The organism is uncultured Parvibaculum sp., assembly GCF_963975745.1.
GTDB lineage: Bacteria > Pseudomonadota > Alphaproteobacteria > Parvibaculales > Parvibaculaceae > Parvibaculum.
On the sequence record NZ_CAXBIB010000020.1, the window covers coordinates 1 to 55,692 of the forward strand.

At 63.7% G+C, this 55,692-nt stretch carries 53 protein-coding genes and 1 tRNA gene; 31 read left to right on the forward strand and 23 right to left on the reverse strand.

The genetic code is table 11. The features are described 5' to 3' along the window. Positions 1-57: 57 nt before the first annotated feature. Together AAC071_RS14330 and typA are read right to left on the reverse strand one after the other, a co-directional pair. Positions 58-1,065, reverse strand: a complete 1,008-nt coding sequence (locus AAC071_RS14330) for an amidohydrolase family protein (RefSeq protein WP_339833726.1) — start codon at positions 1,063-1,065, stop codon at positions 58-60. A gap of 220 nt (positions 1,066-1,285) precedes the next feature. Then, a complete protein-coding gene (gene typA / locus AAC071_RS14335) occupies positions 1,286-3,142 on the reverse strand; it encodes a translational GTPase TypA (protein WP_339833729.1) in 1,857 nt (618 codons plus the stop codon). A gap of 333 nt (positions 3,143-3,475) precedes the next feature. Here typA and AAC071_RS14340 point away from each other — a divergent pair, with 333 nt between their 5' ends. Further along, complete coding sequence (locus tag AAC071_RS14340; protein ID WP_339833732.1) at positions 3,476-4,732, forward strand: MFS transporter; 1,257 nt, start codon at positions 3,476-3,478, stop codon at positions 4,730-4,732. 10 nt (positions 4,733-4,742) lie between these two features. Here AAC071_RS14340 and AAC071_RS14345 read toward each other — a convergent pair whose 3' ends face one another. Beyond that, a complete protein-coding gene (locus AAC071_RS14345; RefSeq protein WP_339833734.1) occupies positions 4,743-4,907 on the reverse strand; it encodes a hypothetical protein in 165 nt (54 codons plus the stop codon). A gap of 100 nt (positions 4,908-5,007) precedes the next feature. On the opposite strand from AAC071_RS14345, the gene AAC071_RS14350 reads away from it, so the two are divergent. Together AAC071_RS14350 and AAC071_RS14355 are read left to right on the forward strand one after the other, a co-directional pair. After that, positions 5,008-5,556, forward strand: a complete 549-nt coding sequence (locus AAC071_RS14350; RefSeq protein WP_339833737.1) for a pyridoxamine 5'-phosphate oxidase family protein — start codon at positions 5,008-5,010, stop codon at positions 5,554-5,556. 141 nt (positions 5,557-5,697) lie between these two features. Next, positions 5,698-6,390: a DUF4336 domain-containing protein gene (locus tag AAC071_RS14355; RefSeq protein WP_339833740.1), complete on the forward strand. Its 693-nt coding sequence runs from the start codon at positions 5,698-5,700 to the stop codon at positions 6,388-6,390. Positions 6,391-6,645: 255 nt separating this feature from the next. On the opposite strand, the gene AAC071_RS14360 is transcribed toward AAC071_RS14355, so the two are convergent. Together AAC071_RS14360 and AAC071_RS14365 are read right to left on the reverse strand one after the other, a co-directional pair. Continuing rightward, positions 6,646-7,845: a glycosyltransferase family 1 protein gene (locus AAC071_RS14360; RefSeq protein ID WP_339833742.1), complete on the reverse strand. Its 1,200-nt coding sequence runs from the start codon at positions 7,843-7,845 to the stop codon at positions 6,646-6,648. A 5-nt stretch (positions 7,846-7,850) separates the two neighbouring features. Further along, complete coding sequence (locus tag AAC071_RS14365; protein WP_339833745.1) at positions 7,851-8,816, reverse strand: UDP-2,3-diacylglucosamine diphosphatase; 966 nt, start codon at positions 8,814-8,816, stop codon at positions 7,851-7,853. A gap of 198 nt (positions 8,817-9,014) precedes the next feature. On the opposite strand from AAC071_RS14365, the gene AAC071_RS14370 reads away from it, so the two are divergent. Further along, entirely contained in the window at positions 9,015-9,971 is a 957-nt protein-coding gene (locus AAC071_RS14370; protein ID WP_339833747.1) for a diacylglycerol kinase family protein, read from the forward strand. Here AAC071_RS14370 and AAC071_RS14375 read toward each other — a convergent pair. The 3 genes from AAC071_RS14375 to AAC071_RS14385 form a co-directional block, all read right to left on the reverse strand. Continuing rightward, entirely contained in the window at positions 9,890-11,479 is a 1,590-nt protein-coding gene (locus tag AAC071_RS14375) for an FMN-binding glutamate synthase family protein (RefSeq protein ID WP_339833749.1), read from the reverse strand. The two genes, AAC071_RS14370 and AAC071_RS14375, sit on opposite strands and share 82 nt — an antisense overlap. A 36-nt stretch (positions 11,480-11,515) precedes the next feature. Beyond that, on the reverse strand, positions 11,516-12,436 hold the full coding sequence (locus AAC071_RS14380) for a transglycosylase SLT domain-containing protein (protein WP_339833752.1): 921 nt from the start codon (positions 12,434-12,436) through the stop codon (positions 11,516-11,518). 408 nt (positions 12,437-12,844) lie between these two features. Then, positions 12,845-13,795 carry an N-formylglutamate amidohydrolase gene (locus tag AAC071_RS14385; RefSeq protein WP_339833754.1) on the reverse strand — a complete coding sequence of 317 codons (951 nt, stop codon included), beginning with the start codon at positions 13,793-13,795 and terminating at the stop codon, positions 12,845-12,847. 269 nt (positions 13,796-14,064) lie between these two features. Between AAC071_RS14385 and AAC071_RS14390 the strand changes: the two genes are divergently transcribed. From AAC071_RS14390 to AAC071_RS14430, 9 genes are all read left to right on the forward strand, one after another. Next, positions 14,065-14,427 (forward strand): response regulator, encoded by a 363-nt coding sequence (locus AAC071_RS14390; RefSeq protein WP_339833756.1) that lies wholly within the window; start codon positions 14,065-14,067, stop codon positions 14,425-14,427. 133 nt (positions 14,428-14,560) lie between these two features. Beyond that, positions 14,561-14,635: transfer RNA gene (locus AAC071_RS14395), tRNA-Val, on the forward strand. 385 nt (positions 14,636-15,020) lie between these two features. Continuing rightward, positions 15,021-15,419 carry a hypothetical protein gene (locus AAC071_RS14400; protein ID WP_339833758.1) on the forward strand — a complete coding sequence of 133 codons (399 nt, stop codon included), beginning with the start codon at positions 15,021-15,023 and terminating at the stop codon, positions 15,417-15,419. Positions 15,420-15,856: 437 nt separating this feature from the next. Then, a complete protein-coding gene (locus tag AAC071_RS14405; RefSeq protein ID WP_339833760.1) occupies positions 15,857-16,018 on the forward strand; it encodes a hypothetical protein in 162 nt (53 codons plus the stop codon). Between the two features lie 240 nt (positions 16,019-16,258). Then, positions 16,259-16,864 (forward strand): hypothetical protein, encoded by a 606-nt coding sequence (locus tag AAC071_RS14410; RefSeq protein WP_339833763.1) that lies wholly within the window; start codon positions 16,259-16,261, stop codon positions 16,862-16,864. 202 nt (positions 16,865-17,066) lie between these two features. Beyond that, positions 17,067-18,128, forward strand: a complete 1,062-nt coding sequence (locus AAC071_RS14415) for an AAA family ATPase (RefSeq protein ID WP_339833765.1) — start codon at positions 17,067-17,069, stop codon at positions 18,126-18,128. A 216-nt stretch (positions 18,129-18,344) separates the two neighbouring features. Next, positions 18,345-19,457 carry a plasmid recombination protein gene (locus tag AAC071_RS14420; protein WP_339833768.1) on the forward strand — a complete coding sequence of 371 codons (1,113 nt, stop codon included), beginning with the start codon at positions 18,345-18,347 and terminating at the stop codon, positions 19,455-19,457. A gap of 358 nt (positions 19,458-19,815) precedes the next feature. Next, positions 19,816-20,937: an efflux RND transporter periplasmic adaptor subunit gene (locus tag AAC071_RS14425; RefSeq protein ID WP_339833771.1), complete on the forward strand. Its 1,122-nt coding sequence runs from the start codon at positions 19,816-19,818 to the stop codon at positions 20,935-20,937. Positions 20,938-20,949: 12 nt separating this feature from the next. Next, positions 20,950-24,024, forward strand: a complete 3,075-nt coding sequence (locus tag AAC071_RS14430) for an efflux RND transporter permease subunit (RefSeq protein ID WP_339833774.1) — start codon at positions 20,950-20,952, stop codon at positions 24,022-24,024. Between the two features lie 66 nt (positions 24,025-24,090). Here the strand turns inward: AAC071_RS14430 and AAC071_RS14435 are convergent, their stop codons facing one another. From AAC071_RS14435 to AAC071_RS14455, 5 genes are all read right to left on the reverse strand, one after another. After that, complete coding sequence (locus AAC071_RS14435; RefSeq protein ID WP_339833777.1) at positions 24,091-24,930, reverse strand: outer membrane lipoprotein-sorting protein; 840 nt, start codon at positions 24,928-24,930, stop codon at positions 24,091-24,093. Positions 24,931-25,025: 95 nt separating this feature from the next. Beyond that, on the reverse strand, positions 25,026-26,078 hold the full coding sequence (locus AAC071_RS14440) for a radical SAM/SPASM domain-containing protein (RefSeq protein WP_339833780.1): 1,053 nt from the start codon (positions 26,076-26,078) through the stop codon (positions 25,026-25,028). A gap of 82 nt (positions 26,079-26,160) precedes the next feature. Next, positions 26,161-27,006, reverse strand: coding sequence for a TauD/TfdA family dioxygenase (locus AAC071_RS14445; RefSeq protein WP_339833782.1), 846 nt, complete (start codon positions 27,004-27,006; stop codon positions 26,161-26,163). A 19-nt stretch (positions 27,007-27,025) separates the two neighbouring features. Continuing rightward, positions 27,026-27,634 (reverse strand): glutathione S-transferase family protein, encoded by a 609-nt coding sequence (locus AAC071_RS14450; RefSeq protein WP_339833784.1) that lies wholly within the window; start codon positions 27,632-27,634, stop codon positions 27,026-27,028. A 158-nt stretch (positions 27,635-27,792) separates the two neighbouring features. Then, complete coding sequence (locus AAC071_RS14455) at positions 27,793-30,129, reverse strand: efflux RND transporter permease subunit (protein ID WP_339833788.1); 2,337 nt, start codon at positions 30,127-30,129, stop codon at positions 27,793-27,795. A 154-nt stretch (positions 30,130-30,283) separates the two neighbouring features. On the opposite strand from AAC071_RS14455, the gene AAC071_RS14460 reads away from it, so the two are divergent. Continuing rightward, positions 30,284-31,666: a DUF1329 domain-containing protein gene (locus tag AAC071_RS14460; protein WP_339833791.1), complete on the forward strand. Its 1,383-nt coding sequence runs from the start codon at positions 30,284-30,286 to the stop codon at positions 31,664-31,666. Between the two features lie 5 nt (positions 31,667-31,671). On the opposite strand, the gene AAC071_RS14465 is transcribed toward AAC071_RS14460, so the two are convergent. The 3 genes from AAC071_RS14465 to AAC071_RS14475 are packed head-to-tail and all read right to left on the reverse strand — an operon-like array spanning position 31,672 to position 33,945. Continuing rightward, positions 31,672-32,358: a VOC family protein gene (locus tag AAC071_RS14465; RefSeq protein ID WP_339833793.1), complete on the reverse strand. Its 687-nt coding sequence runs from the start codon at positions 32,356-32,358 to the stop codon at positions 31,672-31,674. Between the two features lie 14 nt (positions 32,359-32,372). Continuing rightward, on the reverse strand, positions 32,373-33,515 hold the full coding sequence (locus AAC071_RS14470) for a thiolase (protein ID WP_339833796.1): 1,143 nt from the start codon (positions 33,513-33,515) through the stop codon (positions 32,373-32,375). Between the two features lie 13 nt (positions 33,516-33,528). Beyond that, positions 33,529-33,945 carry an OB-fold domain-containing protein gene (locus AAC071_RS14475; RefSeq protein WP_339833798.1) on the reverse strand — a complete coding sequence of 139 codons (417 nt, stop codon included), beginning with the start codon at positions 33,943-33,945 and terminating at the stop codon, positions 33,529-33,531. A 134-nt stretch (positions 33,946-34,079) separates the two neighbouring features. Here AAC071_RS14475 and AAC071_RS14480 point away from each other — a divergent pair, with 134 nt between their 5' ends. Continuing rightward, positions 34,080-34,394, forward strand: a complete 315-nt coding sequence (locus AAC071_RS14480) for a hypothetical protein (RefSeq protein WP_339833800.1) — start codon at positions 34,080-34,082, stop codon at positions 34,392-34,394. Between the two features lie 12 nt (positions 34,395-34,406). Here AAC071_RS14480 and AAC071_RS14485 read toward each other — a convergent pair whose 3' ends face one another. Next, a complete protein-coding gene (locus tag AAC071_RS14485) occupies positions 34,407-35,078 on the reverse strand; it encodes a nitroreductase (RefSeq protein WP_339833802.1) in 672 nt (223 codons plus the stop codon). 126 nt (positions 35,079-35,204) lie between these two features. On the opposite strand from AAC071_RS14485, the gene AAC071_RS14490 reads away from it, so the two are divergent. Together AAC071_RS14490 and AAC071_RS14495 are read left to right on the forward strand one after the other, a co-directional pair. Continuing rightward, entirely contained in the window at positions 35,205-36,287 is a 1,083-nt protein-coding gene (locus AAC071_RS14490; protein WP_339833805.1) for a glutathione S-transferase family protein, read from the forward strand. 31 nt (positions 36,288-36,318) lie between these two features. After that, on the forward strand, positions 36,319-38,106 hold the full coding sequence (locus tag AAC071_RS14495) for an arylsulfatase (protein ID WP_339833807.1): 1,788 nt from the start codon (positions 36,319-36,321) through the stop codon (positions 38,104-38,106). A gap of 7 nt (positions 38,107-38,113) precedes the next feature. Here the strand turns inward: AAC071_RS14495 and AAC071_RS14500 are convergent, their stop codons facing one another. Further along, entirely contained in the window at positions 38,114-39,349 is a 1,236-nt protein-coding gene (locus tag AAC071_RS14500; RefSeq protein ID WP_339833809.1) for an acyl-CoA dehydrogenase family protein, read from the reverse strand. A 179-nt stretch (positions 39,350-39,528) separates the two neighbouring features. On the opposite strand from AAC071_RS14500, the gene AAC071_RS14505 reads away from it, so the two are divergent. After that, positions 39,529-40,833, forward strand: a complete 1,305-nt coding sequence (locus tag AAC071_RS14505; RefSeq protein ID WP_339833812.1) for an MFS transporter — start codon at positions 39,529-39,531, stop codon at positions 40,831-40,833. A gap of 10 nt (positions 40,834-40,843) precedes the next feature. On the opposite strand, the gene AAC071_RS14510 is transcribed toward AAC071_RS14505, so the two are convergent. Further along, positions 40,844-41,071 (reverse strand): hypothetical protein, encoded by a 228-nt coding sequence (locus tag AAC071_RS14510; RefSeq protein ID WP_339833814.1) that lies wholly within the window; start codon positions 41,069-41,071, stop codon positions 40,844-40,846. A gap of 41 nt (positions 41,072-41,112) precedes the next feature. Continuing rightward, positions 41,113-42,141 (reverse strand): alpha/beta hydrolase, encoded by a 1,029-nt coding sequence (locus AAC071_RS14515; protein WP_339833817.1) that lies wholly within the window; start codon positions 42,139-42,141, stop codon positions 41,113-41,115. Between the two features lie 254 nt (positions 42,142-42,395). Between AAC071_RS14515 and ykgO the strand changes: the two genes are divergently transcribed. From ykgO to AAC071_RS14540, 5 genes are all read left to right on the forward strand, one after another. Beyond that, positions 42,396-42,521: a type B 50S ribosomal protein L36 gene (gene ykgO, locus AAC071_RS14520; RefSeq protein ID WP_012110943.1), complete on the forward strand. Its 126-nt coding sequence runs from the start codon at positions 42,396-42,398 to the stop codon at positions 42,519-42,521. Between the two features lie 79 nt (positions 42,522-42,600). Continuing rightward, a complete protein-coding gene (locus AAC071_RS14525; protein ID WP_339833820.1) occupies positions 42,601-43,218 on the forward strand; it encodes an HAD family phosphatase in 618 nt (205 codons plus the stop codon). A gap of 76 nt (positions 43,219-43,294) precedes the next feature. Beyond that, on the forward strand, positions 43,295-44,350 hold the full coding sequence (locus tag AAC071_RS14530) for a saccharopine dehydrogenase NADP-binding domain-containing protein (RefSeq protein WP_339833822.1): 1,056 nt from the start codon (positions 43,295-43,297) through the stop codon (positions 44,348-44,350). Positions 44,351-44,360: 10 nt separating this feature from the next. Further along, entirely contained in the window at positions 44,361-44,972 is a 612-nt protein-coding gene (locus tag AAC071_RS14535; RefSeq protein ID WP_339833824.1) for a tetratricopeptide repeat protein, read from the forward strand. Between the two features lie 2 nt (positions 44,973-44,974). Then, positions 44,975-45,991 carry an alpha/beta hydrolase gene (locus tag AAC071_RS14540; RefSeq protein WP_339833827.1) on the forward strand — a complete coding sequence of 339 codons (1,017 nt, stop codon included), beginning with the start codon at positions 44,975-44,977 and terminating at the stop codon, positions 45,989-45,991. Positions 45,992-45,995: 4 nt separating this feature from the next. Here the strand turns inward: AAC071_RS14540 and pyk are convergent, their stop codons facing one another. Next, positions 45,996-47,426 carry a pyruvate kinase gene (gene pyk, locus AAC071_RS14545; RefSeq protein ID WP_339833829.1) on the reverse strand — a complete coding sequence of 477 codons (1,431 nt, stop codon included), beginning with the start codon at positions 47,424-47,426 and terminating at the stop codon, positions 45,996-45,998. Further along, positions 47,423-48,775, reverse strand: coding sequence for a DUF4147 domain-containing protein (locus tag AAC071_RS14550; RefSeq protein WP_339833832.1), 1,353 nt, complete (start codon positions 48,773-48,775; stop codon positions 47,423-47,425). Before AAC071_RS14550 ends, pyk begins: the two co-directional genes overlap by 4 nt. Before the next feature lie 24 nt (positions 48,776-48,799). Here AAC071_RS14550 and AAC071_RS14555 point away from each other — a divergent pair, with 24 nt between their 5' ends. The 7 genes from AAC071_RS14555 (at position 48,800) to AAC071_RS14585 (ending at position 54,536) form a co-directional block, all read left to right on the forward strand. Beyond that, complete coding sequence (locus AAC071_RS14555; protein ID WP_339833834.1) at positions 48,800-49,645, forward strand: N-formylglutamate amidohydrolase; 846 nt, start codon at positions 48,800-48,802, stop codon at positions 49,643-49,645. Positions 49,646-49,665: 20 nt separating this feature from the next. Next, a complete protein-coding gene (locus AAC071_RS14560) occupies positions 49,666-49,968 on the forward strand; it encodes a DUF1244 domain-containing protein (RefSeq protein WP_339833836.1) in 303 nt (100 codons plus the stop codon). Positions 49,969-50,082: 114 nt separating this feature from the next. After that, a complete protein-coding gene (locus tag AAC071_RS14565; RefSeq protein ID WP_339833838.1) occupies positions 50,083-50,346 on the forward strand; it encodes a DUF2312 domain-containing protein in 264 nt (87 codons plus the stop codon). A 152-nt stretch (positions 50,347-50,498) separates the two neighbouring features. Continuing rightward, positions 50,499-52,271 carry an alpha/beta fold hydrolase gene (locus AAC071_RS14570; protein WP_339833840.1) on the forward strand — a complete coding sequence of 591 codons (1,773 nt, stop codon included), beginning with the start codon at positions 50,499-50,501 and terminating at the stop codon, positions 52,269-52,271. Between the two features lie 124 nt (positions 52,272-52,395). Further along, complete coding sequence (locus AAC071_RS14575; protein ID WP_339833843.1) at positions 52,396-52,839, forward strand: hypothetical protein; 444 nt, start codon at positions 52,396-52,398, stop codon at positions 52,837-52,839. Positions 52,840-53,013: 174 nt separating this feature from the next. Next, positions 53,014-53,649, forward strand: a complete 636-nt coding sequence (locus tag AAC071_RS14580) for a GNAT family N-acetyltransferase (protein WP_339833844.1) — start codon at positions 53,014-53,016, stop codon at positions 53,647-53,649. Between the two features lie 5 nt (positions 53,650-53,654). Next, entirely contained in the window at positions 53,655-54,536 is an 882-nt protein-coding gene (locus AAC071_RS14585) for an ion transporter (protein WP_339833846.1), read from the forward strand. On the opposite strand, the gene AAC071_RS14590 is transcribed toward AAC071_RS14585, so the two are convergent. Next, on the reverse strand, positions 54,533-54,928 hold the full coding sequence (locus tag AAC071_RS14590; RefSeq protein ID WP_339833848.1) for a DUF6640 family protein: 396 nt from the start codon (positions 54,926-54,928) through the stop codon (positions 54,533-54,535). The genes AAC071_RS14585 and AAC071_RS14590 overlap by 4 nt on opposite strands. Positions 54,929-55,006: 78 nt before the next feature. Between AAC071_RS14590 and AAC071_RS14595 the strand changes: the two genes are divergently transcribed. Next, the gene (locus AAC071_RS14595; RefSeq protein ID WP_339833851.1) at positions 55,007-55,612 is read left to right on the forward strand and encodes a TetR/AcrR family transcriptional regulator; all 606 of its coding nucleotides are present in this window, start codon (positions 55,007-55,009) and stop codon (positions 55,610-55,612) included. The last annotated feature ends 80 nt before the right edge of the window (positions 55,613-55,692 follow it).

The window sequence follows — 55,692 nt, forward strand, 5'->3', positions numbered from 1 at the left end:
CACTACAATCCAAATGCCACTCTCTTTTGCAGAGGAATCCCCAAGGGGAGGGTGGATTTAATCGGGAATCCTGTAAACCCGTTTGGCCGTGTCGTGAAACAGCGACGCCTTTTCCGCCACCGTGAATCCGCCGGCGATCTTCTTGAAGGCGTTCCACAGCACGCCATAGGAACAGGAAAGCTTGTCGACCGGGAAATTGCTTTCGAACATGCAGCGCGCCGGCCCGAAGACGTCGATCGCATGCAGATACCAGTCGCGCGTCGCGGCCACCAGTTCGTCCGAGGTCGGCGGCTTGGCCCGCTTGTGCCAGCCGAAGCCGTTGACCGCCATGTTGATGCCGCCGATCTTGGCGACGACATTGGGGCAGGCGGCAAGCTCGGCCACATCCTTTTTCCATTGCGCGAAGATCTCGGCGCGCTTGCCTTCGTAAGGGCCGATGCCGATCGGTCCGCCGAAATGATCGAAGATGATCGTCGTTTCGGGGAAAGCGCGGGCCAGTGCCGTCAGTTCGGGGATCTGGTGGTGATAGTGCCAGGCGTCGAAACTGAGGCCGTATGTCGCCAGCCGCGCAAAGCCCGCGCGGAAGCTTTCGAGCCCGAGCAGCCCTTGGGGCGGCAGCGTGTGCGAGGCGCGCACATCCGGGCTCGGATCGAAGGCGGAGGCATGGCGGATGCCGCGAAAGCGTTCCGGCGCGCGGGCCAGATGCGCCTCCAGCACCGCGTCGACCGCCGCGCCCAGCCGCAGATCGGCAAAGCCGACAATGCCGGCGCAGGCCCGCATTTCGCCGAATTGCCCGCTGGCCGATTTGGCGGCGATGCCGTTGACATATTCGGTCTCGCCGACCGGTTTCAGGTTTTCAGGCCCTGCGGCGCGATACATCGCCTTGCATTCGACGAAGACGGTGGCGCGGATATTGTGGCCCTGGCCGGTATCGGCCAGCAATTCGTCGAGCTCGTAGCGCGAGCCCGGATGGTCCCAGAGATGATGATGCGGGTCGATGATCGGCAGCCCGGGCTCGAGCGCCGCTTCCACAACCTGCGCCAGCCATTCCGCATTGCCCGCCATCATCGCCTCCCGGTGTTTCTTCGGGGAAGAGTGGCATTGAGGGCCACGAGAGGCAATCGGCTGTCTTGTGTGGGTATGAATTCGGACTTTAATCCAAATCCGTCATGACCCGGCTTGTCCGGGTCATCCACGTCTTTCTTACGAAGAATGCGTCAAGACGTGGATGGCCCGCATAAAGCGGGCCATGACGTACTTGATTTGATTCAGCGGGATGTTCGCCTCACCCCGCCCGGGCGAACTTCTTGCGTTCGTTGGGATCGAGATAGCGCTTGCGCAGGCGGATCGATTTCGGCGTCACTTCCACCAGCTCGTCCTGCTCGATATAGGCGATCGCCTGTTCGAGCGTCAGCGGCCGCGGCGGCGTCAGGCGCACGGCCTCGTCCTTCGAGGTGGTGCGGATGTTGGTCAGCTGCTTGGCCTTCAGCGGATTGACGATCAGGTCGTCGGGGCGCGCATTCTCGCCGATGATCATGCCCTCATAGACCTTGACGCCCGGCTGGACGAAAAGCGTGCCGCGCTCCTCGATATACCAGAGCGCGTAGGGCACCGCGTCGCCGGCGCCGTTCGAGATCAGCACGCCGTTGCGCCGGCCCTCGATTTCGCCGCGATAGGGCTCGTAGGCATGGAACATGCGGTTCATCACGCCGGTGCCGCGCGTGTCGGTCAGGAACTCGCCGTGATAGCCGATCAGGCCCCGCGACGGGCAATGGAAGATGATGCGGGTCTTGCCGGCGCCGGTCGGGCGCATGTCGATCATCTCGCCCTTGCGGTTCGAGATCTTCTCGATGACGACGCCGGTATATTCGTCGTCGACATCGACGGTGGCTTCCTCGATCGGCTCCAGGCGGTTGCCCTTCTCGTCCTCGCGATAGAGCACGCGCGGCCGCGAGATCGAAAGCTCGAAGCCCTCGCGGCGCATGTTCTCGATCAGCACGCCGAGCTGCAATTCGCCGCGGCCCGCCACTTCGAAGGCGTCGCGGCTCTCGCTGTCCGTCACCTTGATCGCGACGTTGGATTCCGCTTCCTTCATCAGCCGCTCGCGGATCACGCGCGACTGCACCTTGTTGCCTTCGCGGCCGGCCAGCGGGCTGTCGTTGATCGACACCGTGATCGACAGCGTCGGCGGATCGATCGGCAGCGCGTCGATCGCTTCGGTCACGGTCGGATCGCAGATCGTGTCGGCAACGGTGCCTTCCTCGAGGCCCGCAATCGCGACGATGTCGCCGGCCTTCGCCTCGTCGACAGGAATGCGCTGGATGCCGCGGAACGCCATCACGCGGGTGATGCGGCCCTTTTCCACCGTCGCCGCCTCGCCATCCTTGGGCTTGCGCAATACCTGCACCGGCAGGTTCGGCTTGACGATGCCCTTTTCGATGCGGCCGGTCAGGATGCGGCCGAGATAGGGGTCGCTTTCGATGGTCGTCACCAGCATCGCGAAAGGTTCCTGCTGCGAACCGTCGGTCAGCGCTTCGGGCGCGTGGAAATGCGTCAGGATCTTGGCAAAGAGCGGCGCCATGCCGTGGTCCTTGGCGTCAGGGGCGCTCAGGTCTTCCGTCGCCCAGCCTTCCTTGGCCGAGGCGAAGATGGTTGGGAAGTCGAGCTGCTCGTCGGTGGCGCCGAGGGCGGCGAAAAGATCGAAGGCTTCGATATGCACTTCGTCGGCGCGCGCGTCGGGGCGGTCGACCTTGTTGATCAGCACGATGGGGCGCAGGCCCAGCGCCAGCGCCTTCGATGTCACGAACTTGGTCTGCGGCAGCGGGCCCTCGGCCGCGTCGACCAGCAGCACCACGCCGTCCACCATCGAGAGGATGCGTTCCACCTCGCCGCCGAAATCGGCATGGCCCGGCGTGTCGATGATGTTGATGCGGGTATGGGTGCCGTCCTGCTCCCAGTCGACGCTGGTGCATTTGGCCAGAATGGTGATGCCGCGCTCGCGTTCGAGATCGTTCGAATCCATCACCCGCTCGGCAACCTGCTGGTTGTCGCGGAAGGTGCCGGACTGGCGAAGCAACTGATCGACCAGCGTCGTCTTCCCATGGTCGACATGGGCGATGATCGCGATATTCCGAATAGACATGATACCAGCCGGGCTAGGCGTTTTCGGGAAAGCGGGCTTCCGGCTTTCCGTCCGAAACGCGACAAAACAAAGAAACGGGGCGTTTTCGCGGTTCAGGCGACAACGCTTTCGCGGCCCGGCCGCGCGGCAAAGCTTGGCGCGGGGGCGGCCGAAATGTGCCGCCTTATATAACGGGGAGGGGGGTCGCCACAAGGTTTGCTTCGCAAGTGCGGAAAAGGGCAGATTGCCTTGCGTTTTTGGTAGTTTGACAGCGCCCGGCCCGGCCATGCTAGCACTTGGCACCGTCAACGCGCCCGGGGGTACCGTCCCGGCCTTCAGGGAGAGCCCCGCCGCATGTCCGCCCCGCGCGCCTCCCGCCTCTATGTTCTGGCCCTGGTCGCCATTCTCTGCCTCGTCTACACGGTCAGCCAGTTCCTGCGCTCGTCGACAGGCGTCATCGCGCCCAATCTGACGGCGGATCTCGGGCTGCAGCCTGAAGAGCTTGGCATCCTGTCGGGCGCCTTCTTTCTTTCCTTCGCGCTGATGCAGATCCCGGTCGGCATCCTGCTCGACCGCTATGGCGCGCGCCTGACCATGATCGGCTCGATCGGTGTCGCCGTGCTCGGCTGCCTGGTCTTCGCCATGGCCGAGGGCCGCACCGGGCTGACCGTCGCGCGTATCCTGATGGGCATCGGCTGTTCGGTGATGCTGATGGGCCCGTTGATGATCTATCGCCGCTGGTTCCCGGCCGATCGCTTCGCGGCGCTGACCGGCCTGCAGATTTCCATCGGCACGCTCGGCGCGCTGATGGCGACCGCGCCGCTCGCCTTCGCCGCCGAAGCGATCGGCTGGCGCGCCAGCTTCGTTCTCGCCGCCATCGTCACCGGCGTCCTCGCGGTCGCCATGGGTTTCATCGTGCGCGACGCACCGGCCGGCCATCCGGCATCCGACGCCCCGCGCGAAACGCTGGGCCAGAGTCTCCGGGGTCTCGGCGAGGTCGTCCGCCATCCGGCGGTGCCGCCGCTCTTCGTGATGATCTCGACCGGTTATGCGGTCTTCGCCGCCGTGCAGACGCTCTGGGCCTCGCCCTATCTCGCCGATGTGCACGGCCTCGACCTCACCGGCCGCGGCAACGTCCTGCTGCTGCTGACGGCGGGTCAGATCGTCGGCCTCCTCGTCTGGGGCTATGCCGAGCGCGTCTTCGGCAGCATCAAGAAGCCGATCATGGCCGGCGCCGCATTGTCGGCCGCCATTCTCGTCCTTCTCGCCGCGCTCGATGCGCCGCCGCTCTGGCTGGTCACGGCGCTCTTCGTGATCTTCGGGCTCAATGCCGGCTACACGCCGCTGCTGCTCGCGCATGGACGGCTGATCTTCCCGGACCGTCTCGCCGGGCGCGGTATCACCATCCTCAATTTCGGCAACATGGCCGGCGTCTTCGTGCTGAGTGCCTTGTCGGGCGTGCTGATCGGCCAGTTGCTGCGCATGGACTTCGGCTTCGACGTCACCTACCGCGCCGCCTTCGGCTTTCTCGCCCTCGTGCTTGTCGCGGCGGCGGCCTATTATTCGACGATCCCCGACACCAGTTCCCGCGCGCTGATCGACGGCGATTGAGGGCTGGGGTTCATTTCCCGGTTGTCGGCAGGCGTACGGCGATGGCGCGTGTCTCCAGCGTATCGAGAACTTCATCGATGTCGCGGACCCGTCCGGCGCGGAACTCAGCGATGCTTCGCCTCAACGCCGTGTACAGCGGGTCTTCTGTGAGCGGGTTATCGTCTGCCCTTGCCACGGCGGGATCTCCTCTCGAAAATTAAGCGTCCATGCTATCGATTGGATCGATGTATGAAAAGGAAACCCCCATCATTGGGAGGCGATTGAGAGGACGCGACATGGCCAAACAATTCCCGAGCCTCACGCCGGAGCTCAAGAGTTTCATCGGGCGCCAGCACATCTTCTTCACCGCCAGCGCCACGGGTGACAGCCGCATCAACCTCTCGCCCAAGGGGCTCGACGGCTTCCGCGTCGTGGGCGACAACGAGGTCTGCTATCTCGACCACACCGGCAGCGGCAACGAAGCGGCGGCGCATCTGAAGGCCGATGGCCGCATGACAATCATGTTCTGCGCCTTCGAAGGCTCGCCGATGATCCTGCGTCTCTACGGTCGCGGCCGCGTCGCGCGCAAGGGCACGGGCGGCTATGCGCGCTATCTCGAAAGTTTCTTCGACGGCAACGAGCCCCCGGGCGCGCGGCAGATCGTGGTGCTCGATGTCGAACTGGTGCAGACAAGCTGCGGCTTCGGCGTGCCGCTCCACGACTACAGGGAAGAGCGTCCCTCGCTGACGCGCTGGGCCGAAGCGCGGGGCGAGGACGGCATCGCCGAATACTGGCAGGAAAAGAACCGCGTCAGCATCGACGGGCTGCCGACCGGGGTGGAGTAGAGCGCAGCGGCCGCAACCCTGGAGATGGTTCCTATATGGGGATCGAGCGTTGCGCTGACAATTGGGGATATCTTTTCACGGCAGGGGGAAGCGTCTCTCGATACATTCCCCTTCTGTGGCGGCGACATGACGGGGGCGGAAATGCTGGAACAATTCGGTGACCGAATCTGGATTGCGGATGGCGCCGACACCGTCGAGGTGTTCGGGTTCCGCTATCCCACGCGCATGGCCGTCATCAGGCTGGCCGATGGCGGCCTCTTCATCTGGTCGCCGATCCCGCTTGTCGATGCGCTTCGCACGGCAGTCGATGCGCTCGGTCCGGTTCGTCACATCGTTGCGCCGAATTCGCTGCATCATTTGTCGGTCGCCGACTGGCAGCGCGCCTGGCCGGAAGCGAAGGTCTATGCCCCGCCGGGACTGCGGGAGAAGCGCAAGGACATTGCTTTCGACGACGATCTTGGAAATGAGCCGGACCCCGCCTGGGCGGGCGAAATCGATCAGGTCCTGATGGCCGGCAACGTCATCACGACCGAGATCGTGTTTTTTCACATCGCAAGCGGCACCGTGCTCTTCACCGATCTCATCCAGCATTTTCACGCCGGCTGGTTCTCCGGCTGGCGCGCGGTCGTGGCGAAACTCGACCTCATGGTGGCGCCCGAGCCCGCTGTGCCGCGGAAGTTCCGTCTGGCGTTCACCGACCGCCGGGCCGCGCGCCATGCGCTGGACCAGATTCTGGCATGGCCGGCCAGGAAGGTGCTGATGGCGCATGGAACGCCCGTGACCGAGGACGGCGCGGCATTCATTGGCCGGGCATTTCGTTGGCTCGCCAGCTAGGTCCGGCATCTGGTGCCGGTGCCGCCGGCGTCCCGTCCGCCCCCTGTGGGAGGGTCAAACGGCTGAAAGCCGTTTGGAGAGGGGTTGCGGGCGAACAGCCATGTACATCCGATGGCGTGTTCGTTCCGTCGGAGGGGTCCGCCCCTCCCCGAAACCTGCGCTGTGCGTTTGCCGCAGATTTCGGCCCTTCCGCAGGGGGAAGATTCCTGTTCCGTCATTGCCAGCGAAGCGACGAAGCAATGTCGATACTGATTGCTAGCCCGCCACCTCCATCGCTGTGCGCATCTCGACCGTCTCCTCCGTTCCCGGCATCTCTTCGAGCGCGAGGTTCGAGATGAACTGCCGGGCGCAGGCGTCCCAGGAAAAATTCATCGCATAGGCGCGCGCATCGTCGCGGTCGAGGCGCAACGCCCTCATGCAGGCGGTTTTCAGGTCCTCGTCGATCACACCGGCCTTGGTGCCGTCGGGCGTGAAAGCCAGCACATCGGCCGGTCCCTGCACCGGGTAGCCCGCAACCGGCGTTCCGGCCGCCATCGCCTCGATCAGCACCAGACCGAATGTGTCGGTCCTGCTCGGGAACACGAACACATCGGCTGCCGCATAGGCCGCCGCCAGTTCCTCGCCGAACAGCGGGCCGGCGAAATGCGCCTGCGGGTACTTCTTCTTCAGATGTTCGAGGCGCGGACCTTCGCCGACGATCATTTTCGTGCCGGGCAGATCGAGATCGAGAAAGGCTTCAAGATTCTTTTCGACCGCCACGCGGCCGACATTGAGCCAGACCGGCCGCGCAAGGCCCATCGGGTGTGCGTCCTGCAGGTCCTCGCGCGGCCGGTAGCGTTCGACATCGACGCCGCGCGACCAGATCACCGGCTCGCCGAAGCCGCGGTCCGTGAGTTCCGTCTGCAGGGAAGGCGTCGCCACCATCAGCGCGGTCGATTTCGCATGGAAGCGGCGCAGGAAGGCATAGCCCCATGCGAGCGGAATGCCGGTGCGCGCGTTGAGGTATTCGGCAAAGCGCGTGTGGAACGAGGTCGAGAAGGGAATCCCCTTGCGCAGGCAGAAGCGCCGCGCCGCGAGGCCGAGCGGTCCTTCGGTCGCGATATGAATGGCGTTGGGATTGGCCTGGCGGATGATCCGCGCGATCCTGGCGCCCGGGAAAAGCGCCAGCCGGATTTCCTTGTAGGTCGGCAGCGGCACGGTGCGGAAGAGATCGGGCGTGATGAAGGTCACTTCATGTCCCATCGCTTCGAGATGCTGCGTCAGCTGCTGCAATGTGCGTACCACGCCGTTGACCTGCGGCGGCGCGGCGTCGGAAACGATGACGATGCGCAAGGGTTCGGAAAAGCGGCCGACATCCTTCGGCAGCGGTTTGCCGCGCAGTCGGCTCAAGAGCCTCGCGACGCGGCGCTTCTTGCGGGGCGCCAGCGGGGGAAGCGGCGTAAGCGTGGTGCTCATGGCCATCAGGCGGCGCTCAATGCCGGCATGACGTCGTCCTCATGCGGTTCGGTCTCGAGATGGCCCAGGCCGTTCTCCCAGGAGAATTTCTGCCAGACGATCAGCGACAGGGCGCCGGTCTCGTCTTCCGACAGGGCCGTGCAGCTTTCGACCCAGTCGCCGTCATTGCAGTAGAGAATGCCGTCCATGTCGCGCATTTCGGCATGATGGATGTGACCGCAGACCACGCCGTCGACGCCGCGCTCGCGCGCCTCGCGGGCGACCGCCTGTTCGTAGCTCGAGATGTATTCGACCGCGTTCTTGACGCGGTTCTTGAGGTAGGACGAGAGCGACCAGTAGGAGAGGCCGAAGAAGCGGCGCACCTCGTGCAGCCAGTTGTTGAGCACCAGCGCCAGCCCATAGGCGCGGTCGCCGAGATGGGCGAGCCATTTGGCATATTTGACGACGCTGTCGAACTGGTCGCCATGCAGCACCAGCAGACGTCTGCCGTCGGCGGTCTCGTGGATCGCTTCGCCGGTCACGTCGATGCCGCCGAAATTGAGTCCGGTATAGTCGCGCAGCGCCTCGTCGTGATTGCCGGGCACATAGATGATGGTTGCGCCCTTGCGGGCCTTGCGCAGGAATTCCTGCACCACGGCGTTATGCGCGGCATTCCAGTACCAGGAGCGCTTGATGCGCCAGCCGTCGACAATGTCGCCGACCAGATAGAAGGTCTCGGCGTCGTTGTGGCGCAGGAAGTCGAGCAGCAGCTCGGCCTTGCAGCCCGGCGTGCCCAGATGAATGTCGGAGAGGAAAAGCGTACGGTGCTGCTTGCGGTGTTTGGGGCGCGGGCCGAGCAGTCTTTCGTCGAGGCCGTTGCGCCGCGCCTTTGCGCGGGCCGCCTCCTTGCGGGATGTCTTTGCCGATTTCGGCGGCGGCGCGGTCGCCGCCTCTTCCAGCCGTCTCGGCAAGCCCGTTTCGATCACTGTCATATTCGCGTCGATCGCCTTGTTGCACTCATCTTGCGTTGGTCGTCCTGCTTATCCCTGGTCGGCTGGCTCGCCTGTGCCGATCAATCTGGCTATAAGCGAATCGCCCGGCTGCGTTCGTCACGAATATGGGTGCGCCGCAACAAGGATTTGTGACATTTTTTTGACAGTTTGATGACAGAGGGGGGTAAGAGCCGTTCGGTGCTGCGTCGTTTCATCCATATTATTGTCAATCCGGCCGCCGGAAACCGCAACCGTGCGCTGCTCGATCGCGTCGTCGCGCGTCTGCGCGCGCATGGTGCCGATGTGGCGATCGAAGAAACGCAGGCGCCCGGTCATGCCACCGAGCTGGCGCGCGCGGCGGCGCAGGCGGGCCGGGCCGATGTGATCGTTGCGGCCGGCGGCGACGGCACGATCAACGAGGTCGCGCGTGGCCTGATGGGGCAGGGCGTTCCGCTCGGCATTCTGCCGCTCGGCACGGCCAATGTGCTAGCCATCGAGATCGGTCTTCGTCCGCAAGCAGACGAAATCGCGGCGATGCTGCGTAGCGGGCCGGCCGAATTGATCGGCACCGGCCTTGTCGACGGCGCGGTCTTCCTGCTGATGGTCGGCATCGGATATGATGGCGTGGTCGTGCACGGCATCGATCCGCGTCTCAAGCGCCTGTGGGGCAAGGGTGCGTTCATCTGGTCGGGATTGAAGGAATGGCTGCGCGGTCCGGGCCGGGATATCCGTCTTGTCGTCGACGGCCGGGAGAAGCGCGCGGCATGGGCCATCGTCACCAATGCGCGGCACTATGCCGGCCCCTTCGTGCTGGCGCCGCAATCCGACATCACCCTGCCGGGGCTAACGCTCTTTCTGCTGCATGACGGCAGCCGTTTCGGCCTTGCGCGCTTTCTGGCGGCGCTTGCCCTTGGCCGTGTGGCGCGATTACGCAGCGTCGAGATATTGCCGGCACGGCATATCGACGTCACAGCCCCGGCCGGTCTTGCCGTCGAAGTGGATGGCGACGCGCGCGGTCACCTGCCGCTGACGATCGAACAAGGGACGCAGTTCCTGCGCCTTGTGGTGCCGGGTCAGGCGGCGTCGGCACCGAAGCGCGGTCGGCCGAAGCCGTTGCGCGACGGCAGTGCGGCGGCGGCGGCCCAGCGGCCGTAATATTCGGCCAGCGATACCGACACGCCATCCGAGCCCATGATGCGCGCATGTTCACGGTTGAGGCGGCGCGGTTCGGTGACGCCGCAGGAATGCGCGATCACGCAGACTTCCTGCGTCACGCGTTCGGCATAGCGGCGTACGCGTTCGCCCTTGTCGGTCACGTCGAGGCCGCGCTGCAGGCGCTTGTTATGTGTGGTGATGCCGGTCGGGCAGGTGTTCTTGTTGCACTGAAGTGCCTGGATGCAGCCCAGCGAGAACATGAAGCCGCGCGCCGAGCAGACGAAATCGGCGCCGACGCAAAGCGCCCAGGCGACCTCGGCCGGCGTGATCAGCTTGCCGCTCGCCGTCACGCGGATGCGCGATTTCAGTTTGTGGCGTTCCAGCGTGTCGCAGAGGACGGGCAGGCTTTCCCAGATCGGCAGGCCGACATAGTCGATCAGCGGCATCGGCGCGGCGCCCGTGCCGCCATCCGCACTGTCGAGCGAGATAAAGTCGGGCGCATGTTCGATGCCGCGGCGGTTGATCTCGTTGCAGAGGTCGTCGAGCCAGTCATAGGCGCCGAGCACGAGCTTGAAGCCGGTCGGTTTGCCTGTCACGTCGCGCACATGGGCAACGAAGTCGAGCAGTTCGCCGATGCTGTCGACTTCGGGATGCCGGTTCGGGCTGATCGAATCGTGGCCGGCGGGAATGCCGCGAATGGCCGCGATCTCCGGTGTGACCTTCGAGCCCGGCAGAATGCCGCCCTTGCCGGGCTTGGCGCCCTGGCTCAACTTGATCTCGAACATGCGGATCTGTTCGTGGGCGGCCAGTGCGGCGAGCTTTTCGTCCGAAAGGGCGCCGTCTGCGTCGCGGCAGCCATATTTCGCCGTGCCGATCTGGAAGACGATGTCGGCGCCGCCTTCGAGATGGAAGGGCGACAGGCCTCCCTCGCCGGTATTGAGCCAGATGCCGGCCATGCGCGCGCCTTTCGACAGCGCGAGCACGGCCGGTCTCGAGATCGCGCCGTAGCTCATGCCGGAAATATTGTAGATCGATGCCGTACGGAAAGGTTTGCGCGCATAGGGACCGACCTCGATCAAGGCCGTCTCGGCTGCGTTGCGGTCGAGCGTCGGGAAGGGACAATTGGCAAAGGTCACCGTGCCAGCGGGGCGCAGATCGCGTGTCGAGCCGAAGGCGACAGTCGTATCGACGCCCTTCGCCGCGCGATAGACCCAGGCGCGCTGGGCGCGGTTGAAGGGGAGTTCCTCGCGGTCCATCGCGAAGAAGTACTGCCGGAAATATTCACCGAGAGACTCGAAGAGATAACGAAATCGGCCGATGACCGGATAGTTGCGCCGGACAGCATGCTTCGTCTGTGTGCTGTCGATCACGAAAAGAACAACGATTGCCAGCACGCCGCAGCCGATGCCGACAATGAAGAACGCCGACATGATGTCGACGATCTGCCAGATAACGGAATCGTTCAGGACGTCCGCCAGATCCTTCATCGTTCCGCCGAACGTGCCCATGCTCCGTGCCCCCGAATGTATGATATCCCCGTGGCCCTAGGCGCCGGGCAGGTCTGCCTCGGCAATGCGTGTCGGCCGTGCCGGTTCGAGCACGCGCGGCGGCGTGCGATGCGCATCGCCGCTTGCGACTTCGAATTCACCATCGGCGATCGACAGACGCAGGCCGACCGTCGCAGCTGCGGCCTCGCGGACATTCTGACCCGGCATTGGATCAAGCACTTTCGGCGCCGGACGCATGATGCTTGCCGTTGTGATCTCGGCGACCGGTTTCGGGTCCCGTGTCCGTTCCAGAGCAGGCGTGATCGCGGGCTTCAGCTCGGCCGATATGTCGATCCGTGGCGCGTGCTGCGCGGCCGGTGCGACGTAGGCGGCGTTGGCGATCCGGGTGCGTTCATTTTCCCAGATGCGGATGACGCGGGCGAAATAGCGGCCGCCGCGCGCGGTCGTCTGGGAATGGTAGTGCGCCACGGCCTTCGGCCAGCTTCGCGTCTGTGCATGAAGACGCTTCAGGAAATCGGCGCCATAGGCGACGTTGGTCATTGGGTCGAAGCCGTCTTCAAGGCTTGCGAAAGCGTCGGGATGATAGCGGAGGTTGACCTGCATGCAGCCGATATCGATCGAACGCATGCCATTGTCGAGCATGCGCCGCGTCGCGCGGACCGCTTCTTCCTTGCTCTTGAAATAGTATCCGCGGCCCTCGGCGTTGATGGTCCATGGCCAGGCGCGTGCCTGGCGCGTTCGGGCGTCGTAGCGGCCCGACTCGGCCAAGGAAACCGCGGTCAGCAATGCGCGCGGAAGTCCATTGGCCGTTTCGTGGTGAAGCGTGGCACGTTCGCAGAGAAGAGAGGGGTCCTCGACGCCGTCGCCGGCCCATGCCGTGCCCGCCAGAAGCAATGACAACGACAGGGCCGCGGCCGCGCTCGTTCCGTATCTGAAAAGGCGCGCCAAAGCGGCCATGCGTTCCACCTCTTGCCGTGAGGTCACGTGGCCACAGGGCCATGCAACGATTCATCGGTCATCATGGAGCATCGGCGTTAAGGAACGTTTGCTGTGAGTACCCTATTGACGCCCGGTTCATCTGACATGAAGTTCGCTGCGCTGCACACAGAGCCCATTGGGCCTGAAATATGTGCCCTTTGCCCAAGTATTTGGCAGAATTCAGCTATTTTCCGGGAGGAAATTTTTGTTTTGACCCTTGATTTGTGTGCAGTGCAATGTCATCTTGTGCATCGCGGCATCGGTTGAGGTTTCTCCCGTTGCCGTAGCCCTTCCTGGGCGTTTCCTCCCTAAACTTGGGCCCTGGTTCGCCAGGGCCCCTTTTTTTGTACCGGTCGACGTCCCGATGGCTTGGCGCTGCCGGCTGGTTCAGAACGCCGCCCCGCGTATGGACGGCGTCAGGGCGGCCCAGTCGCAGGTCGCCAGTTCGTCGATGAAGGCGGTCATGTTCTCCCGCATGCGATCGAAGGCGGGGATCGGCTCCAGCCGCGCCTCGTCCATATAGAGGGCCCGGTTGATCTCGATCTGCAAGGCATGGAGGCCACTGCGGGGGCGGCCGTAATGCTCGGTGTTGAAGCCGCCGGCATAGGGATTATTGCGGACGACGCTATAGCCCAGCCGCTGCAGAATCCGCTCCGCTTCGGCCGTTATGGCGCCGTCGCAGGAGGTGCCATAGCGATCGCCCAGGACAATATCAGGACGGTCCGCGCCACGGTCTTCGTCGGTCGGTCCGCCGACCGAGGGCATGGAATGGCAATCGATCAGGATGGCAAAGCCGAAGCGCTGGAGCGTGCGTTCGAGAAGGCTCTGCAGTGTGTCGTGAAACGGCATGTAGAGCCGCCGGATTCGTTCTTCGGCTTCAGCATAGGAGAGGGGTTCGCGATAGATTTCCGTCGCATCCGAAACGACGCGCGCAATCGTGCCGAGACCGCCGGCGACGCGCAGCGAGCGCGTATTCACATGCGGCGGCAGGGGCTCTGCGAACATTGCCGGGTCGAGTTCGTAGGGCTCGCGATTCGCATCGAGATAGGCACGCGGGAAACGCGCGTGAAGCAATGGCGCACCGCGGCCGACGGCGGCGCCGAAAAGCTGTTCGACAAAGCTGTCCTCGCTTCGACGCAACGTCAACGCGTCAAGGTTTGAGGCGGCGATGAACGATGCCGGGTAATGCCGCCCGCTATGGGGCGAACTGAAGACGAACGGAATCCGCTGGCCTGGCGGGTCTTCGACTATGACGGGGTGTTCAAAAAGGCTGATTTCGGCGGATTCCGAAGCCTGCGGCCCTGGCGTCGTCTTCAGTGTTGCGGGGGACAGGTCCATCGGGAATGATATTAAAATATCTGTTTTACCATTGTGAGTACGAATGCCGGAGCGCTTTGGAAAAAAGCATAGCATGACCATCTCGCCGAGGGCGACCCGCGCGGTGAAGGGGGAAAATTCGAGAGCAAGGTGGATCGCAAACGCCGTGCTTCATATGCTGTTTACTATTCGAATCCTAAAGTGGAACCCAGGTGGGGAGAGGGGATGGCCATTGGGCCGCAGGCCGCTCCCGCAGTGATGGACATCAAGGGACGGATCGGGCTGGACCTATGGCACGCATTCTGCTCGCAGAAGACGACGAATCCATGCGCCGGTTTCTGGCCAAGGCGCTCGAAAACGCGGGCCACGAAGTCGTGTCCTATGGACAGGGCGACGAGGCCCACCGGCGCCTCAAGGACGATGTTTTCGATATTCTGCTGACGGATATCGTGATGCCGGAGATGGACGGCATTGAACTGGCCCGCCTTGCGGCCGAGCTCGACCCGACACTCAAGATCATGTTTATCACCGGTTTTGCCGCCGTCGCGCTCAATCCGGAAGTGGCTGCGCCCAAGGATGCGAAGGTGCTGTCGAAGCCCTTCCATCTGCGCGATCTCGTGGCCGAGGTCGAACGCCTGATGGTCGCCGCCTGAGCAGCCCCGGCGCACGTTTCCAGACTGCGTTTCCAGCTTGTCTTTGAAGGGTATCCTCGCTATAGGAACGGCCGTCGGTGCCGGTTCGGTGCCGCCTCGCTGGCGCCCGCCGCCGGCGTTTGGGAATGGCAATGGGCGTGTAGCTCAGCGGGAGAGCACTTCGTTGACATCGAAGGGGTCACAGGTTCAATCCCTGTCACGCCCACCATTGCCTTCCGTGACTTAGCGGCATCCCCTTTCTTCCCGCGCTTCTCTCTGGGGCGCAACTGGGGTGTAATGCCCGCCTTTTTCATGTTTTCAGCGATGGTGTTGGCGGCCTTCTCTTTGTAGTCGGGGTGGAGGTGGACATAGTGCTGCTCAACCATCCTCGTATCGCTATGACCGAGAAAGGCCGCGATTTCCACCAGCGGCACACCTGCCTGCGCCAGCCACGAGGCGGCGGTGTGGCGCAGTGAGTAGGGCACCACGTCCTTGCCAAGCCCGGCGGCTTCAACGGTCCTTGCGAAAGCCTTCTTGATTGAGCCCAGCGGGTAGCCGCCGTAAGAAACGACATAGCCAGAGGTGGGGCGCCCCTTGTTGCGAGAGCGCCAGAATTGGGCGAGCTCGACTTCATTCTCCCACGCTTGCCGGAGCTCCGCCCACAGAACGTCCTGAAGCGGCATCACAGGCCGATGCTTTGCGTTCTGCGCCCTGCCGTTCGGATTGAGATAGATGCGCATTGCGTTGAAGTCGATGGCATCCCATTTGAGGTCAAGGATGGCATCCGGTCGGGCACCGGTTGTTATGCCCAGAAGAATGAAAAGGCGGATGTGCGGGGACTTCGTGGCATTGAGCAGCGCCGCAAGTTCCTCGGGCGTCAGCCACCGTTTGCGGGAATTGTCCTCGCGCTCCGGGTTGTAAATTTTCGGCGGGACGGGCAGGACGTGCGGACATTGCTCGCTAAAGTGATAAAGCGCGGCGCGCAGCACACTCAATTCCCTTTCGACGGTTGAGGCTTTAACGCCCGCGTCTATGCGGTGGTCGAGATATGCTTCCTGTTTATCAAAGTTGAGCAGGCGGACATCGAAGTCCTCGCCGAAATGCGAAACCATGTGAGCGCGGGTGTATCGCGCCTGTTCGGCGCTGGGCTGGCGAGCGATAGAGGCCAGATACTCGTCTAGGACGCAGGCGAGTGTCACCGCCGCAGGCTGTGCCTCTATTGCGCCTGTTGCCGTCTGCGAATGGGCCTGCTGTGGGATGTCGTGTCCGAGGATGAATCCTGCGAGCACTTTTTGAGCCGCAGCTTCTTCGGTCGTCTTGGTCGAGCGCAATACGGTCTTGCGCTTGACGGGGTCGTAGGTGGCGACATACCAGACGGGGCTGTCCGGGCGTTTTGTGAGCCAAAATTTGCCGGTGGATTGTCTGTTGTTGGGCATGCGACGGGCCTCCGTTGAGCATCGAGGAAAACACGGACCTGCTCTTGGGTGAACCTAATTTCGCCACCAATGGCGAAGTGTTCGATTTCCCGGCGGCGGGCCAGACGCCGAACGGCGCGCACATCAAGAGCCAGAAGAGAGGAAACCTCTTCCGGCGTCATAAGCGGGCTTTTTAATGCCCCGTTGATGCCTGCCATCTGCGTCATGGCGGCGTATATGGTCTTTTTTTGAAAACAAGAGCCGGAATCAAAAATTTTTTGGAAGCTGGAATAGTTTACAGTTTCATTTGGCAAGACTGGGGTAAAAGCACTGGCTTTGTTCTGCGGCGCCCTTTTTGTTGGTTTTGAATTGCCCACGGGCGCATTCGCGGTGTGGTGGTGCTTTTGTTCCAGCGACTACTAGGAGGGGAGGGGGCAGTGCTGGGTATATTTCGTCGCGCAGCTGCGGCACGAAATGTGGGCAATGCGATGCTGGCAATAAACGCCATAGGGAGGTCGCTCGCTGAATTAGAATCGCATGCTGAGAAAAGCCGAATTCTTGCCTCTGCGTATGGAACATTCCTTATTCTTACGCATCGAATTGACGCTCCGGACCATTCTCGCGAATGGGAGGCAAGCGACCCAGACTACTGCGAACCAGCTTTGGCGCAGATTGCGGGCAATTCCACAAGGAAACAGCTCACTGCGGAAATCGTCTCCATTGAATACCTCTTTCATTCGATGGTGTGTGCTTGGTGTTCGATAATGGCGGCGCCGCGCGGAACGCCCGGACGACTTGAGGCGTGGAAACTGCTGTCGCCTACGATGTTGAAAATTAAGAATGAAGCATATTTGTGGATGAAGGAGACGAATGGTCTGGAGGACTCGCAAATCGCTTCCTCCATCGTTGAAGAGCAGAATTTTTCCCCGAAGGAAGGTCTGGGTGTTGGAGTTGAACCTGCTGAAGTTGACCGTGACAGATACAAGTGGGTTTTTTGGGGGGTGGGTTTTTTGATGATATTTCTGATATACGCATTGACCTGAAGCGATGTTGTTCGCTGGCGATACTTATTGCTTCCGCAGACATACGTACGCCCTCCCCTTAAGGGGAGGGCGTACGTATGTCTGCGGCTGCTGTTCTTAAAGCAGTCTGAATAACTAGCCCGCTGTTGTTTTTCGTCCTGAGCGCGACGGACCCATATGGAAATCATCCCGACCAGATGGTCTTCCGCATGGAGCAGCAGCGATGAAACAAACACCGTCCACAATTTTCGCCCGTTCGTTCGCGGACGACGCAAAATCCCTCGGTTTCACGACTCTGCCGGATGTGCTCGGACGCGAATTCCCGCTTCACCTCGTTCGGGGTCTCTTCCCGCAGGTCGGGACGACATGCCTCTACGGTGCGCCGGGCACCGGAAAATCATTCGTCGCCCTCGATGCCGTGCTCTCCGTAGCTGCGGGTCTCGATGTGCTCGGCCGCAGTAGCCTTCAAGGGGCCGCTATCTATCTCTCGACGGAAGGCAACTCTGGCCTGCGGGCGCGAGCTACTGCGTGGGCTCTGGCGCGCGGCATCGACATATCAGATTTGCCGGTCGCACTCATCGAAGAGCCGATGCGCCTGCGTGAGTCGGGGGTCGTTGCTACGCTCGTCGACAGCATCAAGCAACTTGAGGCGAGCTCTGGTGTGCCTTGCCGCTTCGTCTGTGTAGACACGCTCTCCCAGTGTCTTTTTGCGGATGAAAGCGGGCCAGAACCCATGGCCGAATTTACTAGAGAGATGACGCGAATTGCCAAGGCCCTCGGAACGCAAGTTTGCGTTATCCATCACATGGGAAAGGACAAGACGAAGGGGCCGCGCGGCAGCTCCGTCATCAACGGTAATTTCGACACGTTGTTGGCGCTCAATGAGGGCGATTGCGAGGGGCATATTGTGTTGAGCGCCGAGAAGCAGAAGAACGACAACAAGATAGCTTTGTCCATCACGCTCGAACGGGTCAGGTGCGGCGTGGATAGCGAAGGGGAGGCTGTCTATTCGCTGGCTGTTGCGAGCGATAGTGGCGCCGCAGTCGAGACCCACAACGACAATCAGTCCGGTTGTCAGTCGCTCTCTCCAGTTGGAGAAAGAGTTCTTGCGGTGCTGCGGGAGGCCGGGGTTGAAGGGCTTGATGCCCTCGAATGGCGCAAGCGAGCACAAGCGGCAGGCATTGGCCCGGAGCGGCCCGCGACCGCGCACGAGTGGATTAAGAAGCTTGTGGCCCGCGGGTTTGTTGAGGCGCGCCCGGATGGCACGCATATCGTGCGGGAGTAGTCTGGATGGCGATTGCCACCGCCTCAAAGACGCGGCGGTCGTCACCTTGCGGCCCATCGTGCGCCTAGCGCCGCAGGCCCGACATTTGTGAGCGCCCGCAAGAGGCTGGCGAACAAATATAGTCGGTCTCTAGGTTTCTTCTCCCGTCCAAAAACATACGCCGCGCATTTGACCGCTCCCAATCGGTTCCTAGGTAGACCGGAGAAAGGGGCGGTGATGACGTTTCAGTTTCTCCATATCGACACTGTTGCCCGCGCCGTCCCGAAGAAGGCGACCGCCAAGCGGTGGTCCTTGCGCGATGTGCTGGCGGAAGCTGGTCGGGATACCGCTGCGTGCCCACACATCGAAGCTCCACGACCGCCGAGGCGCCTCTTCGGCCTAGCCTTGCCCGAAGTCGAGCGGGCTACTCTCTGCCAGGCCGAAGAGGCGCGAGATGCGAAGGACCGGAAACTGCGCAAGGACGCGCCCGTCATGCTCGCCGGAGTGCTTTCCTATCCAGTGGCCGTTGCTGACATGAACGAGTGCGCCCGCGTCGATTACGCGGCGTGGGAGATGCGCTCCTTGCGGTGGCTCTCCAATCGCTACGGCAACACGCTGGCATCGGTCGTGCGTCATGAGGACGAGACCTATCCACATCTCCATTACTTCATCGTGCCGCACCTCACGGGCGACAAGCGCCTAGATTTTGAGGCTGTCCATCCCGGCATCGCCGCGCGGGAGGCCGAGAAGCGCGCAGGCAAGAGTGCCAAGGAAGCCAACAGGGCCTATTGCGAGGCCATGAGGGGCCTACAGGACGATTTCCATGCCCATGTAGGCCAGTTCCACGGACATCTACGGGAGGGGCCGCGCCGGCGTCGTCTCTCTCGCGGGGCTTACTTGGCAGAGAAGCGCAACGCAGCACGGAGGGCAGAAACGATGACCAACGCGGAAAGCCGATTGACTGAATTGGAGGCGTTCAAGCTGGCCGCAGCCGGGGCGGACAAGGTTCAGCACCGGGCACAACTCCTCGAAGGGGAGGTTTTGAACCTTCGTGAAGAGAACCGGTGCTTGAAGTGGGAGGTGGCCGACCTCGGCCCCAAGCTTGAGGCTGCCGAAGGCAAGGCGGAGAAATACCGATTCGACGCTTCCCGGACGGCAAAGGCCTTCGGCTTGCTCGTTGCTCTCATCACCACGGGCCGTGACCGCTTCCGGGTGGCGTTGCTCTCCATGTCTCGGCCTCCGCAAGTCGGGAAAGAGGTCTGGCAGCGCCTCCGGGCATTCCTGACCGGCGAGGAAGACGACGATGGCAGCGGGCTTGAGCGCCGGAGGCAGGGCTACGAGCGGGAGTAGGGGGGCCTTGTGCCGCTTCGCCCTGCTGGGGTGCAACTGGGGTGCAATTATCTCGAAAAGCGCCGCTTTCGGACCAAGCGGGGACGCCTTTTCCCTTTTCTTTCAATGGGTGTCGAATCTGCGCCCCTTCTTGACATCGAAGGGGTCACAGGTTCAATCCCTGTCACGCCCACCATTGCCGGACCTGTCGCCTGTCATCGCCATAATGTGAGCCGATGCTGGCAAATTGCCATTTTCCTGCTCGTATAAATGACCTATTCCAGAATGCCCGAGACGGCCTGCATGGCAGGCCGCCAGGCTTTCCGTCTTTCGACATGGCCAGGTCCCGTTTTGTCGCCGGTCCAGCAAGCGAATTTTCATGCAGTCCCTGAAAGAGCTTCTCCCGAAACAATTGTCGCCCCGCATGATCGCGGTCGGACTCCTCGCCGTGTTCGGCGCATTGGTGGTCATTCTCTTTGCCTACCGGCTCTATGATCGCTTTTCCGGGCAGCAATGGGGCGGATTTCCGCCTCCCGTTGTCGAGGTGATCGAGGCGCAGGTTGCCCCGATTCTCGTGCGCGTATCGGCGCTCGGCACGCTTCAGGCCGATCAGTCGATCGTCTTGACGCCCGAAATCCAGGGGATTGTCACCAGCATCGACTTTACCGACGGACAGCGGATCGAGGCGGGCGAAGTCGTGCTGCGGATCAACGACGATGACCTGAAGGCACGTCTGGCGCAAGCCGAAGCGCGGTTGACGCTGACTCGTGCCAACTACCAGCGCGCCGAGCAGCTCGTCCGCCAGGGGTCGGGGACCGCGCGCGCGCGCGATGAAGCCCTCAACGATTTCAAATCGGCCGAAGCCGAACTGGCTGCGGCACAGACAGCGCTCGACAAGGCGACGATCAAGGCGCCGTTCTCGGGCATCGTCGGATTGCGGCAGGTCAGTCTCGGGCAATATCTCACAGCGGGCGAACCGATCGCGACGCTGGCAGATGTCGACAATCTGCGTATCGATTTCCGGGTGTCGGAGGTTTTCCTGACGCGAATTCGCAAAGGCCAGAAGATCAGCATCGTGTTCGATGCGTTGCCGGGCGAGGCCTACGAGGGCATGGTCAGTGCCGTCGATCCGGTGGTCAGCGTCGAAGGGCGCGCGCTCAGCGTTCGCGCTTTGCTTTCGAATGAGGACGGCCAGTTGCGCCCCGGCCTGTTCGGGCGCGTCGATATCGTGACCGAAACGCGGGACTCGATCCTGGTGCCCGAGTCAGCGATCGTGACCGACCAGACTGGCGGCAGAGCGGTGTTCGTTGTGGTCGATGGACATGCCAGCCTGCGCACGGTGACGATCGGCGAGCGACAGCCCGGTCAGGTCGAAATCGTCTCGGGCATCGAGGCGGGCGAAACCGTCATCGTTGCCGGGCAACTCAAGGTTCAGGATGGTGCGTCCGTAGAGCCGATTTCAGCGACTGGCGATCAGCCCGATCCCGATCCGGCCGGGTAGCGGGAGCGGATCATGCATATTTCCGAGCTGTTCATCCGTCGTCCGGTCTTTGCCACCGTCGTCAGCCTCATCCTGATGCTGATCGGCATCGTGTCCTACGACAGATTGTCGGTGCGCGAGTACCCGGAGATCGACGAGCCGGTGGTGACCGTTACCACGGTGTATCGCGGTGCCAGTGCGTCGGTTGTCGAACGCGAGGTGACGCAGCCGCTCGAGGATTCGATGGCCGGCATCGAAGGAATCGAAGTGTTGTCTTCGGCCAGCCGTCCCGAAGAAAGCCAGGTTACGGCCCGATTTACGCTGGCTACCGATCCCGATGTCGCCGCGAGCGACGTACGCGATCGCGTCGGCCGCGCCCGCGGCCTTTTGCCGACCGATGTCGACGAGCCGATTATCGCCAAGGTCGAGGCCGATGCGCAGCCGATCATGTATATCGCGTTCAAGAGCGATCGCATGTCGTCACTGGAGATCACCGACTATCTGGACCGCATCGTCAAGGATCGTCTGCAGAACCAACCAGGTGTGGCGCAGGTCAGCATTTTCGGCGGCCGCGAATATTCGATGCGCATCTGGGTCGATCGTGCGCGGCTGGCCGCCTACAATCTGACGGTGCAGGATGTCGAGAATGCCATCCGCGCCCAGAATACCGAAATCCCATCGGGCCGTATCGAGAGTCTCGATCGGGAGTTCACGGTGCTGGCCAAGACGGCGCTGCAAACGCCGACGGAATTCGAGAATATCGTCGTCAAGGAAAGCGACGGATTCCAGGTCCGGCTTTCACAGGTTGCACGGGTGGAAGTCGCGGCGGCCGACGTGCGGCGATCGGCGACCTATAATGGCGAGACTTCGATCTCGCTCGGCGTGGTCAAGCAGGCAACGGCCAATCCGCTCGAAGTTGCGGCCGCCGTGCGGAAGGCGCTTGACGACCTCGCGCCGTCCCTGCCGGAAGGCATGGCCTCGTTCGTCGGCTACGACACATCCGTCTTCATCGCCGAATCCATTCGTTCGGTCTATGAAACGATCGTCGAAGCCATCGTTCTGGTGGTGCTGGTGATCTTCGTCTTCCTGCGAACCGTGCGGGCGTCGTTCATTCCGGTTGTTACGATTCCGATCGCACTGATCACCAGTTTCGCGATCATGCTGATGTTCGGGTTCAGCATCAACACGCTGACGCTGCTTGCAATGGTGCTCGCGATCGGTCTCGTGGTCGACGATGCCATCGTCATGCTCGAAAACATCTACCGTCATATCGAAATGGGAAAGACCCCTTTCCAGGCCGCCATTGACGGGTCGCGGGAAATCACCTTCGCGGTGATCGCCATGACGCTTACGCTTGTTGCGGTCTATGCACCGGTCAGTTTCGCCGAAGGACGCACCGGCAAGCTCTTTCTCGAGTTTGCCCTGACGCTGGCCGGCGCCGTGGTCGTGTCGGGGTTTGTGGCACTCACCCTCACACCGATGCTCTGTTCGAAACTGCTGCGCCACGAAACAAGCCAGAGCCGCCTACAGCGCTGGCTGGGCGACAGGCTCGACGATCTCGATGTCGGATACAAGAAACTGCTGCAACGCGCGCTCGCGCGGCAGCGGATGGTGGTGACGGTTGCCGTGATCGTCGGTATTTCCTGTGGCGGCCTGATGATGTTGCTGCAGCGGGAACTGGCGCCGCTTGAGGACCGTGGCACATTGCTCGTGGTCGGGCAGGCCCCGCAGGGTGCAACGCTGGAATTCTCGGCCCGTTACGCCCGGCAGATCGAAAAGATCTACGTCGATATTCCCGAGGTGGCCGGCTATCTGGTCGTTTCCGGCTTTCCGCAGATCACCGATCTTGTGTCCTTCTCGCGTCTCATTCACTGGGGTGATCGAAGCCGTACCCAGCAGGAGATCGTCAACGAGATCCAGCCGCGGCTGGGACGCATTCCTGGAATTCTCGCCTTTGCGATCAACCCGCCGTCGCTGGGGCAGAGCGGACGTTCGTTGCCGGTCGAATATGTGATCCAGGCATCCGGCACCTATGAGGAGCTCGAGCAATTCGTCAACCGGATGATGCAGGAGATTCGTCAGAACCCGGGCTTCGTCAATCCGGACACAAATCTCAAGCTGCAGAAGCCGCAACTCGACATCGAAGTCAATCGTGACAAGGTCGTGGATGCGGGTATTGACGTGGCGACGGTCGGGCGGACGCTGGAGACGCTTCTGGGGGGGCGCCGGGTGACGCGCTACGAGCAGGGCGGCAAACAGTATGACGTGATCGTTCAGGTCGCCGACGAAGAGCGCCAGACGCCCGACGACATCAGCAATATCTATGTCCGAGGCGGTCAAGGCGACATGGTGCAGTTGTCGAACCTCATATCCGTCACGGAAACCGTGGCCCCCAATGCGCTCAACCGGTTCAACCAGCTGCGGGCGGCAACGATATCGGCCAATCTCGCGCCAGGTTATTCGATGGGCGAGGCGCAAGCCTTCCTCGACGAGACCGCGCAGCGGCTGCTGCCGGCAACCGCGCAAACCGATGTCGACGGACAGCTTCGCGAGTTCGTCAAGTCGTCCAACACGATTGCCATAACCTTTGTTCTGGCGTTGCTGTTCATCTATCTGGTTCTCTCGGCACAGTTCGAGAGTTTTCTCGATCCACTTGTCATTCTGGTCAGTGTCCCGCTGTCAATCGCCGGGGCGCTGCTGCTGCTGTTCCTGACCGGCACAACGCTCAATATCTACAGTCAGGTCGGGTTGATCACGCTGGTCGGATTGATCAGCAAGCACGGCATCCTGATCGTCGAGTTTTCCAATCAGTTGCGCGCGCGGGGGCGCCCGGTCTACGAGGCGGTGGTGGAAGCGTCCGGACTTCGCTTGAGGCCCATTCTGATGACGACCGGCGCCATGGTGCTCGGTGCGATGCCGCTGGCACTGGCGAGCGGCGCAGGGGCCGAAAGCCGGCGCTCGATCGGCCTCGTCATTGTCGGCGGGATCAGCTTCGGTACCCTGTTGACACTGTTCGTCGTGCCGACGGTCTATCTTCTGCTGGCGGGCTGGCAGGAACGCCGACAGGCGGCACGGACCGGGCGGGATGCGCCGGTGCCGGCCGAATAGCCGTTAGCAATAGCGCCGGCGTACGGATCACGTTTCCTGATCATGCCCGGCAGCAATCATTGAGACCTAACGCGCCCGTTCGAGATTTGTCGGGGCGAAATCACTGGGCGTGAGGCCGGTTCTGAATTCGTAGCTCTCCCAGATCAGGCGGGTCGTCTTGCCGGATTCATGGTTGGCCATTTCGAGATCGTGGGGACGCCAGAACCGGTCGAGAAAGAGTTCATACTCGCCGAAGGTCAGGGTCTTCAGCAGCGCCGCCTTGCGATCGTAGTAGTCGATCCTGCGGTGCAGATAGTGCTCCATGTCGATCCAGACGATCTGCCGCGTGTAGCCGGAGCCTTCATACAGCGGCTTGCGCTCGACAACGTGACAGGTCCGGCTTTCGCAGGGTTCATCGCGCAGCCACGTATGCGTGAATTTTCCAACCTCCTGGGCGGCGAGATCTTCGAAGGCGAACTCGCTGCCGACGAAGGGACCTGACTTGTTGGCCGACGAAATGCGGCGCACGCGCTTGACAGCCGGAAGATAGAGCCACTGGTCGTCGGATTGCAGGACATGGGCATGTGTCAGCAGCGCCGTGCCCGCGACGTCGCGCGGCCGGTCGAACGTGATCAGGCTCAGATCGCCCTCGTCCGGCCTGTCCACCTCGAGCATCATGAAGCGCAGTTCGCGTTCGCTGGTTTCGCCCGATGCGTTGGTCAGGACCATTTTCATCTGTGCCCGTGCGTCGCCCCAGCCGCGGTCACGCTTTTCGACTTCCTCGGCAATGGCAAGGCCGCGCGCCGCAGGATCGCTTTCAGGCGGCAATGACGTGGCACCGGCGCGTGGGCCGGCGGCCAGCACGGTGATGAAGATAGCGGCAGCCGCCAATTCGACGCGGCGCTTCGTAGCATGGAATCCGGTCACGCGTTCTCCCCCTGCGTCCGTTCCGTTTCGGCGGAATGATGCATGGTAGAATCCCGCGTTCCAAGAGGAATCACGGATATTCCCGGATTAACCATTCAGGCAGCACGCCGGGCGCGGCGTCGTTCGCGCAATTCCCGGATGACCGGGCCCAGTTTTTCCTCGTGCAAGCGGTCGCAGCCAATGCAGAGATTGGCATAGGGGGTTCCCTGCGGCGTGGTGGTGTGCGAGGCGGCAATAAACGCGTCGCTGTCCCAGCCGAGGCTTTCGCCCATATGAAGCGGATCGCCGGCGTTCAGGGCTTCGAAGACCGGATGGCCCTTGAGGCTGTCCAGGATTTCCAGCAGCGGCTCCTCGACGAGATTGCCGATCGGAAGTTTTGTTTTCAGACAGCAGGGAAAGACATCGCCGTTCGGCTCGATGGCGACTTCGGCGCCGGCGTAGCCATGATTGAGAAAGTTCCTTGCACCCGACCAACGTGCGCAGAAGTTGGTTTCCATCGTCGCCTTCGACAAGCCGTTTTCCCAAGCGCGGCCGCGCGGCCAGAGTTCGGCAATCCACTGACCGGGCTGCGCGCCGAAGAACAGGTGGAAAGGACCGTCCTCCAGGAGATAGTCGCGGCCGCTTTCCCCGTCCGGCGCCGGTTTGAAACCGGCAGCCTCGAACATCGCTTTCAGGTTTGCCATGAAGGGGAGGCGCTTCTCGCCCTCCATGCCGACATGATAGTCGTCCATGCTGGCGACCGCGATCATCCAGACGCCGCGTTCGCGCAGTTCGTCGAGGATCTTCGGGGTCACGACGTCGCCGGTCGTCTGCAGGCCGACGCGGGCGCCGCAGTGCCCGTATTTTTCGCGGACGGCATCGAGCGCCGGATAAAGCAGCGCCTCGCGCACCGGGTCGATCAGCAATTCGCCGCCCGCCATGATGATGCGTCCAATCCGTTCTGACGGATTGCCGTCGGCGTCGGGTTTCGACGGATCGAGATAGGTCATGCTGTCGGGCAGGTTGCCGACAATGCGGCGGTAATTGTCGACGCCTTCGCCGACAACGGCTTTCAACCCGTCGCGGACGTAGGGGCGGAAGCGCGTGTCGTAGCAATGCCGGCACTTGCGGTGGCAGGCATAGGTCAGGACGTAGTAGACGGATTCCATGGCGGCGCTCGTGCTGGTACTTGCTCGTTTGCACCAGCATATCCCGGTGGCCCGCCGACCGCGCATCACAACCCCGCGAGGATCAGAAGGGGCGTTCGCCGTTTACCGTTACGCGCTCCATGTGACGGCGGTGGCCGTGATAGTCGTTCAACGCGAAATGCTGTGCGGCGCGGTTGTCCCAGAAGGCGATAGCGTTCTTCGTCCAGCGGAAGCGGCAGGTGAAAGGTTCCTGCGTGCAATGCTCGAAAAGGAAGTTCAGCAGCGGACGGCTTTCGCGGCGGGTCATGCCGACGAATTTCTCGGTGAAGGCCGGATTGACATAGAGCGCCTTGCGGCCGGTTTCGGGATGGGTGCGGACCACGGGGTGTTCGTAGGACGGCGTGTCGTCACCGGCGACTTCGACTTCCATGCCCTTGCGCTTCTGTGCCGAGTGGCCGCGTTCACTGTATTCGCCCTTCGCCGTGTGCACGGCTTTCAGGCCATCGAGCATCTTCTTCATGCCGTCCGACAGGGCATCGTAGGCGAGATACTGGTTTGCCCAGAGCGTGTCGCCGCCATAGGGCGGCACTTCGCGCGCATAAAGGATCGAGCCGAGGGCGGGCTCTTCGAGAAACGACATGTCGGAATGCCAGCCGCCGCCGAAATTGACGCGGTCTTCCGGCTCCTTGACGATCCGCATGATTTCCGGATGGCCGTCCATGCCCTTGACGTAAGGATGGATGTTCAGCGTGCCGAAGCGGCGGCCGAAGGCCTTGTGCTGGTCATGGGTGATGTGCTGATCGCGAAAGAAGATCACCACATGATCGAGAAAGGCCTGGTGGATGGCGTCGAAGGTCTCGTTGGAGAGATCCTTCGACAGGTCCACGCCTTCGATCTCGGCGCCAAGGGCGCCCGAGATCGGCTTCACGGCGATGGTCTTGTAGGGCATGGCTAATTTCTCCCGGCGTTCAGGCGGTTGCCTTCTTGAAGCCCGGCCGTTCGCTCAGCCGCGCAAAATAGGCGACAGCATTCGGATAGTCATCGGTCAACAGTCCGAAAAGCTTGCAGAGCATGAGGCTGTAGCCGAGCATCGTGTCGGCGGCGGTGAAATCCTTGCCGCAGATGAAGTCCTTTCCGGCCAGTTCGCGGTCGACGATCGAAAGCATCTTCTTTGCTGCAACCTGGCTTTCGGCTGCCACCTGGGGAATGCGGTCGGCCTCGGGACGAAGGAATGCGTGCTGGGCGATATTGCCGAGCGGCACCATAAAGGTTGCCTCGGCGAAGTGCAGCCAGTGCAGGAACTGTCCGTGCTCCGGCGTGCCGGGCTTCGGCTCGAGGCGGCCCTTGCCGTGTTTCGCCAGCAGATACTGCGTGATCGCGCCCGACTCGTTGAGGATCAGCCCGTCATCGTCGATCGACGGCACCTTGCCGAGTGGATGGACTGCGAGATAGGCCTCCGACTGGAGATCTGCGGGTGCAAAGTTGAGCGTCTTCAGCTCATAGGGAATGCCCAGCTCCTCGCAAAGCCAGACGATACGAACCGAGCGCGTGTTTTTGGCGTGATAGATCTTCAGCATGACGTCTCCCTCCGGGTGCCTGTGCCGGCACCGCTATTTTGCGTTGAGGGCAGTCTAGAGCATCTTCCGGTCCGGGTGGAATCGGAAGATGCGCTGAATCTCCGTGTTGCCGGGTTGTCCCATGGCGCGGCGCGCGTCTGCTTTTCGGATCGACCTGTTCACCGCCCGCTTTGCCGCGGGAACAACCGCTCCAGCGTCGAAGCGAAGGCCGGCAGGAAGACGATGGCGGCGATCATGTTGGCCAGAAACATGAAAGACAGCAGGATGCCCATGTCGGCCTGCAGCTTGAGGCCGGAGAAGGCCCAGGTCGAAACGCCCACCGACAGCGTCAAGCCAGTGAAGATGACGGCGACGCCGATCTGCTTCAGGGCCAGAGGATAGGCCTCGCGCATGGGCATGCCCTCATTGAGGAAGAGCTGCAGCCGGCTGTAGATGTAGAAAGCATAGTCGACACCGATACCTGTGGCCAGGACGAGTACCGGCAGTGTCGACACCTTCAGTCCGATGCCGAGCGCCGTCATCAGCCAGTAGCCGAGGAAGGTCGCCATCAGCAGCGGCATGCAGCAGCAGATGATGGCGCGCCAGTCGCGATAGGCGAGATAGACCAGCAGGACGATGACGGCATAGACCCAGGCCAGCATCGGCATTTCATTGGCTTCAATTACGTCATTCGTTGCCGCCATGACGCCGACGCCGCCCATGCCGAGGCGGAAGTTGACGTCGGGTCGTGCCAGCGCCCCCGCATCCGTTGTGCGGAATTCGATCACGCGGGCGATGACATCCTCGATCGTGTCGGCCTTGTGGTCATCGAGATAGATGATGACCGGCAGGATGGTGCAGGCTTCGTTCAGCAGGCCGCTCGACGGTTCGTAGAGCGATGTCGTGCGGATCAGGTCGGTTTCGGTGCGCGGAAGGGCCATCCATTTCAGATTGCCCTCGCGCCAGATCGCGGACGTGTCCCGGGCCGACTGAGCCAGCGATTGCACCGAGTTGACGCTCGGTACGTTACGCATCACCCAGGAGAAACGATCGATCAACTGCATGGTCGGATAGTCGATGCAGGCATCTGCGGGTGTTTCGACGACAACAATCAGCGCATCGGCGGAGATCGAGAAGCGGTCGACGATTTCGGCGATGTCGCGATTGTATCGCGACGACGGCCAGAGTTCGGAGAAGCCTTCCGTCAAATCGCCGATATGGCGGTTGCGGGTCTCCATTACCGCGGCGGCCAGCAGGCCGGCAAAGAGAACCAGGGCGGCTGTGGCCGGCACTGGCCGGGCGATACCGCCGATGATGCCCATGATGCGCTCGCGCGAGCGGCGCAGGCGAGCATAGGTTTCGGCAAAGCCTGGCCGCACGGGCAGGTAGGACGCCAGCAGCGGCAACATGATCAGATTGGTGACGATTTTCAGGGCAACGCCGAGCGCCGCCATGACGGCGAGGTCCTGGATGACCTCGATCGGGATCAGATAAAGCGTGCCGAAGCCGACGAGATCGGTCACCAGCGCCAGCGAACCCGGGACCAGCAGCCGGCGGAAGGTTGTGCGGGCGGCCTCGTCGGCCGTCCTGCCTTCGCTGAGTTCGGAAGCGATCAGGTTGATCTGCTGAACGCCGTGACTGACGCCGATCGCATAGACGAGAAACGGCACCAGCACTGCCAGCGGATCGAGGCTGCGATCCATCAGGTGCAGCAATCCGAATTGCCAGATCACCGACACCAGCGAGCAGAACACCGCCAGAAAGGTCAGCTGGGTCGAACGCGAATAGACGAGAACAGCCAGCGTGGTCAGGACGAAAGCGAGTATGAAAAAGATGATCACATCGCTTGCGCCATCCGCAATGTCGCCGACGAATTTGGCGAAGCCGACAATCTGGATTTCGACGTCAGCATCCTCGTAGCGGTCGCGGACCTGGGTTTCGAGGCGTTCGGCGAGATCGAGATAGTCGAGCTTTTCGCGCGTCAGCGGGTCGATTTCCTGCAGTTCGGCGATGACAAGTGCTGCCCGGTGATCGTTGGAAACCAGGAATCCCTTGTGCTTGCCGTTGAGCGCTCGATCGCGGATCGTATCGACGTCCGCCGGCGAGATATTGTTGGCTGTGACACCGCTCGGGATCACCGGATAGGCATTGATACCTTCTTCGGTGTTTTCCGTAACACGCGTCGTCGTGGACCAGAGCGAGCGGACGGTGGATCGGCGAACGCCCGGCAGAAATGTGACTTCTTCGGCAACTTCATGGAGCCGCTCGAGGAAGGGAGCGGTCCAGATGGTACCTTCGCGCGCCTTGACGGCGACCAGGATGAGATTGGCGCCGGGCACTTCGTTTTCATATTTCAGGAAAGTCTGGACGTATTCGTGTTCGGTCGGCACCTGCTTCAGGAAGCCGGCTTCCATGCGAAGCTGGACAGCATAGAAGCCGGTCAGCACCGTGAATGCCGCCAGCAAGGCAAGGATGACGATCCTTGCCTTGAAGACAATGTACTCAACAAATTTCACGCCGAACTCCCCCAACCCGTCCGCCGGCTGCGGCGGCCGTCTCCCCCAGTCGTTTTCCTGGCCGTTCTCCGACGCCTTCGGCCAAAAAGGTAGCCTTGATCGCTCGATTGAGCCAAGGTTAGTAAAACAAGTTTATTATTGGGGGGGATTTTCGATGCGTTTGTCAAAGTCTATCTGGGCCGCCGCCGCGACATGGGCCGTTCTTGCGGGGCCGACCGGCGCCGGTGTGCCGGAAGAGCAGGCAGCGCGGCTGTTGCGCGATCTGACCCCGCTCGGCGCCGAACGGGCCGGCAATGCCGATGGTTCGATCCCGGCATGGGATGGCGGTCTGGCCGTGGCGCCCGACAATATCGGCTATTTCGGCGGTCACTACCCGGACCCCTTTGCCGACGACCCGATCCTGCTGACCATCGACAAGTCCAACATGAGCGCGCATGAGGCGGCACTGACGCCCGGGCAGCGAGCCATGCTCGAAACATATCCCGGATACAAGCTCAATATCTATCCGGCACGGCGTACATGTGCACAGCCTGAGAGCATCTACGAGGCAACACGACAAAATGCGGTGTCGGGCGTGCTGGGCGGCAATGGCGACAGTCTTGCCGGCGTTCTGAAGGGGATTCCGTTTCCCATTCCTGCCAATGCCCATGAGATCGTCTGGAACCACAATCTGCGCTATCGCGGCTACAAGGTGCGCCGGACCTTCGTTTCGGCGGCACCGACGCGCGAGGGCACCTTCACACCGGTCAAGGTGCGCGACGAATTGATGTTCGACTATTCTTCGCCACAGGTTTCGTCCTTCCAGCAGCTCGACAATACATCATTCCGCTATCTGCAGGAGACGATCGCGCCGGCGCGGCGCGCAGGCCAGCTTCTGCTGGTGCATGAAGTCGTCGATCCGGCAAAGGGCGACCGCCGCTCATGGCAATATACGGTCGGTCTCAGCAATTCCACGCCGCGAGTACAGCGCACAAGTGCCATCGCCTATGACACGCCGCAGATCTATTCCGATGCCATGTCGACGGCCGACAGTTTCGACGTCTTCAGCGGGCCGCTTGATCGTTTCGACTGGACCGTGCGCGGTCGCGAGGAACGATACGTCGCCTACAATTCCTACAAGTTGAGTTCGCCTTCCTACAAATATGCAGAGATCATTCAGCCAGGACATATCGATCAGGATCTGGTGCGCTACGAGAAGCACCGCGTCTGGGCCGTCGAGGCGACGCTGAAACCCAGCCAGCGGCACATCTATCAGCGCCGGACAGCCTATTTCGACGAGGATGGGTACAACATGCTGGGTGGCGAACTCTATGACGCGCGCGGCGGGCTGTGGCGCGTGCAGGAGGCTCACCTCATCCAGTACTATGATGTTCCGACCTGCTTCAATGCGTCCGATGTCGTCTATGATCTCGTCGAGGGGCGCTATGTGATCCAGAATCTCAAGAACGAGGAAGAGGGCATCAATTTCAACGCCGACGACATCACCGACAACATGTTTCTGCCCGAAGAAATGCGGCGTCGTATCGTGCGGCGGTAGGAGCTTCAGTCCAGCGCGCCGGTCAGAGAGGCGCGCTGCGACATCTCGATCCAGTTGCCGTCGGGGTCGCGTATGAAGGAGATGCGTGCGACCTTTCCGAGCGTGCGTGGCGGCTGCCCTTCGCGGCCGCCGCGGGTCAGAATGCCGGCATGTTCGTCGTCGACCCGCCGTACCTGTATCGTGATGTAGCGAAACCCCCGGCCTTCGAGCGGCGCGCCGTCATGTGCGTCGGGTGCTTCATCGAACAGGATCACGCTGTCACCGCAGAGGAAACTGTCGCCACCGCGTTCGGGTACGTCCGGCAGACCGAGCGACACAGCGTAGAAACGGCGATGTGCCGCCGCATCGCGCACGGCAAGGCGGAGGCCGATGCGCTCGATGCCGTGGGCGCCCGGCGGCACCAGCGTCACGCGATTGCCGTCCGGGTCGATCAGGCGCTTCGGGCCGAGAAGTCCCTCACGCGCAATCAGCAACTCGCGGTAGCCGGAAGGCGCAGCGGACGGCAACGCATTGCGCGAATGATTGATCTTCAGCACCGATCCCAGAAGTTCGTGGCGATGCTGCTGCAGGCCGCCGCCAAGCGGCAGCAAGTGGTCGAACGGCAGACCGACCTCGCTCTGCCAGAAATCCAGCATTGGTTCGAGGTGGTTGGTGAAGAGGCCGATATCGATACGCGGTTTCGCGAGGTCCATCGGCCTCTCCTTTTTCAGGGTGCTTCGTTCGAAAAGACGATGGTGCCGGAAGCCGCGAACATGCCGCCGACGCCGTGGGCGATCGAGATTTTCGCGTTCGGCACCTGGGCCGGTGCGATGCCCCGCATCTGGCGCACGCTTTCCTGCAGCGCATACATGCCGTACATGCCCGAATGCATGTAGGAGAGGCCGCCGCCATTGGTGTTGAGCGGTAGCTTGCCGCCCGGCCGCGTGTTGCCTTCGCGGATGAAGGCAGCGCCCTCGCCCTTGTCGCAGAAGCCGAGATCTTCCAGGCCGTAGACCGGCAGATGGGCGAAGGCGTCGTAGATCATCAGATGATCGACGTCGCTGTGCTTGATGCCGGCTTCGTCGAATGCCTTCTTGCCGGAGACGCGGAAGGCCTTCGAACTCGTGAAGTCTTCCATCTGGCTGATCATCGGCGTTTCGCAGCTTTCGCCGGTACCGAGGATGTAGACCGGCTTCTGCGGGAAGTCCCTTGCGCGTCCGGCACTTGTCAGGATCAGGGCGCCGCCGCCATCCGTTACCAGGCAGCACATCAGCAGACGGAACGGCCAGGCGATCATCTTCGAATTGAGGACGTCGTCGACCGTGATCGGGTCGTGGAAAGACGCGCGCGGGTTCATTGCCGCCCATTCGCGCTGCACGACTGCGACGTGGGCGATGTCCTCCTCCGTGACGCCGTATTGCTTCATGTAGCGCAGTGCCGGGATGGTGAACATGGTCGGCGGGCTGGTGATGCCATAGGGCACTTCGAACTGGCCTTGCTGGCTCGCCGGATCGCGGCTGAAGCGGCGTGCCCCGATGCGCGAGCGACCCGACTCGGCATGGGTGATCAGCACCGTGTTGCAGAGACCTTCATTGATGGCGGCCGCCGCATGACGGACATGCAGCATGAAGGAGCAGCCGCCGACGCTGGTGCCGTCGACCCATGTCGGTGTGATGCCGAGGTAATGCGCGACCTCGACGGGGCTGTCGCCGGCGGTGGCGATGCCGTCGATGTCTTTTGCGCTGAGGCCGGCATCCTTGAGCGCGTTCAATGCGGCATCGGCATGCAGCATCAATTGCGAGGTGCCTGGGATCTTGCCCATTTCCGTCGTTTCGGCGGCGCCGACAACGGCGATCGATTTCCGTTTCATCGCTCTGCCCTCTCTATGCTTTTTGGGCCGGCCGGAACTTCGGCAGGCTGATTTCCTCGCTCGCCTTTTCGAAGGTGACTTCGAGGGGCATGTCGAGGGTGAGGGCTTCCGGCGTTTGCGGGCAATCGACGATGTTGGTCATCATGCGCGGGCCTTCGGCGAGCTCGACGACCGCGATCGAATGCGGCTCGGTGCCGAAATCGGGGCGGGGGCGGTGATTGATGATGTAGCTGTAGAGCGTCGCCTTGCCGCTTGCCTTGTAGGTCTCGACGGCGCGCGAGCCGCAAGCGGGGCAGAAGGGGCGGGGCGGGAAATAGCTTTCGCGGCACTCGGTGCAGCACTGCAGTCGCAGTTCGCCGTTACGGGTGCCCTCCCAGAAATGCTGCGTTTCGGGCGTCGGCAGGGGCAGCGGGCGATTGTAGTCCGCCATGAAACTCTCCCTTGTGTGCGTGGATTCGATTTCGGTGGCGGCGAGGATAGCGGCGTGCCGAGATTTGGCAAAGCGGCGGAATTCCTTGCCTTTTCCTTGTTGATTCCGCGACGTCAGGGTCTATATGTATCAGTATGAGACAGTTTTCGGGGATTCTGTTCGCGGTGCTGATCGCGGGCCTTGCCGGCCCGGCGATGGCTGGCGAGCGCGTGCAGTGGATCGATCCCTGGGCTGATGAAGAACTGGCAGGCGGCGGCGAGACGCCCGCCAACGGGCGGATCGACATTACCGGCCAGGTGCAGAGTTTCGGTTTTCATGGCGGCGTCGAACGCCGCTTCATCTTCATTCCGGCATCGGCCGGCTTCGGTCCGGGACATGCGATGCCAGCCGGGCAGCGGTCCGTCACCGGCGATAGCGTGCGCCCGTTCCGTCCGCAGCCACGGTTCTGATTTCACCCAACCTCACTCAAAGCCGTGAAAGCTCGCGAAGCTTGCCAACGGTTCGCGCTCGGAGACCAGCGCGTTGACGGGCGCGGATTCGTCGGCATAGCCCAATGACATGCCGCAGACGATATATTCGTCGTCGGGTACGTTCAGCACGCGGCGCGTCACTGACCAGAAATTGTTCCAGGCACCTTGCGAACAGGTATCGAGGCCACGCGCCTTGGCCGCCAGCATGATCGTCTGCATGAAAATCCCGATGTCGAGAAAGCTCATCGCATCGAGATCCTTGTCGATGGTGAAGATGAGGCCCACCGGCGCGTCGAAAAATTGATAGTTGCGGCCCCATTGACGCCAGTTGGCCGCCTGGTCGCCTTTCGGAATACCGATCAGCCCGTACATCTCCTTGCCGAGCGTGCGCATGCGCGTCGTGTAGGGCTCCTTGCGCTTCGAGGTGCGCGGAAACTCGGCGCCCTTGTCGGCGGGGTCAGTGTCGCGATGCGCCAGCACTTCGGCCTCGAGGCGGGCCCGCACCTCGCCCGCGACCACATGTACCTTCCAGGGCTGGATGTTGGTGCCGGACGGCGCGTAGCGCGCGAGCTCCAGGATTTCGGTCACCAGCGAAAGCGGCACGGGGTCGGCTTTGAAGGCGCGCACGGATTTCCGCGCCCTGATCGCGTCGTCGACTTGCATGAAGGTCGCTCCGGAGAAGATATGATTTCGATGGCGGGAGTGGTAGCACAAGGGCTTGCCGGGCGCGACGGTGCCGGTATATTGACATATATAATGTCATAATCAGCGCCCGGCCGAAAGCTCGCCATGTCCGACCGACCGCCCATCCTGCACGGCCTGACGCTTTCCTACTTCACGGGCAAGCTCGAGGCCTATTTGCGTGCCAAGGGCATCGCCTATCGTTTTGCAGAAATGGACACCGGGCGCTTCCGCCGCGCGGCCCGGGCGACCGGCGTCGCGCAGATGCCGCAGCTCGAAATGCCCGACGGCACCTGGCTCACCGACACGACGGCGATCATCCGGCATTTCGAGGCGGCGATACCGGTGCCGGCGCTTTCCCCGCGCGATCCGGCGGCGCGTTTCGTCAGTCTGCTGCTTGAAGATTTCGGCGACGAGTGGTTGTGGCGCCCGGCGCTCTACTATCGCTGGCACTTCGCCGACGACATGCGGCTGATGAGCGCACAAATCGCGCGCACGATGTTGCGCGACGTGAAACTGCCCTTCTGGCTCCGGCGCCAGGTCATTCTGCGCCGTCAACGCCGCGTCTATCTGGCGCAAGACGGCGTGACGAAAGAAACGGCACCGCAGGTCGAGGCGCTTTATCTCGCGACGCTCGATGCGATGGAGGCGATTCTTTCGCGGCGGCCGTTTCTGATGGGCGCGCGGCCGGTCGAGGCGGATTTCGGTTTCTTCGGTTCGATGTTCCGGCATTTCGCCAGCGACCCGACGCCCGCCGCAATCATGCGGACGCGGGCGCCGCATGTGGTGCTCTGGACGGCGCGGCTCTGGGCGCTGTCACCCGCCGATTTCGCCGAGGCCGCCTTGCCGGCGGATATTCCCGGCGATCTCGCGCCGCTGCTCGTTGAAGCGGTCGCGGGATATCTCTCCTATCTCGCGGCCAATGAAGAGGCGCTTGCGCGCGGCGCGGCAGATGCGCGCTACGTGCGCGACGGCATTTCGTGGCGCGTGCCGGTCAGCCCCTATCGCCAGCATTGCCTCGCCGAGTTGCGTCGCGAATATGTGGCGCTCGATGCGGCGGCGCGTGCCGTGGTGGACGCGGCGCTGGGCGGTGCGCCGGACGTTCTCGTGGGCGCGGCCGGACCTGCCCCCGTGCCGCCGGGTGGGGGCGAAGGCGTCGCACCAGTCGACCGGCAATGGCGCACGCGGTAGAAGAGAAGAATTGTGGACGAGGGGGATGCCAATGAAGCGGATAGCCGTTGCCGCAGTAACCGGGATTTCGGTTCTTGCGGGTCTCGCCGGCGGGACGCAGGCGCAGGAGACGCGGCCCAATTTTGTGCTGATCCTTGCCGACGATGTCGGCTTCAGCGATTTCGGCGCCTATGGCAGCGAGGTTGAAACGCCGAATATCGACGCGCTGGCGGCCAGGGGTACGCTCTTTTCCAATTTCCACGCCTCGCCGATCTGCGCGCCGTCGCGCGCGATGCTGATGACCGGCGTCGACAGCCATCTGGCGGGGATCGGCAATCTGCCGGAATCGGCGCCGCTCGAACATCGCGGTCAGCCGGGCTATATCGGCCGGCTGGCCGATGACGTCGTCACCGTTGCAAGTCGTCTCGGCACGGCCGGCTACCGGACCGTGATGACCGGCAAATGGCATCTCGGTCATGGCGAGAGCGCGCTGCCGCCGGCGCATGGCTTCGACCGTTCTTTCGCGCTCGATGCGTCGGGCGCCGACAACTGGGAGAAGAAATCCTATCTGCCGATCTATGACGACGCGCCCTGGTTCGAGGATGGCAAGCCTGCCGGCCTGCCGGAGGATTTCTATTCGTCGGAGTTTCTGGTCGACAAGACGATCGAATATCTGGAAGAGGGCCGGGACGAGGGGCGTCCGTTCTTCTCCTATGTCGCGTTTCAGGCGATCCATATTCCAGTGCAGGCGCCGCGCGAATTGGTCGAGAAATACGACGGCGTCTATGACGCGGGCTGGGAGGCGCTGCGCGCGGCGCGCTTCCGCGCCGTCGTTGAGCGCGGTCTGCTGCCGGCAGACATGGAACTCGGGCCGATGCCCGAGGGCCTGCGCGACTGGGCGGCGCGGAGCGAGGACGAGAAGCAGATGCTCGCCAAGAGCATGGCCGTCAACGCTGCGATGCTGGAAGCAATGGATTTTCATATCGGGCGGCTGATCGACTACCTGAAGGAGACCGGGCAATACGACAACACGGTTTTCATCGTGCTGTCGGACAACGGGCCCGAGCCCGGCGACCCGCTGGCGACGCCGGGTTTTGCGCAATGGCTCTGGTGGACCGGCTACAACCGCGACATCGAAACGCTGGGCGAAAAGGGCTCCTATGTCTTCATCGGGCCGGAATTCGCCAACGCGGCAGCCTCGCCCGGCGCCTTCTTCAAGATGCAGGCGGGCGAGGGCGGCTTGCGTGTACCCTTGATCTTTGCCGGGCGCGGCGTGGCGCGCAAAGGCGCGACGGATGCTTTCAGCTACATCACCGACATCGCGCCGACCATTCTCGACCTGGCGGGCGTCGATGCGACGCCGGAATTCGAAGGCGTGGCAGTCAGGGAGATGACGGGCAGGTCGCTGATGCCGCTCCTGCGCGGCGCGGCGACGCGCGTTCGCGGCGCGAGCGATGTCGTCGGCATCGAGGCGGCCGGCAATGCGGCGCTCTTCCGCGGCGACTACAAACTGGTACGCAACGCGCCGCCTTATGGCGACATGCGCTGGTATCTCTACGATCTGGCGCGCGATCCCGGCGAGACGCGGGATCTTTCGCAGGCCGAGCCCGCGCTGTTCGACGGCATGATGGCGGAATACGAGGCTTATGCGTCACGCGTGGGCGTACTCGAAGTGCCGGAGGGCTACAATCAGACGGCGCAACTCACGATCAATCGCGTTCACGATCAGGTGCGGGCGAACTGGCCAAGCCTGACGATCCTCACGTTGCTGCTGCTGGGCGGCGCCTTCTGGGGTTGCCACCGGGCCAGCCCGCGCGTCTGGCGGGCCGTGCACGGCTGAGCGGCGGTCACAAGCTCAGCACGGCCTTGGCCATGATGTTGCGCTGGATCTCGTTGGTGCCGGCATAGATCGAACCGGCGCGGTCGTTGAGATATTTCGCGGTGACGGGCCAGGAATAGTCGGGACCGACGGGCTGCTCATTACCTGTCGGCTTCGGCATGCCCGGCACCGGGCCGCCCGGCCGCGTCGCATGGGGCTGGAAGGGCAGGGCGTAATGCGCGACGGCTTCCACCGCCAGTTCGGTCAGATGCTGGCTGACTTCGGTGCCGCGCGTTTTCAGCAGTGAGCTTTCCGCACCGGGCGCCTGGCCATGGCTCAGCGCCGACATGATGCGGTGCTCGGTGAATTCAAGTGCGGTGATCTCGACCGCAGCGGCGGCGAGTTTCGCCGCGAATTCTGCGTCGTCGATCAGCCGCGTGCCGTCGCCGCCGCCTTCGCTTTCGGCCATGCGGCGGATGCGGGCGAGGCGGTTGTGCAGACCGGGCGCATAGGCGTGGCCGCCGCGCTCGAACTGCATCAGATATTTCGCCACCGTCCAGCCATCGCCGATCTTGCCGACGACATTGCTCTTGGGCACGCGGACATCGGTGAAGAAAATCTGGTTCTGGATGTGTTCGCCCGACAGCATCACCAGCGGCTCGACCTTGACGCCGGGCGTGTCCATGTCGATCAGGATGAAGGTGATGCCGCGCTGGGGAATGTCTTCCTTCGAGGTGCGCACCAGATTGAAGATCCGGTTGGCGTAGTTCGCATGCGTCGTCCAGATCTTCTGGCCGTTGCAGATGAAATCGTCGCCGTCCTCGACAGCGCTCATCTGCAGGCTGGCAAGATCCGAGCCCGAGCCCGGCTCCGAATAGCCCTGGCACCAGAAATCCGCGCCTGAAAGGATGCGCGGCAGATAATAGTCCTTCTGCGCCTGCGTGCCGTAACCGATCAGTACCGGGCCGCACATGCCGAGACCCATCGGCGAGAGCGCCGGCGCGCCGGCGGCGGCCAGCTCGCTGGAGAAAATGTAATGCTGCGTCACCGACCAGTCGCAGCCGCCATATTCGACCGGCCAGGCCGGCGCCACCCAGCCCTTTTCGTAGAGAGCCTTATGCCAGGTCATGGTGGTTTCGTAGTCGGCATAGACGCTGGTCATCAGCTCGCCGGTCGCGCGCAGTTCGGGTGTCAGCTTGTCGTCCAGAAAGCGCCGGACCTCGTCTCTGAAAGCCGCATCCTTCGTGCTGAATCCCAGTTCCATCCCGTGTCTCCCCATGTTCTTCAATGTCTGTTGCGCGAAGTAGGCGCCGGGCGGCTTGGGCCTGTCAAATTTTCACGGCCAATTCCGCGGGCGGGCATTGGCGTCAGCGCATGTTTGACGTAAAGGAAGGGCCGGTCCCGCGCCCCGGCGGCGCGTGTTTCTCCGGAAGGCCTCTCCCGATGTCCGACGACGGCAAGACGACGCCCCCTCCGTCCGATCGCAAGACAACGCCGAAAGAGCGCCAGCGCGCCTTCGGCATTCTCTTCGTCTGCCTGCTCTCGGTCGGCATGGGTCAGACACTGGTCTTTGCCGTGTTGCCGCCGATCGCCGCCGATCTCGGCATGACCGAGTTCGAGACGACAATGATCTTCTCGCTTTCGGCATTCCTGTGGATTCTCACCAGCACCTTCTGGGGCAAGCGCAGCGACTTCATGGGCCGCAAGCCGGTCATCCTGATCGGCGTGTTCGGTTTTGCCATCTCGACCTCGCTGGTCGGCGTGGTGCTGCTGGCGGGCTACTGGGCCTGGATCTCGATGGCGCTGATGTTTCCGCTGGTCATGGGTGCCAGGGCAATCTTTGGCATATTTGGTTCGGGCTCGATGCCGGCCTCGCAAGCCTATGTCGCCGACCGGACGACGCGGGCGGAGCGCGCCGGTTCGATCGCGCAGATCGGTGCCGCCTTCGGTCTCGGCACGGTGGTCGGTCCCGGCGTCGCGGCGGCGTTTGCCGAAATCCACATTCTCGCGCCCTTCTTTGCGGTCGGCGCGCTCGCCTTCATCAGCGGTATCGCGATCTGGATTCTGCTGCCGGAGCGCACGCGGCCGAAAAAGATGCTCGGCGAGAAGCAGGAAAAGCGCGCCGAACTCAAATGGTCCGCACCCAATGTCCGGCCCTGGCTGGCAACGGGCGTCGTCCTCAGTCTCAGCCAGTCGATCATGATGCAGCTCTTCGCCTTCTATCTGATGGCCGAACTCGACATGAAGGGATCGGCAGCGACGCAGCTGGTCAGCGTCGGCATGATGGCGATGGCGATGGCCACACTGATTGCGCAACTCGGCCTGATCCAGCGGTTCGATCTTTCCGTCCCGTTCCTGCTGCGCTGGGGGGCGATCACGATGATCGTTTCCTTCGCCATGCTGGTCTTCGGGGGTTCCTATGGCGTGCTGGTGTCGGCGCTGGCGCTGGCCGGCCTCGGTTTCGGCTTCCTGCGTGCCGGACTTTCGGCTGGCGCATCGCTGTCGGTGTCGCTGAAGGATCAGGGCGCCGTGGCCGGTCTGATCGGCTCGACGGCGGCGACCGGGCATATCCTCAATCCAGCGATCGGCATTCCGCTCTTCTACTACATGCACTCCGCACCGTTCATGCTGGGCATGGCGCTGTCGGCGCTGGTGCTGCTCTTCGCACTCTTCCATCCCGTGCTGAAGAACCTGCGCGAAACCGATGGCGGGTTCGAGGAGGAGGACGAGGAAATCGGATTGCACTAGTGCCGGCGGGTCAGAAAGGCCGTCGTCCGCTTCCGGTTTCGGCTCCCATCAGTGTCAGCAGATGCACGATCATCACGACGGCGACGAGCAGCGCAATGAAGATCAGCGGTGTGGTTGGAAACAGACGTATCCGGCCCGGTTCGACGGGCCGTTTCTCCAGCCAGACAAGCCCGCCCGCGCCGGCGAGGCTCAGTGCCAGCACGATCAGCGTCACGGTGAGCGAAAGTCCCTGTCCCATCATGCAAGTCTAGACCGGTCGTGCCTCGGCGCGCCCCGGTTTTATTCGAGTGCACCCTCGGCGTGCCATTGGGCCATCACCGCGCCGACAGCCGCCGCAAAGGCATGCGGCTGGTCGAGCATGATGTGATGCTGTGCGCCGGGGATGGTGAAGACCGGTTTGTCCGGTGCGAGCTGGCGCAGGAAGTCGATCTGGCCCGGTTCGTAATCCTTGCTGTCGAGACCGAACATGGTCGCGCCGCGGCAGGCGAGATTCCTGTAGATTTCGGCGTGATCGCTACCCATGGCAAGACCGTTGAAGATCGTCGGATCGAACTTCCAGGTCCAGCCGGTCTCCTCAAAGGTCCGTCTGCCGCGCGTCTCGCCTTTGGATACTTCGCGCAGGCTCAGCGGCCCGATGTAGTCGAGGATGAAGCCGTTGCCGCAGGGCTGCAGCGGCGCCAGGCGGAAACGTGCCTTCGCCGTTTCGAGATCGGGGTAGATGCGGGTCGGCTTGCGCTCCGGCCCGTCGAGGAACCATTCCCGCCGTTCGCCCGGCGGACGGATGGTGAAATCGCAAAGGATGAGACCACCCAGCTTCTCGCCATAGTGTTTGGCGGCGATCAGCGAAACGAAGGCGCCGAAGGAATGGCCGACGATGACCGGCTTCGGACCGAGCCCGGCGGCCAGCGCCACCTCGCCGATCTCGCGGGCAAAGCTGTCGCGCGAATAGGCCAGGCGCCAGTCGCTGTCGCCCATGCCGCCGAGATCCATCGAGGCGACGTTGTAATGCATGGCCAGCAGCGGTGCGATGAAAGCGAACCAGTGCGCATGCGCGCCATTGCCATGTACGAACAGCAGGCCTGGCCGCTCAGGGTCGTCGTCCCGGTTTTCCGGGCCCCAGCGCAGATAGTGAATTTCGGCACCGTCGACGGTCAGGCGGCGGCTCTCGGGCGCATGGGCCAGGGCCGCGCGAAACCATTGCGGCTGGTGGCGGATCACGTCCTGGTCGGGAATCGTCCGCGTGGCCGGTTCCTTCAGATAATCGGCCTTTTCGGCCGAATGGTCGTCCCGGGGCTTGTCATACGCCATCATACTGTCCGTCAAAGGCTGGATTTCGGACCAAAAATGACGGCTGCGCCATGTTTCGGTCGGGCCATGGTCTAGCCCGAATTGCCGGCGCCGAAAAGGGGGGCGGAAGCGGGACAAATTGGCCGCGCGGGCCGGTTGACAGGCCGGGTTCCGCCGCTTAGGTTCCGCGCCAACTTAAAGGGCATTTTCCGGCATCGGGCCGGAGGCAGGGCGTCATCGGTCGCCCGCTGGATGGCCCGATCCGAGGTAGAGTCATGAAAATCCGTAACTCCTTGAGATCGCTCCGGAATCGGCACCGTGACAATCGTCTCGTGCGCCGCAAGGGTCGCGTCTACATCATCAACAAGACCAATCGCCGCTTCAAGGCTCGCCAGGGCTGAGTTCCGGTTCCATGCGCTTCGGCGACGAATTCAACAGGCCGCGCTCCCCGAGCGCGGCCTTGTTCGTTGAGGCCGTCCGATGAACCGCATCGATACGGTCGTTTTCGACATCGGCAACGTGCTGGTCCAGTGGGATCCGCGGCATCTCTATCGCGGCATCTTCGCCGACGAAGCCGAGATGGAGCATTTTCTCGCCCATATCTGCACGATGGACTGGCATGTCGAGCATGACCGGGGCGTGTCCTTTGCCGAAAACGCCGCACGGCTGAAGACCCGGTACCCGCAACATGCCGGTCTGATCGATCTCTGGGGCGATCGCTATCTCGAGATGGTGCCCGACCGCGTTCCCGGCACGGCGGCGCTGCTGCGCCGGCTGAAGCGGGAGGGCCGCACCGTTCACGGCCTCACCAACATGCCGGGGCCGGTTTTCCCGGCGCTGGCTGCGCGGTTTCCGGAACTCGGCCTGTTCGATGCGGCTGTAGTGTCGGGCAATGAGGGGGTCATCAAGCCCGATCCCCGAATCTACCGGATCCTGATCGCGCGAACCGGGCTCGATCCGGTGCGAACGCTCTTTGTCGACGACTCCCAGGCCAATGTGGCCACCGCCGCCGGGCTTGGCTTTGCCGTGCATCAATTCATGCATGCCGAGGCCCTGGACGGTGAATTGCGGCGTCACGGCCTTGTTTCTCCGGTTTGAGCCGGACTGCCGGGTTCCGCCCCCGCTCCGGGCGCTATAGTGTGGGCCCGTACACGGCCACGCGGAGGCAGGCGGGATGAGCGACCGGTTTATGATCTACGGGGCGACGGGCTATACCGGCAAGCTTGTTGCACGCACGGCGAAGGCGCTGGGCCTGAAGCCGCTTCTGGCGGGCCGCAACGAGGCGCGGCTGAAGTCGATTGCCGCACAGCATGGTTTCGAATACCAGGCCATTTCGCTCGACGACGAGGCCGCGCTCGATGCCGGCCTCGCCCAGGTCGATGTCGTGCTGCATATCGCCGGGCCCTTTTCGCAGACCTCGCGGCCGATGGTCGACGCCTGCATGCGCACCGGAACGCACTATCTCGACATCACCGGCGAGATCGACGTCTTCGAGGCCTGTGCGGCGCGCGATGCCGAGGCGCAGAGCGCGAAGATCATGATGATGCCCGGGGTCGGCTTCGATGTGGTGCCGAGCGATTGTCTGGCCGCGCATATGAAGCGCCGCATGCCCGACGCCAGCGAGCTGACGCTCGGTATTTCGGGGCTCGGGCAGATGTCGCATGGCACGGCCAAGACCGGTGTCGAAAGCATCGGCAAGGGGACGCGCGTCCGCCGCGAAGGCCATATCGTCAGCGTCCGCAAGGTGCCGCGCCGCGAGATCGATTTCGGCAGCGGCGCGAAGCCCGCGATCGCGATCGGCTGGGGCGATGTCTCGACGGCCTGGCATTCGACGCATATTCCCGACATCACCGTCTATTTCGAGAGCAATCCGCAATTCGAGCAGATGGCGAAAATGGGCGGCCTGATGCGCTGGCTGATGAGCCTCGGCCCGGCGCAGCGGGCCTTGAAGAAGCGGATCGAACAGCTCCCCGAAGGGCCGACCGACGCCGAGCGCCAGCAGGGCTATTCGGTGCTCTATGGCGAAGCGGTCAATGCGGCGGGCGAGAAGGCGGTGTCGCGCCTCCGGACGCCGGAGGGCTACACGCTGACCGCCATGACCAGTCTCGAGATCGTGCGCCGGGTGCTGGCCGGCGACGCGAAGCCCGGCTTCCAGACACCGTCATCGGTTTTCGGTGCCGATTTCATCACAGAGTTCGATGGTTGCGTCCGGACCGACATCAACAGTTGAGGGAGCAGCCATGAGGCGCGCTCTGTTTGCTCTTCTGCTGGGCGCGCTGCTGGTCATGCCTGCCGGGTTGCATGCCGAAACCGGTCTGCCGGAGGCCCTGCCGGGCGCCGCGGCCAACGGCGATGATGCAGCGGTGGCGCGTGAGGAAATGCTCGACGTTCTGTTCGAACGTCTGGCTGCGGCCGGAAGCGCCAGCGAGGCTCGCGCCTTCGAGGAGGCCATCCGCGCCATCTGGCTCGATTCCGGCAGTCCCAGCATCGACCTGCTGATGACACGCGGTTTCGATGCCCTGCGCGAGGACGATTTCGATCGCGCCTATTTCTATTTCGACGAGGTGGTGACGCTGGCGCCGGACTTTGCCGAAGGCTGGGACAAGCGGGCGGCGGTCCATTACATCCGCGAGGACTATGCCCAGGCGCTGCGCGACATCGAACAGGTGTTGCGCCTCGAGCCCCGCCACTATCAGGCGATGGCCGGGTTCGGCATCATTCTGGAGGAACTTGGCGACAAGAAGGGGGCGCTGGAGGCGTTTCGCCGCGCATTGGCGCTCAATCCCTGGCTGGAGAATATCGGCGAGCGCATCGCGCCGCTCGAACTTGAGGTTGAGGGGCGCGGCATCTGACGATGGTTCTGTTCCTGCTTCTTGCGGCCTTTATCGGCAGTCTCGCAATCTGGTCGGCGGTCGTTGCCGTGCGTGCGGCGCGTGCCTTTCCGCCGGAAGGCGGTTTCGTCGAGACCGGCGCCGAATTCGCGCCGGTTCGGCTTCATTATGTCGATCGCGGTTCGGAACGTCCGGGTGTCGCGCCCGTCGTTCTCATTCATGGCGCCAGCGGCAATCTGCGCGACATGATAACGAGCCTCGTGCCGGCGCTCGAACGCCAGACGCGCGTCATCGCCGTCGACCGGCCGGGACATGGCTGGAGCACGCGGGGCCGCCATCCCGGAATTTCCGGTCCGGTCGCGCAGGCGCGCGTCATTCGCGAGGCGATGCGACAACTCGGCATCGAGCGACCCGTCGTGCTGGGGCACAGCTGGGGTGCTGCGGTTGCGGCGGCCTGGGCACGACACTATCCTGACGAGATTTCGGGCGTGCTGCTGCTTTCGGGCGCGCTCTATCCCTGGCCCGGCGATGTCGCCTGGTATCACAAGGTTGTTGCCACGCCGTTTCTCGGGAGCCTTTTTGTTCGCACACTGACGGTTCCCGGCGGGCATCTGATGGCGGCAGCCGGCGTCAAGGGAAATTTCCATCCCGACAGGGCGCCCGAAGGTTATGCCGAGACGATCGGCCTGCCGCTGCTGTTCCGCCCGTCACATTTCCGCGCCAACAGCGCCGACACAGCAGGGTTGAAGGCGCATCTGGCTTTGCAGAGCCGTCACTATGCGGAGATCGCCGTGCCGGCCATTGTCGTCACCGGCAATGCCGACTACACGGTGTCGCCGAAAATTCATTCCTATGCGTTTCACAACGCGGTCGCGGGTTCCGAACTGATCAAACTGAAAGGCGCGGGCCACATGCCGCATCACACACGGCGCGACATCGTGGTCGATGCGGTGTTGCGGCTGGCCCGCGGCGAGCGGCCTTTCGACGGCATGGTGACGGTGCACGAAGATGGCCGTGTCGAGCGGCAGATGCGGGCGTGAATCTTCAATCGCCGCGCTGACGCCCGACATAGGAAACACGCAGCATATTGGTCGCGCCGGGCGTGCCAAGCGGTACGCCTGCCGTCACGACGATGCGCTGGCCGGGCTGGGCGAAGCCTTCGGAAAAGGCGATGCGGCCGGCACGGTCCGAGAGGTCCTCGAGATCGCGCGCATCCTCGGTCACGACGCAATGCAGACCCCAGACAAGCGCCAGGCGGCGTGCGGTGGCTGTGACCGGCGTCAGCACGATGATCGGCAGCAGCGGCCGCTCGCGTGCGGCGCGCAGGCCGGTCGAGCCCGAATTGGTCCAGCAGACGATGGCGGCCGCCTTCAGCGTGTCGGCAACCGAATGGGCGGCCGCGCTGATTGCGTCGGCACCGGTGGCCTCGGGCTCGGTGCGCTGGGCATAGATGATGCCGGGATAGGTCGGGTCGGCTTCGACCGATTGGGCGACGCGGTTCATCATGCGAACGGCTTCGACCGGAAATTCGCCGGCCGCCGACTCGGCCGACAGCATGATCGCATCGGCGCCCTCGAAAACGGCGGTGGCGACGTCCGACACTTCGGCGCGGGTCGGCACCGGCGACGAGATCATTGATTCCAGCATCTGGGTCGCGACGACCACGGGCTTGCCGGCACGGCGGGCGGCGCGGATCAGGCGCTTCTGCCAGCCGGGCACCTGCTCGAGTGGCAGTTCGACACCGAGATCGCCGCGCGCCACCATGATCGCGTCGGCAATGTCGATGATTTCGCCGAGATGCTCGAGCGCCTTGGGCTTTTCGATCTTGGCCAGCACGGCAGCGCGGCCGCGGGCGATCTTGCGCACTTCGGCGACATCGTCGGCGCGTTGCACGAAGGAGAGGGCCACCCAGTCGATGCCGAGTTCGAGTGCCGCGTCGAGGTCGCGCCGGTCCTTTTCGGTCATCGCCTTCACCGGCAGCAGCGTATCGGGCAGGCTGATGCCCTTGCGGCTGGTCAATGTGCCGCCGACCAGCACTTCGGCTTCGGCAAAGCCGTCGCCATGGCTGACCACGCGCAGCCGGATGCGGCCGTCATCGAGCAGCAGCATGTCGCCGACGGCCAGCGCAGCGAAGATTTCGGGATGCGGCAGTGGGGCGCGTGTCGCGCCGCCGGGCGCCTTGTCCATGTCGAGACGGAAGCGGTCGCCCGGTTCCAGCGCAGCGCCATCACCCTTGATCGCGCCGATGCGCAGCTTCGGCCCCTGCAGGTCGACCAGGATGCCGACCGGCCGGCCGATCTCGGCCTCGACCGCGCGCACCGCCGCGTGCAGACGCTTCAGACCGGCATGGTCGAGATGGCTCATGTTGAGGCGGAACACATCGGCGCCGGCATCCGCCAGCGCGCGAATCTGCTGCAGTGTATCGGAGGCGGGACCGAGTGTGGCGATGATCTTGACGTTGCGGCGGCGAATCAAGGCGGGCTTTCCTTTTCGGGCGGGGCATTGTCGACCAATATGACCCGGAAGTCGTTGACATTCGTGTAACTCGGTCCGGTCACCAGCAGGTCGTCGAGCGCGGCAAAAACCGGGCTGCTGTCATGCGCCGCAAGGGCGGCCGGGAGATCGAGGCCCAGTGCTTCCGCCCGTGCGTAACTGTCGGGTAGTACGAAGGCGCCGGCCGGATCGTCGGCCGCGCCCGCGCCGCCGTCGATGCCGTCGGTGTCGCCGGCCAGCGCCGCGATCCCGGGCGCGCCCTTGAAGTCGAGCAGCAGTGCCAGCGCATATTCCTGTCCCGGCCCGCCTTTGCCGGCCGCCGCAGCATCGGTGAAGGTGACGTTCGCCTCGCCGCCCGAAATGATGGCGAGGCGATGACCATCGGCCTGTGCCATGCGGGCAAGGCCGGCATGCTGGCGTGCGAGATGGCGCGCCTCGCCCTCGATATCGTCGCCCAGCACCAGCGTGTCGTAGCCTTCGCTGCGCGCGCGCTTCGCGGCCGCGATCAGCGATTCGGAACCGCTGGCGACCAGCCGGTAGGCGGCGCGTTCGAAACAGGCGTTGCCCGGCTTCGGCGTTTCAGGCGCGGCTTCGATGGCGGCCCGGATATGGGGCGGCAGATCGGCGTCGAGCGCATCGAGAATCGCCAGTGCGCGCGCCTTCGCGGTCGTGTCGGGCACAGTCGGTCCCGAGGCGATGGTCGAAGGATCGTCGCCGGCGACATCCGAAATCGCCAGCGTCACCGATCGCGCCGGATGGATCGCCGCGGCGAGCCGTCCGCCCTTGATGCGGCTGACATGCTTGCGCACGCAATTGATATCGCCGATAGGCAGGCCCGAGGCCAGCAGCGCGCGGGTCAGCTTCTGCTCGTCGGCCAGTGTCAGGCCCGGGAGCGGCAGTGCGGTCAGGGCCGAACCGCCGCCCGAAAGCAGCACCAGCGCGAGGTCGTGGGGCCCGAGCCATTCGGCCATGCGCATCAGCCGCTTGCTGGCCGCCGCACCGGCGGCATCGGGCACCGGATGGGCCGCCTCCACCACCTCCACATGGCGCGTCGGGCGGGCATGGCCGTAACGCGTCAGCGCCACGCCCTCGATATGCGTGCCCGGAAAGTGGCGGTCGTAGTGATCCTCGGCCGTTGCCGCCATTGCGGCCGCCGCCTTGCCAATCGCGAAGACGACCAGACGGCCCTTGTCGGGTGCGGGCGGGTCGGGCAGATGCGGCGGCAGGCACCGCACCGGCATCGCGGCCTCGACCGCCGCCTCGTAAAGGCGGCGCAGGCGGACTCGCATTTGGTCATAGGCGCGCGTCATGGCCAGCCCGTTCTCCGGCATCCCCGTCTCCGGTATAGTGTGCCGATGAATGATTTGCCACTCGCTGCGCCGGCCGCCGACGCGCTTTCTCCTTTCGAACTTGTCGATCCGCAAGGCGACCCGGGCTTTCTGGTGATCTGCGACCATGCCGCGAACGCGCTGCCGCGGGGTTATGGCACGCTGGGGCTGCCGGTGGCCGAATTCGCCCGTCACATCGCCTGGGACATCGGTGCGGCGGGGGTGGCGCGGCATCTCGCGCGTCTTCTCGGCGCGCCGGCGGTGCTGGCGCGCTTCTCGCGTCTTCTCGTCGATCTCAACCGCGGCGAAGACGACCCGACCATCGTGATGAAACTGTCGGACGGCGCCGTCGTGCCGGGCAATCGCGATATCGATCCCTTTCGCGATGCGGGCGAATTCGCCCATCGTCTGGCGCGCTTCCATGCGCCCTATCATGCGGCGATCGCTACGGCGCTCGGGCGCGCGCAGGCGGCGGGTGTCGTGCCGCTGATCCTGTCGGTACACAGTTTCACCCCGGCCTGGCGCGGCCGCGCCCGGCCCTGGCATACCGGCATTCTCTGGGATCGCGACGACCGGCTGGCGGCGCCGCTGCTGGCCGCCTTGCGCGCCGAACCCGGTCTCGTCGTCGGCGACAATGCACCCTATACCGGGCGCCTCAAGAACGACTGCCTCTATCGTCACGGCACGGCGCGCGGGTTGCCGCATGCACTGATCGAGATCCGCCAGGACCTGATCGGGAGCGATGCCGGCCAGATCGAATGGGCCGAACGCTATGCGCGGCTGCTGCGCGGCCTTGCCGATGCGCCGGGATTGCGTGAAATCCGTCATTTCGGTTCGCATACGGGTCCGGTCGTACCTATATCGGGCGGATGAAGCCGGCGAGGGAGAGCATCATGGATCAGGCGACCAGAACCGAACTCGAAGCGGCGGCGTTCCGGCGCCTGCTCGATCATCTGCGCCAGCGCAGCGACGTGCAGAATATCGATCTGATGATCGGCGCCGGTTTCTGCCGCAATTGTCTGGCCGACTGGTATCGCGAAGCGGCCGAAGCGAAAGGCCTGTCGCTGACGCGGGAGGCGGCGCGCGAGATTGTTTATGGCGAACCGTTCGAGGCCTGGAAAGCCAGGCATCAGCGCGACGCGACGCCCGAACAGCTCGCGGCCTTTGCGGCGGCGCAGAAGAAATCGCACGGCTGACGGGGCCTGCAGCGACTATCCACAGCTTTCTTGGGCTGCGATATTGCCCGCGCGTGCGTGCGCGGATAGGGTCGCGTCCTTCAATTTTTCGGCACCCGAACGGAGCGGCGCATCATGGCGGACGGCAATACACCGGCGAGCAGCAACGGCGTCGCGCGCGACCAGTTGCGCTCCATCGTCGAGCGCATCGAACGGCTCGAAGAGGAAAAGGCCGCGCTCGCCAACGACATCAAGGAAGTCTATGCCGAGGCCAAGGGTAACGGCTTCGACACCAAGACGCTGCGTCAGGTCGTGCGCATCCGCAAGCAGGACAAGGCCGAGCGGCAGGAGCAGGAAGCGATCCTCGAACTCTATCTCAGCGCGCTGGGCATGGTCTGAGGCGCGCCGTGGCCCGCCCGCGCTGCGTTAAGGCATTCAATTAATTATCGATTCCGGTTCCCCCTGATGCCGGAACTGGCCTAGACTGGCTGCCGCCTGCACGATGGTACGTTCGGGCAATCCGTCAGGGGTGACGTGTGCGCGAGTCCGGGTTGGGAACCGACAGTCTTTCGCAGCCAAAAGCGGCGGCGGATGATCAGCGGCGGCGCGATCCCGCGCCCGACCTCGCCATGGCGCTCGACGCCATCTATGCCTATGCGACCGATCCCGAAAACTGGGAAGAGATGACGCGCCTGCTGGCGCATCTCGATGCCGATGACGATGGCGAGATGCGCGCGCTGGTCGAGGGCGTGCGCCAGCACATGGCGCGCGCCGAAATGCTGGCGCAGCGCCTGCACGAGGCGCCGGGCGAACCGGCGCCGGTCTATTGCCACATGGTGGTCGGGCGCGACCGGCGCATCCTCGACATTTCGACGGCGGCCGCTGCGATGCTGGCGCCCTGTTGCGGCCGGCTCGAACCGGGCACCCGGCTTTCCTTCACCGATCCCGAAAACGCGGCGCGTTTCCGGGCGCTGGCGGCGGCAATCGAACAGGGCAGGGCGGGCGACGGCCCGGCGCTGCTGCGCCTGGTTTCGGACACCGGCGAGGAAGCGGTCTTCGGTTATCTCGTTGCCGAAGCCCAGTTGCCCGAAGTGCTGCGCCGCCGGCTCGGTCTGGCCGCTGCGGCGCGGCCGAATGCGCTGGTCTTCGTCGCGCCCGATCGCGCGGCGGCGGCCGATGCGGCGCGCATGTATCGCGAGACTTTCGGTCTGACGCCGGCCGAGGCGCGGCTGGCGGCGCGGCTGAAGGAGGGGCGGTCGCTGAAGGAAGCGGCGGCCGATCTCAACATTGCGGTCAACACCGCGCGCAACCAGATCAAGGGCGTGTTCGAGAAACTCGGCGTCAACCGGCAGAGCGACTTGATCCGTCATCTGACCGAATTGTCGCAGCTTGCCGCCGTCATCCAGACCGAACCGCCGCCGCGGCTCGACCCGGCGCTGCCGGCCTCGCATCCGGGCACCGTGCCGCGCCGCTTCGTGACGCTGGGCGACGGCCGCCGTCTCTGCTACCGCGAGTACGGGCAGCGCTCGGGTGCCGCCGTGCTGATGTTGCGCAGCGCGCTGGCAAGCTCGCTGGTGCGGCCGGGCGAAATGGAAGCGGCGGCGCAGCGCGGCCTCCGCCTCGTCGTCGTCGAGCGGCCGGGCTGCGGCCTCTCGACGCCCGATCCGCAGATGACGCATGAGAGCTTCGCGCGCGATCTCGAAGCCTTTGCCGATGCGCTCGGGCTCGAACGCATGGTGCTGGCGGCCAATTCCTCCGGCACGTTGCTGGGGCTGGCCGCGGCCGCGCGGCTTGGGCCGCGGGTGCGCCGTATCGTGCTGACGACAGCGCGCTTCGAGCCGCCGCGCCCGAGCAAGGGCCGGCCCGGCATGGTCAACTACTTCTTCAGCAATCTTCGCCGCCATCCATGGCTGCTCGACTCGACGCTGTTCATCCTGCGGGCCAAGATGTCACGGCCCTTCATGCGCTCGCTGGTTTTTCATTTCTTCGAGAAGTCGCCGGCCGATTTCGCGCTGCTTGAACGGATGCCCGATCTGGTCGAGTCGCTGATCGACCAGACGATGGAGGCAGTCGGCGAAACGGTGCAGGGCCTGGTCCATGAATCGCAGCTGATGCTGCAGGCGGAACGGCCGGATTTCTCGGGTATCGCGGCGCCGGTCGTGCTCTGGCATGGCGAGGCCGACGGCGTGATCCCGCTCGAGGAGATGCAGGCGCAACTTGCCCGCACCGGCCTGCCGGTCGCCGAGTTGCGGACCTTCCCCGGCATGGGCCATCTCTTTCTCGAACATGTCCGCGGCCCGTTCTACGACGCGTTGGCCGGCTGACCGCCCCTCATCTTTGGTCCATTTGCGCTATTCAGGCGCGGCAGTCTGCCCGCTAGGACTCTCTCCCGACGTTCAGGACCGGACATGGGGTGCCGGACTTGCGTCGTTTCCGGAGGGAAATCCGATGACATTCAGAACCACGGGCGCCGTCCTGGCGCTTTCCGTCCTGCTGGCCGGCTGCCAGACCACAGGGGCCGGCACACAGGCTGCGATGCTGGGGGCGGGGGCCGCCACGGCGCCGTCGGCAGCACCGATCGCCGCCTCGCAGGTCGATGACGGCAACAAGAGCTGCGACGAGATCCGCGCCGAAATCGGCGCCATGGAGCAGGTCGTGGCCGAAGCCAATCAGAGCCAGAACAACGCCCAGCTCACCAATGCCGGCATCGGCATCGCCCAGTCGCTGGGCCTGCATCTGGGCGGCGGCAGCGGCATGCTGACCGCCTTGCAGGCGGGCGGCGCGGCCGGCCAGCTGACCGAGCAGCAGCGCCAGCAGGCCGAGGCGCGCGCGCAGCAGGCCGACATCCGCCGCCAGGTGCTGACCGGGATCTATCAGGGCAAGGGCTGCTGAGTTTCTTGGCAGCCTCAGGCGTCAACCCGGACGCACACCCCTAGGCGGCCATGGAAGCCGGGGGAACCTGCAACGGTTCCCCCGCGCCCTGGCCCGGCCGGCGCGGCATCTTGGGTCTTTCCGCATTTTCCGGCCGTGCTAGTGTCGCGCCCTGATTTCGAGGGAGGGCGGCAGATGACGGCGATCAATGCGGAGACGGTGACACTGGCGCAGGCCGAGCCGGTCGAGGCCGAAACGGCGGCGCGACTGATCTACGACACCGGTTCCTATGTCTTCGACTGCCTTTATGACCGCGATTTCGATGCCTTCCTGAAGATCACCTCCGCGCTCTGGCTGCGCCAGGGCGGCGCCTTTTCGCATGTCCACGCCAGGGCGGCGCTGCATGACGGCCGCCTTGCCGGCATCGCGCTGGGCTTTCCGCAGGCGCTCTATGCCGAGGAATTCGGCACCGGCATGATGGCCATGGCCGAGATGGGCAGCCCCGAACTGCTGGCGCATCTGCCGACGGTTGCCGGCCACATCCCCTGGCTCTTCCCCGAAGTGCCGGACGATGCCTGGTATCTGCTCTTTCTTTCGGCCCATCCGGACGCGCGCGGCCGCGGCATCGGCGAGAAGCTGCTTCTCGACTGCTTCGAGCGCGCCAGAAAAGCAGGCTGCGCCTCGCTCCATCTCGACGTCGCCAGCATCAACCCGGCGGTCCGCTTCTACGAGCGCATGGGGCTCGAGCGGCTGGCCGAAACGGCGGTGCCGAAGATCGCGGCCTCGCATGGCGTGCCGTCGCATATCCGCATGGTCAAGCATCTGGTGTAAGCCCCATGACGACGAGCGATACCGGAACGAACCCTGCGGGTCTGCGTGCCCGCGTCGCGGCGCTGGTCGAGGCGCCGGCCTTCCAGCATTTCGTCACCGCGGTGATCCTGGTCAATGCGGTGACGCTCGGCCTCGAAACCTCGGCGGTCGCGATGGCGGCGGCCGGGCCCGCCCTCGTCGCGCTCGACCGCATCGCGCTCACGATCTTCGTCGTCGAGATCGCGCTGAAGCTCTTTGCGCAGCGCGGGCGCTTCTTCCGCGACGGCTGGAACCTCTTCGATTTCGTCATTGTCGGCATCGCGCTGGTGCCGGCGGCCGGCCCCTTCTCGGTGCTGCGGGCGCTTCGCATCCTGCGCGTGCTGCGCCTGCTCTCGGTGGTGCCATCCTTGCGCAAGGTCATCGCCTCGCTGATCGGCGCGCTGCCCGGCATGGGCTCGATCATCGCGGTGCTGCTGCTGGTCTTCTATGTCGGTGCCGTTCTTTCGACCAAGCTTTTCGGCCAGAGCTTCCCCGACTGGTTCGGCACGATCGGCGGCTCGATGTATTCGCTGTTCCAGATCATGACGCTGGAAAGCTGGTCGATGGGCATCGTCCGGCCGGTGATGGAAGTCTACCCCTATGCCTGGATCTTCTTCGTTCCCTTCATCGTGCTGACCAGCTTCATGGTGCTCAACCTCTTCATCGCCATCATCGTCAATTCGATGCAGGCGCTGCATGAGGAGGAACACAACCGCGCCCAGGACGAACGCGACCGCGCGGCCCGCGAGGAACGCGCCGCCATCGAACGCCGGGCCCATGCCGAGCGCGAGGCGACGGCGCAAGATGTGCGCGCGATGCGGGTTGAGCTTGCCGAATTGCGCCGGCTGCTGGAGGCGCGATTGCGCTAGCGCGCCCGGCGGTCGCGCCACGCCGCGGCCGCAAACAGCAGCACGGCGACCAGCGGCACGACGACGCCGAAGGGCAGGCCTGCCAGCGCCAGCTCGGTGCCGCCTTCATAGGTCACAGAACCGTCATAGACCGGTCCCAGCCCATGCGCGATGACGACGCTGGCCATCACCCAGCCGCCGATCGCGGCGGCAAGCCCGATCTGCCCGCGCACCCAGACCAGCCACAGGCCGAGCGCCGCCAGGCCCGTATTGGTCAGCAGCTGCCAGACATTGTGGAAGCGCGCATGCTGCGGCCAGTCCATGTTGAAGACATGCGTGTCGTTGACCTCGAGAACGGGGATCAGCAGGCCGAAGACCAGCAGGCCGATGGTTGCGAGTACGCGGGCGGTCATGCGGGGCGTCCCTTCCCTTGATGGCGGATGGCGGTATATTGACGGCGTCAATTTACAGGCGATATGGACAGTGTCAACATGAAAGAACCGAAAGCGGCGCCGGCCTATCATCACGGCAATCTGCGCGCCGGGCTGCTCGAGGCGGCGCTGGCGATCCTCGATGCGGACGGCGTCGATGCCGTCACCATCCGCGCCGTGGCGCGGGCGGCCGGCGTCACGCATGCCGCGCCCGCCAATCATTTCCGCGACCGCAAGGCGCTGCTGACGGCGCTGGCGGCCGGCATTTTTGCGGCGCTGGCCGGCCGCATCGCCCGAAAACTTGCAGCGGCGCCTGGCGGGCGCGAGGCGCGGCTCCGGGTCTTCGCCGACACGATGATCGCCTTCGGCCTGCGCCATCCCCATCGCTACCGGCTCCTGTGGCGGCGCGACAGCCTCGACGATGCCGATGCCGGGCTGCAGCAGGCGATGGATGCGATCTACGACCGGCTCGTTGCCGAATTGTCCGAGGACGGCCCGTCAAGCGTCGCCGCCGACAGCCGCGCCGTCGCGCTCTGGTCGATGGTGCATGGCTATATCTCGTTGCGGCTCGACGGCAATTTCGTCCCCCTGCGCGACGCCCGCACCCGCGCCCCGCGCCAGGACGCCATCGTCACCGCGCTGCTGGAGGGCATCGGCCGGCGCTAGATGCCGGCGTGCCCGTGCCTCTTTTTTCCCACCCTCCCCTTGGGGATTCCTCTGCAAAACACAGTGTGCTTTGGTCGTCA

Excerpts from the sequence above, each read along its gene's own strand:
- AAC071_RS14365 (WP_339833745.1), bottom strand. The coding sequence starts at position 8,816 with ATGACAGTGATCGAAACGGGCTTGCCGAGACGGCTGGAAGAGGCGGCG.
- AAC071_RS14350 (WP_339833737.1), top strand. The coding sequence starts at position 5,008 with ATGGCCAAACAATTCCCGAGCCTCACGCCGGAGCTCAAGAGTTTCATC.
- AAC071_RS14340 (WP_339833732.1), top strand. The coding sequence starts at position 3,476 with ATGTCCGCCCCGCGCGCCTCCCGCCTCTATGTTCTGGCCCTGGTCGCC.
- AAC071_RS14420 (WP_339833768.1), top strand. The coding sequence starts at position 18,345 with ATGACGTTTCAGTTTCTCCATATCGACACTGTTGCCCGCGCCGTCCCG.
- AAC071_RS14390 (WP_339833756.1), top strand. The coding sequence starts at position 14,065 with ATGGCACGCATTCTGCTCGCAGAAGACGACGAATCCATGCGCCGGTTT.
- typA (WP_339833729.1), bottom strand. The coding sequence starts at position 3,142 with ATGTCTATTCGGAATATCGCGATCATCGCCCATGTCGACCATGGGAAG.
- AAC071_RS14550 (WP_339833832.1), bottom strand. The coding sequence starts at position 48,775 with ATGCCGGAGAACGGGCTGGCCATGACGCGCGCCTATGACCAAATGCGA.
- AAC071_RS14500 (WP_339833809.1), bottom strand. The coding sequence starts at position 39,349 with ATGGAACTGGGATTCAGCACGAAGGATGCGGCTTTCAGAGACGAGGTC.
- AAC071_RS14360 (WP_339833742.1), bottom strand. The coding sequence starts at position 7,845 with ATGAGCACCACGCTTACGCCGCTTCCCCCGCTGGCGCCCCGCAAGAAG.
- ykgO (WP_012110943.1), top strand. The coding sequence starts at position 42,396 with ATGAAAATCCGTAACTCCTTGAGATCGCTCCGGAATCGGCACCGTGAC.
- AAC071_RS14565 (WP_339833838.1), top strand. The coding sequence starts at position 50,083 with ATGGCGGACGGCAATACACCGGCGAGCAGCAACGGCGTCGCGCGCGAC.
- AAC071_RS14380 (WP_339833752.1), bottom strand. The coding sequence starts at position 12,436 with ATGGCCGCTTTGGCGCGCCTTTTCAGATACGGAACGAGCGCGGCCGCG.
- AAC071_RS14485 (WP_339833802.1), bottom strand. The coding sequence starts at position 35,078 with ATGCAAGTCGACGACGCGATCAGGGCGCGGAAATCCGTGCGCGCCTTC.
- AAC071_RS14445 (WP_339833782.1), bottom strand. The coding sequence starts at position 27,006 with ATGCCCTACAAGACCATCGCCGTGAAGCCGATCTCGGGCGCCCTTGGC.
- AAC071_RS14560 (WP_339833836.1), top strand. The coding sequence starts at position 49,666 with ATGGATCAGGCGACCAGAACCGAACTCGAAGCGGCGGCGTTCCGGCGC.
- AAC071_RS14415 (WP_339833765.1), top strand. The coding sequence starts at position 17,067 with ATGAAACAAACACCGTCCACAATTTTCGCCCGTTCGTTCGCGGACGAC.
- AAC071_RS14585 (WP_339833846.1), top strand. The coding sequence starts at position 53,655 with ATGACGACGAGCGATACCGGAACGAACCCTGCGGGTCTGCGTGCCCGC.
- AAC071_RS14530 (WP_339833822.1), top strand. The coding sequence starts at position 43,295 with ATGAGCGACCGGTTTATGATCTACGGGGCGACGGGCTATACCGGCAAG.
- AAC071_RS14555 (WP_339833834.1), top strand. The coding sequence starts at position 48,800 with ATGAATGATTTGCCACTCGCTGCGCCGGCCGCCGACGCGCTTTCTCCT.
- AAC071_RS14505 (WP_339833812.1), top strand. The coding sequence starts at position 39,529 with ATGTCCGACGACGGCAAGACGACGCCCCCTCCGTCCGATCGCAAGACA.
- AAC071_RS14375 (WP_339833749.1), bottom strand. The coding sequence starts at position 11,479 with ATGGGCACGTTCGGCGGAACGATGAAGGATCTGGCGGACGTCCTGAAC.
- AAC071_RS14540 (WP_339833827.1), top strand. The coding sequence starts at position 44,975 with ATGGTTCTGTTCCTGCTTCTTGCGGCCTTTATCGGCAGTCTCGCAATC.
- AAC071_RS14385 (WP_339833754.1), bottom strand. The coding sequence starts at position 13,795 with ATGGACCTGTCCCCCGCAACACTGAAGACGACGCCAGGGCCGCAGGCT.
- AAC071_RS14510 (WP_339833814.1), bottom strand. The coding sequence starts at position 41,071 with ATGGGACAGGGACTTTCGCTCACCGTGACGCTGATCGTGCTGGCACTG.
- AAC071_RS14480 (WP_339833800.1), top strand. The coding sequence starts at position 34,080 with ATGAGACAGTTTTCGGGGATTCTGTTCGCGGTGCTGATCGCGGGCCTT.
- AAC071_RS14590 (WP_339833848.1), bottom strand. The coding sequence starts at position 54,928 with ATGACCGCCCGCGTACTCGCAACCATCGGCCTGCTGGTCTTCGGCCTG.
- AAC071_RS14440 (WP_339833780.1), bottom strand. The coding sequence starts at position 26,078 with ATGGAATCCGTCTACTACGTCCTGACCTATGCCTGCCACCGCAAGTGC.
- AAC071_RS14430 (WP_339833774.1), top strand. The coding sequence starts at position 20,950 with ATGCATATTTCCGAGCTGTTCATCCGTCGTCCGGTCTTTGCCACCGTC.
- AAC071_RS14595 (WP_339833851.1), top strand. The coding sequence starts at position 55,007 with ATGAAAGAACCGAAAGCGGCGCCGGCCTATCATCACGGCAATCTGCGC.
- AAC071_RS14490 (WP_339833805.1), top strand. The coding sequence starts at position 35,205 with ATGTCCGACCGACCGCCCATCCTGCACGGCCTGACGCTTTCCTACTTC.
- AAC071_RS14475 (WP_339833798.1), bottom strand. The coding sequence starts at position 33,945 with ATGGCGGACTACAATCGCCCGCTGCCCCTGCCGACGCCCGAAACGCAG.
- AAC071_RS14425 (WP_339833771.1), top strand. The coding sequence starts at position 19,816 with ATGCAGTCCCTGAAAGAGCTTCTCCCGAAACAATTGTCGCCCCGCATG.
- AAC071_RS14460 (WP_339833791.1), top strand. The coding sequence starts at position 30,284 with ATGCGTTTGTCAAAGTCTATCTGGGCCGCCGCCGCGACATGGGCCGTT.
- AAC071_RS14535 (WP_339833824.1), top strand. The coding sequence starts at position 44,361 with ATGAGGCGCGCTCTGTTTGCTCTTCTGCTGGGCGCGCTGCTGGTCATG.
- AAC071_RS14355 (WP_339833740.1), top strand. The coding sequence starts at position 5,698 with ATGCTGGAACAATTCGGTGACCGAATCTGGATTGCGGATGGCGCCGAC.
- AAC071_RS14495 (WP_339833807.1), top strand. The coding sequence starts at position 36,319 with ATGAAGCGGATAGCCGTTGCCGCAGTAACCGGGATTTCGGTTCTTGCG.
- AAC071_RS14575 (WP_339833843.1), top strand. The coding sequence starts at position 52,396 with ATGACATTCAGAACCACGGGCGCCGTCCTGGCGCTTTCCGTCCTGCTG.
- AAC071_RS14465 (WP_339833793.1), bottom strand. The coding sequence starts at position 32,358 with ATGGACCTCGCGAAACCGCGTATCGATATCGGCCTCTTCACCAACCAC.
- AAC071_RS14450 (WP_339833784.1), bottom strand. The coding sequence starts at position 27,634 with ATGCTGAAGATCTATCACGCCAAAAACACGCGCTCGGTTCGTATCGTC.
- AAC071_RS14525 (WP_339833820.1), top strand. The coding sequence starts at position 42,601 with ATGAACCGCATCGATACGGTCGTTTTCGACATCGGCAACGTGCTGGTC.
- AAC071_RS14515 (WP_339833817.1), bottom strand. The coding sequence starts at position 42,141 with ATGGCGTATGACAAGCCCCGGGACGACCATTCGGCCGAAAAGGCCGAT.
- AAC071_RS14580 (WP_339833844.1), top strand. The coding sequence starts at position 53,014 with ATGACGGCGATCAATGCGGAGACGGTGACACTGGCGCAGGCCGAGCCG.
- AAC071_RS14330 (WP_339833726.1), bottom strand. The coding sequence starts at position 1,065 with ATGGCGGGCAATGCGGAATGGCTGGCGCAGGTTGTGGAAGCGGCGCTC.
- AAC071_RS14470 (WP_339833796.1), bottom strand. The coding sequence starts at position 33,515 with ATGAAACGGAAATCGATCGCCGTTGTCGGCGCCGCCGAAACGACGGAA.